The organism is Lentzea jiangxiensis (assembly GCF_900104175.1).
Classification (GTDB): Bacteria; Actinomycetota; Actinomycetes; order Mycobacteriales; family Pseudonocardiaceae; genus Lentzea; species Lentzea jiangxiensis.
Window position 1 is genome coordinate 166,803 of the sequence record NZ_FNIX01000012.1, and the last position, 56,183, is coordinate 222,985.

At 70.8% G+C, this 56,183-nt stretch carries 36 protein-coding genes (1 of these 36 only partly in view); 26 read left to right on the plus strand and 10 right to left on the minus strand.

Annotation, left to right across the window (positions count from 1 at the left end; all coding sequences use genetic code 11):
* On the plus strand, nucleotides 1-530 hold the 3' end of the coding sequence (locus BLQ91_RS27140; RefSeq protein ID WP_090101086.1) for a DNRLRE domain-containing protein. Its footprint begins 5,920 nt before the window's first position; 530 of the gene's 6,450 nt are visible here — the last part of the coding sequence; its start codon lies beyond the left edge, outside the window; its stop codon occupies nucleotides 528-530.
* Between the two features lie 44 nt (nucleotides 531-574).
* Here BLQ91_RS27140 and BLQ91_RS27145 read toward each other — a convergent pair whose 3' ends face one another.
* On the minus strand, nucleotides 575-2,788 hold the full coding sequence (locus BLQ91_RS27145) for an ATP-binding protein (RefSeq protein WP_090101088.1): 2,214 nt from the start codon (nucleotides 2,786-2,788) through the stop codon (nucleotides 575-577).
* A gap of 607 nt (nucleotides 2,789-3,395) precedes the next feature.
* Between BLQ91_RS27145 and BLQ91_RS27155 the strand changes: the two genes are divergently transcribed.
* From BLQ91_RS27155 to BLQ91_RS27175, 5 genes are all read left to right on the plus strand, one after another.
* Nucleotides 3,396-6,116, plus strand: coding sequence for a helix-turn-helix transcriptional regulator (locus tag BLQ91_RS27155; protein WP_090101092.1), 2,721 nt, complete (start codon nucleotides 3,396-3,398; stop codon nucleotides 6,114-6,116).
* On the plus strand, nucleotides 6,113-8,566 hold the full coding sequence (locus tag BLQ91_RS27160) for a helix-turn-helix transcriptional regulator (protein WP_090101095.1): 2,454 nt from the start codon (nucleotides 6,113-6,115) through the stop codon (nucleotides 8,564-8,566). The genes BLQ91_RS27155 and BLQ91_RS27160 overlap by 4 nt, the downstream gene beginning before the upstream one ends.
* Before the next feature lie 69 nt (nucleotides 8,567-8,635).
* Nucleotides 8,636-10,753 carry an ATP-binding protein gene (locus BLQ91_RS27165; protein WP_090101097.1) on the plus strand — a complete coding sequence of 706 codons (2,118 nt, stop codon included), beginning with the start codon at nucleotides 8,636-8,638 and terminating at the stop codon, nucleotides 10,751-10,753.
* A 2-nt stretch (nucleotides 10,754-10,755) separates the two neighbouring features.
* Nucleotides 10,756-13,143, plus strand: coding sequence for a LuxR family transcriptional regulator (locus BLQ91_RS27170; RefSeq protein ID WP_090101099.1), 2,388 nt, complete (start codon nucleotides 10,756-10,758; stop codon nucleotides 13,141-13,143).
* A gap of 444 nt (nucleotides 13,144-13,587) precedes the next feature.
* Nucleotides 13,588-14,796 carry an MFS transporter gene (locus BLQ91_RS27175; protein ID WP_090101101.1) on the plus strand — a complete coding sequence of 403 codons (1,209 nt, stop codon included), beginning with the start codon at nucleotides 13,588-13,590 and terminating at the stop codon, nucleotides 14,794-14,796.
* A gap of 5 nt (nucleotides 14,797-14,801) precedes the next feature.
* On the opposite strand, the gene BLQ91_RS27180 is transcribed toward BLQ91_RS27175, so the two are convergent.
* Nucleotides 14,802-15,089, minus strand: coding sequence for a hypothetical protein (locus tag BLQ91_RS27180; protein ID WP_143022831.1), 288 nt, complete (start codon nucleotides 15,087-15,089; stop codon nucleotides 14,802-14,804).
* Between the two features lie 108 nt (nucleotides 15,090-15,197).
* Between BLQ91_RS27180 and BLQ91_RS27185 the strand changes: the two genes are divergently transcribed.
* Entirely contained in the window at nucleotides 15,198-15,581 is a 384-nt protein-coding gene (locus tag BLQ91_RS27185; protein ID WP_218130423.1) for a LuxR C-terminal-related transcriptional regulator, read from the plus strand.
* Nucleotides 15,582-15,622: 41 nt separating this feature from the next.
* Here BLQ91_RS27185 and ispG read toward each other — a convergent pair whose 3' ends face one another.
* The 3 genes from ispG to ispH are packed head-to-tail and all read right to left on the minus strand — an operon-like array spanning nucleotide 15,623 to nucleotide 19,577.
* Entirely contained in the window at nucleotides 15,623-16,759 is a 1,137-nt protein-coding gene (ispG, locus tag BLQ91_RS27190) for a flavodoxin-dependent (E)-4-hydroxy-3-methylbut-2-enyl-diphosphate synthase (protein ID WP_090101108.1), read from the minus strand.
* Nucleotides 16,756-18,573 (minus strand): 1-deoxy-D-xylulose-5-phosphate synthase, encoded by a 1,818-nt coding sequence (locus BLQ91_RS27195; protein WP_090101111.1) that lies wholly within the window; start codon nucleotides 18,571-18,573, stop codon nucleotides 16,756-16,758. The genes ispG and BLQ91_RS27195 overlap by 4 nt, the downstream gene beginning before the upstream one ends.
* 44 nt (nucleotides 18,574-18,617) lie before the next feature.
* Nucleotides 18,618-19,577, minus strand: a complete 960-nt coding sequence (gene ispH, locus BLQ91_RS27200) for a 4-hydroxy-3-methylbut-2-enyl diphosphate reductase (RefSeq protein WP_090101113.1) — start codon at nucleotides 19,575-19,577, stop codon at nucleotides 18,618-18,620.
* A gap of 413 nt (nucleotides 19,578-19,990) precedes the next feature.
* On the opposite strand from ispH, the gene BLQ91_RS27205 reads away from it, so the two are divergent.
* Entirely contained in the window at nucleotides 19,991-20,899 is a 909-nt protein-coding gene (locus BLQ91_RS27205; protein ID WP_218130424.1) for an SAM-dependent methyltransferase, read from the plus strand.
* Between the two features lie 106 nt (nucleotides 20,900-21,005).
* Nucleotides 21,006-21,836: a methyltransferase domain-containing protein gene (locus BLQ91_RS27210; RefSeq protein ID WP_090101115.1), complete on the plus strand. Its 831-nt coding sequence runs from the start codon at nucleotides 21,006-21,008 to the stop codon at nucleotides 21,834-21,836.
* Between the two features lie 120 nt (nucleotides 21,837-21,956).
* Here BLQ91_RS27210 and BLQ91_RS27215 read toward each other — a convergent pair whose 3' ends face one another.
* Entirely contained in the window at nucleotides 21,957-23,204 is a 1,248-nt protein-coding gene (locus tag BLQ91_RS27215; protein ID WP_090101117.1) for a cytochrome P450, read from the minus strand.
* Between the two features lie 388 nt (nucleotides 23,205-23,592).
* On the opposite strand from BLQ91_RS27215, the gene BLQ91_RS27220 reads away from it, so the two are divergent.
* The 8 genes from BLQ91_RS27220 to BLQ91_RS27255 all read left to right on the plus strand — a co-directional run bounded on the left by BLQ91_RS27220 (nucleotide 23,593) and on the right by BLQ91_RS27255 (nucleotide 32,771).
* Nucleotides 23,593-24,630 carry a polyprenyl synthetase family protein gene (locus BLQ91_RS27220; protein WP_218130425.1) on the plus strand — a complete coding sequence of 346 codons (1,038 nt, stop codon included), beginning with the start codon at nucleotides 23,593-23,595 and terminating at the stop codon, nucleotides 24,628-24,630.
* Nucleotides 24,631-24,692: 62 nt separating this feature from the next.
* Complete coding sequence (locus BLQ91_RS27225; RefSeq protein ID WP_245733832.1) at nucleotides 24,693-25,823, plus strand: cytochrome P450; 1,131 nt, start codon at nucleotides 24,693-24,695, stop codon at nucleotides 25,821-25,823.
* Nucleotides 25,824-25,834: 11 nt separating this feature from the next.
* A complete protein-coding gene (locus tag BLQ91_RS27230; RefSeq protein WP_090101191.1) occupies nucleotides 25,835-26,743 on the plus strand; it encodes a UbiA family prenyltransferase in 909 nt (302 codons plus the stop codon).
* Nucleotides 26,740-27,579: an arylamine N-acetyltransferase family protein gene (locus BLQ91_RS27235; protein ID WP_245733833.1), complete on the plus strand. Its 840-nt coding sequence runs from the start codon at nucleotides 26,740-26,742 to the stop codon at nucleotides 27,577-27,579. The genes BLQ91_RS27230 and BLQ91_RS27235 overlap by 4 nt, the downstream gene beginning before the upstream one ends.
* On the plus strand, nucleotides 27,576-29,615 hold the full coding sequence (gene pabB / locus BLQ91_RS27240; RefSeq protein ID WP_090101121.1) for an aminodeoxychorismate synthase component I: 2,040 nt from the start codon (nucleotides 27,576-27,578) through the stop codon (nucleotides 29,613-29,615). Before BLQ91_RS27235 ends, pabB begins: the two co-directional genes overlap by 4 nt.
* The gene (locus tag BLQ91_RS27245; RefSeq protein ID WP_218130426.1) at nucleotides 29,612-30,379 is read left to right on the plus strand and encodes an aminotransferase class IV; all 768 of its coding nucleotides are present in this window, start codon (nucleotides 29,612-29,614) and stop codon (nucleotides 30,377-30,379) included. The genes pabB and BLQ91_RS27245 overlap by 4 nt, the downstream gene beginning before the upstream one ends.
* A gap of 13 nt (nucleotides 30,380-30,392) precedes the next feature.
* A complete protein-coding gene (locus BLQ91_RS27250) occupies nucleotides 30,393-31,298 on the plus strand; it encodes an AurF N-oxygenase family protein (RefSeq protein ID WP_090101125.1) in 906 nt (301 codons plus the stop codon).
* Nucleotides 31,299-31,562: 264 nt separating this feature from the next.
* The gene (locus BLQ91_RS27255; protein WP_090101127.1) at nucleotides 31,563-32,771 is read left to right on the plus strand and encodes a 3-deoxy-7-phosphoheptulonate synthase class II; all 1,209 of its coding nucleotides are present in this window, start codon (nucleotides 31,563-31,565) and stop codon (nucleotides 32,769-32,771) included.
* A 4-nt stretch (nucleotides 32,772-32,775) separates the two neighbouring features.
* Here BLQ91_RS27255 and BLQ91_RS27260 read toward each other — a convergent pair whose 3' ends face one another.
* Both BLQ91_RS27260 and BLQ91_RS27265 read right to left on the minus strand, forming a co-directional pair.
* Nucleotides 32,776-34,431: a carbamoyltransferase N-terminal domain-containing protein gene (locus BLQ91_RS27260; protein WP_090101129.1), complete on the minus strand. Its 1,656-nt coding sequence runs from the start codon at nucleotides 34,429-34,431 to the stop codon at nucleotides 32,776-32,778.
* Nucleotides 34,432-34,469: 38 nt separating this feature from the next.
* Nucleotides 34,470-35,714, minus strand: a complete 1,245-nt coding sequence (locus BLQ91_RS27265) for a cytochrome P450 family protein (RefSeq protein WP_090101131.1) — start codon at nucleotides 35,712-35,714, stop codon at nucleotides 34,470-34,472.
* Between the two features lie 163 nt (nucleotides 35,715-35,877).
* On the opposite strand from BLQ91_RS27265, the gene car reads away from it, so the two are divergent.
* Nucleotides 35,878-39,252, plus strand: a complete 3,375-nt coding sequence (gene car, locus BLQ91_RS27270; protein WP_281199652.1) for a carboxylic acid reductase — start codon at nucleotides 35,878-35,880, stop codon at nucleotides 39,250-39,252.
* Nucleotides 39,249-40,667 carry a GMC family oxidoreductase gene (locus BLQ91_RS27275; RefSeq protein ID WP_090101135.1) on the plus strand — a complete coding sequence of 473 codons (1,419 nt, stop codon included), beginning with the start codon at nucleotides 39,249-39,251 and terminating at the stop codon, nucleotides 40,665-40,667. Before car ends, BLQ91_RS27275 begins: the two co-directional genes overlap by 4 nt.
* On the opposite strand, the gene BLQ91_RS43845 is transcribed toward BLQ91_RS27275, so the two are convergent.
* Nucleotides 40,668-41,153, minus strand: coding sequence for a Dyp-type peroxidase domain-containing protein (locus BLQ91_RS43845; protein ID WP_143022832.1), 486 nt, complete (start codon nucleotides 41,151-41,153; stop codon nucleotides 40,668-40,670).
* Between the two features lie 11 nt (nucleotides 41,154-41,164).
* Nucleotides 41,165-41,599 carry a hypothetical protein gene (locus BLQ91_RS27280; RefSeq protein ID WP_218130427.1) on the minus strand — a complete coding sequence of 145 codons (435 nt, stop codon included), beginning with the start codon at nucleotides 41,597-41,599 and terminating at the stop codon, nucleotides 41,165-41,167.
* A gap of 450 nt (nucleotides 41,600-42,049) precedes the next feature.
* Between BLQ91_RS27280 and BLQ91_RS42890 the strand changes: the two genes are divergently transcribed.
* The 7 genes from BLQ91_RS42890 to BLQ91_RS27315 form a co-directional block, all read left to right on the plus strand.
* The gene (locus tag BLQ91_RS42890; protein WP_245733834.1) at nucleotides 42,050-42,157 is read left to right on the plus strand and encodes a winged helix-turn-helix transcriptional regulator; all 108 of its coding nucleotides are present in this window, start codon (nucleotides 42,050-42,052) and stop codon (nucleotides 42,155-42,157) included.
* A gap of 288 nt (nucleotides 42,158-42,445) precedes the next feature.
* On the plus strand, nucleotides 42,446-47,155 hold the full coding sequence (locus tag BLQ91_RS27290) for a WD40 repeat domain-containing protein (RefSeq protein WP_090101137.1): 4,710 nt from the start codon (nucleotides 42,446-42,448) through the stop codon (nucleotides 47,153-47,155).
* Nucleotides 47,152-50,568, plus strand: coding sequence for a hypothetical protein (locus BLQ91_RS27295; RefSeq protein ID WP_090101139.1), 3,417 nt, complete (start codon nucleotides 47,152-47,154; stop codon nucleotides 50,566-50,568). Before BLQ91_RS27290 ends, BLQ91_RS27295 begins: the two co-directional genes overlap by 4 nt.
* Nucleotides 50,565-52,604 (plus strand): WD40 repeat domain-containing protein, encoded by a 2,040-nt coding sequence (locus BLQ91_RS27300; protein WP_143022833.1) that lies wholly within the window; start codon nucleotides 50,565-50,567, stop codon nucleotides 52,602-52,604. The genes BLQ91_RS27295 and BLQ91_RS27300 overlap by 4 nt, the downstream gene beginning before the upstream one ends.
* Nucleotides 52,601-54,655 carry a WD40 repeat domain-containing protein gene (locus BLQ91_RS27305; RefSeq protein WP_090101143.1) on the plus strand — a complete coding sequence of 685 codons (2,055 nt, stop codon included), beginning with the start codon at nucleotides 52,601-52,603 and terminating at the stop codon, nucleotides 54,653-54,655. Before BLQ91_RS27300 ends, BLQ91_RS27305 begins: the two co-directional genes overlap by 4 nt.
* A gap of 11 nt (nucleotides 54,656-54,666) precedes the next feature.
* The gene (locus BLQ91_RS27310) at nucleotides 54,667-55,893 is read left to right on the plus strand and encodes a neprosin family prolyl endopeptidase (protein ID WP_090101145.1); all 1,227 of its coding nucleotides are present in this window, start codon (nucleotides 54,667-54,669) and stop codon (nucleotides 55,891-55,893) included.
* Between the two features lie 87 nt (nucleotides 55,894-55,980).
* Nucleotides 55,981-56,183 (plus strand): transposase (locus BLQ91_RS27315; RefSeq protein WP_176959975.1); only part of this gene is annotated, 203 nt, incomplete at its 3' end.

A 56,183-nucleotide genomic window follows, 5' to 3' on the forward strand; every position in this document is an offset into this window, starting at 1 on the left:
TCACGCTGATGGGCGCTCGCCTGTACAACCCGGCCAACGGCCTGTTCCTGTCGGTCGACCCGGTGCGCGGCGGCAACACCAACGCCTACAACTACCCGGCTGACCCCGTGAACAGGGTCGACACCGACGGCAGGATCAACAAGGCCGAAGGTGGTGGTGGCGGCTGCTGCAGCCGCAAGGGTCTCAGAAGTCTGTTGAAGAAGGCGAAGAGCGCGATCAAGAAGGCCACCAAGCGGGTCAAGAAGGTGTCGCGGAAGTACCAGAGCCGGTTGAAGAAGCTGCTCCGCAAGGCGAGCAGTTCGCTGCGGAGGATCAACGCCAACCGCGTGGACCCGGTGAAGATCCTGCTCTGCGCCATCGCGATCATGTTCCTGATCGGCTTCATCCTTTCCACCATCGCCGTTCTGACGTACACGCCGTGGTCGTTGCCGTTCATTTGGGGAGGTCTGCTCCAGGGATTCGCCTACTTTCTGGGGGCCATGACCGCCTGCCTCGTCTACCGCGGTCCAAGAGGGGGAGGCAAGGACTGACATGCGGCCAGTGCACGGCCCGCCCACCTGGGCGGGCCGTGCACTCAGCTCTCGCTGCGTCGCAACAGGTCCACGACCCTCTGCTCCCTGATCGGGTCGCCCAGCCGGCGCAGCAGCACCAGAGCCTCGGCCAACACCTCCCGTCCGGCGTCGAGCTGGCCCGCGACGAGGAGGGTCTCGCCCAGATCCGCCAGCGTGTTGGCCTCGCCGGGCGCGTCGGCGATCCGGCGCCACTGCTCGGCGCTGCGCTGCAGGGACTCGATCGCTTCGGGATACCGGTGGTCCGCGCGGAGTGCCAGGCCCTGCACGACGAGCGCGTACGCCATGCCGTGGGCGTCGTCCAGCGGCTCGAGGTGCGCTACGGCGTCCGCTAGATGTCGATGCTGTGTGGCGCGGTCACCAGTCAGCGCGTACAGCTCGGCGAGGTTGACCATCGTGATCCCGCACCGGCGCAACGCCAGGCCGCGTTCGCCATACGCGATCGCTTCCTCGATGGCTCCGCTGAGCCTGAACACGTAGCAGGCGTTGTTGAGCGCCCTCGCGGTAATGTCGTCGTCTCCGTGTTCCTCCAGCAGCGCGACGCTATCGCGAATGTGTTGTCGTGCGGCGCGGAAGTCGCCGTCGCCGCGGTGCGCCAGTTCCGCTTCCGCGAGGGCCAGGTCGCTGAGCAGCGACGCGCGCGCCAGCCGGTCACCCGGCTCCGCGAGGGCCGCCTGACACACCTGCCGCCAGTCCCGCCACAGCCCGCGGGAGCGGTAGAACTCGAACAGCCCCAGAGCGAGGCCGGCGATGAGCGCCCGGTCCACCTCAAGATCCGCCTCGGCCTGCTGCACCACCGCGAGCAGGTGGGCCCGTTCTCCGTCCAGCCAGCCGAACGCGTCGGCGACCTCCGGTAGGGCGGTCGTGCGCGGTGCTCTGGCGAGCCTCGGTGAGCCGGCGCTCGACCGGGCGAGTCCGAGCCACGTGACCGCGCAGTACAGGTCGAGCACGCGGCTCACCGCCGCGGTGCGCTCGGCAGGGCTCGCCAGTCCGGCTCCGTACACCCTCAGCAGGTCGTGCAGCCGGTAGCGGCCGGGCGCCGGTGTCTCCAGCAGGCAGGCAGCGACCAGTCGTTCGAGCAGCCGTTCGGCCTCCCGTTCGCCGAGACCGAGCACTGCGGCCGCCACCGGGACGGAGAGGTCCGGCACCGCGGGCCAGGCGAGCAACGGGTACGCGGCCGCGGCGGCGCGGTCCACCGGGTCCTCGCTGCTCGTCAGACCGTCGATCGACAACGCGAAGCAGGCCTGCACACCGGTCTCGTTCTGGTCCAGTTCCTCCAACCGGCGCTCCGCGTCCGCCAGCCGCTGCGCCAGGTAGGACACCGGCCAGGCAGGCCGCGACGCGAGCCGTGCACCTGCCAGCCGAACCGCGAGCGGCAACCGGCCGCAGCGGCGCACCACCTGCGATGCCGCGTCCGGTTCGGCGGCCACCCGTTTCAGGCTCCCCGACACGGCCAGCAGGTCGATGGCGTCCGGTTCGGCGAGGACGTCGAGGTGCACCTGTCGCGCCTCCCGCACGGCCAGCACCGCGCGGCGACTGGTGATGATCGCGGCAGAACCCGCTGTGCCCGGCAGCAGCGGGGCGACCTGTCCCGAGTCCACGGCGTTGTCGAGCACCAGCAGGACGCGCCGACCGGCGAGCTCGGTCCGCAGTCGTGCGGCGGCCTCGCCGATGGTTGCGGGAATGTTGCTGCCCGCCACACCGAGTGAGCGCAAGAGCAGCCCCAGGGCTTCGAGGGGCGGCACCGGCTCACGGGCGCCCTGCAGGTCGACGTACAGCTGGCCATCCGGGAAGTCGGCCGCGAGCAGGTGCGCGACGTGCACGGCCAAGGACGTCTTCCCGACCCCACCCATGCCGGTGACCGACAGGACCGCAACGGCCGCCGGGTCCCGCAAGACCTCCATCACCAGGTCGGCCTGTTCGGAGCGCCCGGTGAAGTGCGGGACGTCCGCGGGCAGCTGCCGCGGCGTGGAACGGGTCGGACGCCGCGGTGTGCCCTTGCGCGAGGCGGCCCGCTCGAACTGTTCCCGTTGCGGCCCCGTCAGACCCAGCACGCCGACCAACCGATCCACCGTGACGGCCTGCGGATACCGGCGGTCTCCGCGTTCCAGCGCGCCGACCGCCTGCTCACTGAGCCGAGCTTTCTCCGCGAGCGCCTGCTGGGTCATCCCCGCCTCTACACGGTAAGCACGCAACAGCTCGCCGAACGTCTCGATCACGTCCCCAGTCTGCCCGTCCAGCGCCCCTGCGCTGGGCTGTACGGCGGATTCCACTTCATTGCCGCATCGATCGGCCACCTCCTCGAACTGCCCGGTTCCTGACACCTGTTGGGCGCCAGAAGGTGGCTCAACGTGCCTGATCCGCAGATCACGCAGCTGCAGGGTTCGTACTCGTTGATCAAGTCGCCAAGCACTCGGCGATACCCGTAGAGCGGACGACCGCCTGGAAACCGGCCCTGCTGACTGGTCTGCGCCCGCATCGCCTCGAGCACGCGCTGCCGGGCGCGGGCCACCTCCCGCTGAGCCTGCGCACCGAGCAACACCATCAACGCCTGATGAACCGGGCCATCCAGTTCCGCCGTCGAGCGTGAGATCAACACAGCTCAGCGTCCAGGACCAATGCCCGGCGTGTCACTCCCCGGCGAACGTTCGTGATCACCGCACTAGGACGTTCATCAGGTTGACGGGCGGGAACGAACTGGGCCTGATCGCGCTGTTGAGATGACCAGGTTGCGTCACCCATCTCGGTTACGGGAGGGTGCCGATCGAACGCGAATCGTGACGAGTCCCCCTGCCTGGGCTCGGCTGTGGTTGTCGAGGAGCGACAGTGACGGACCTGGTCGGTCGAAGGGTGGAGTGCGAGGACCTCGTCCGTCTGGCGGAGACCAGCCGGGACGAGGGTGCACAAATGGCTCTTGTGCGTGGTCCGAGGGGAATCGGCAAGAGCAGCTTGCTGGCCGCGGCTCAGCGGGAGATCGGCTCGGGCGACGTGACAGTTCTGTGCGCGAGCGGCCGTGCCGTCGTCGCGGAGTACGGGTCGGTGCGCGAACTGTTCGCGCCGCTGGGGGTGGACCTGGAGAGCGTCGGGCAGGCGGACGACTACGCCGTGTTCCGCCGGTTGTACCGGATCGCGGTGGACGTGATGGCGGACCGGCCGCTGGTGATCGTGCTCGACGACGCGAACGCCTGTGACGAGCGGACGTTGCGGTGGATCGATTTCCTGTTGCGGAGGTCTGCCGAGTTGCCGCTGGTGGTCGTGCTGGCCTGGCAGCCCGGTGTCGTCGAGCGGGCCGATCTGCTGTTCGCGGACATGGCCGACATCGGTCCGGTGACGACGATCGACCTCGCGCCGCTGTCCGCGTCGGACGTGGTGGCGGTGGTCGAGCGGGCTTTCGGCCGCATGCCCGATCCGTTGTTCGCCGAGACGTGCGGCCTGCTCACGGGTGGGAACCCGTTGTGGTTGCACGACTTGCTGGCCTCGTTGCGCACGTGTGACGTGCGTCCGGACGAGAGTGGGGTGCAGCGTGCCCGGGAACTGGGGCGGCAGCTGGTCGCCGGGCGCTCGCCGGATCTGTTCGAGGAGCCGGGAGGACACGTTCGCCAGGTGGCTTGTGCGATCGCCGTGCTCGGTTCCGCCGACGTCCGGACGGTGGGCAGGGTTCTCGAGGTGCCGGAGCCGTTCGTGACGAGCGCGGTGGACGTGTTGCGCCACAAGGGAGTGCTCGCTTCCCGGGAGCTGGAGTTCCGGCACGAGGACATCGCCGACGTCGTGTTGTCCGCTGTGCCGGCCAGGGGGTTGGCGGAACTGCGTCACCGGACCGCGGCGGTGCTGAACGACGAGGGTCGCCCGGCCGAGGAGGTCGCCGAGCAGCTCGTACGGCTACCTGAACTACCTGAGCCGTGGATGTTCTGCACTCTGCGGGAAGCGGCGGCGGCCGCCGTCCGGCGAGGCGCTCCGGGGTCGGCCGAGCGGTATCTCACGCGGGTTCTCGAGCACGTGCCGGGCCATCCCGCCACCTTGCTGGAACTGGCGGACGTGCTGGTCATGATGGGGCCCGCAGTGGCGTTGCCCCGGCTGACCGAGGTCGTCGACCAGATGACGGACACCGGCGAGAAGGTGAGGATCCTGTGCCGGGCGGGGCTCATGGCGGTCGCGGCCACCTGGTCGGAGGCCGCGTTCGAGCGGCTCGCCGTGGTCCTGGACAAGGGTGAGAACTCTTCGATCGACAGCGAGTTGCTGCCTCAGTTGCATGCCGTGCTGCTGGCCGTGGGGCTGCGCAAGCAGGCCAGCACCGCGCGGCTGCTCACGCACTACCGGCTGCCATCCCGGCGGGTGTTCACCACCTCGTCCGGGCGGTTGATCTCCGGTGTCGCCGCCCAGGCCGAGATGCTGGCCGGTGAGTCCGTCCGGTCGGCGGTCGACCTGGCCAGGCTGAGCCTGGTTCCCGGGCCCGTGGTGCACGCCGGGCCCGCGCTCGCCGCCGCGGCGGTGCTGGGGCTGTCCGGTGAGCCTGCCGAGGCGTTGGCGGCCCTGGACAGGCTGATCACCACGACCGGCGCGGACGGCGCGCTCGACGTCCAGTCGCTGGCGCTGGCGACCAGGGCGGGTCTGCTCGACCACACCGGTGATCTCACGGAGGCCCATGCCGACGCACGGACCGCCTTGGAGGTCGCCGAGCGGGCGATGACGCCGGTGGAGGTCGAACTGCCCTGCACGGCCATGGCGTCGATCCTGCTCAAGCGCGGCGACGTCACCGAGGCCGAGGAACACCTGGACCGGGTGGGAGAGCCGCGGTTCGGCTCGACGTACGGACCCGTGATGGTCATGAAGGCGGCTGTTCGCCGGGCCCGTGGTGACCTCACCGGGGCGTTGGACCTCCTGCTCGAGTGCGGGCGTCAGCTGACGACCGCGGGCGTGCACAACCCCGTGTGGGCTCCGTGGTGGCTGGATGCCGTCTGTCTGCTGGTGCGACAGGACCGCCGCGGGGAGGCCGTCGAACTCGCCGAGTACGGCGCCGAACGCGCCCGGCGGTGGGACACCCCCGAAGCAAGGGGACTCAGCCTGATGGCCAGTGGAACGGCGGCCACCGGCGAGGTGGCGGCGGAGTTGCTGGGTGCCGCGGTGACGGTGCTGTCCGAGTCCCCTGCCCGGCCGCTGCACGTCCGCGCGGTGCGTCTGCTGGGCGAGTCCCGGTTGTCGGACGGTGACGCCAAGGGAGCCCGCGAGCACCTGCGGACCGCCGTCACCCTGGCGATCCGGCTGGGAGACCGTGCGGCGGCGGCCGAGGCGAGGGGCCTGCTCGTCCTCGCCGGTGGACGTATGCCGAGACTGGGCGCGCGGCCGGCGGACGCGCTCAGCGGCCGTGAGCGGCGGGTCGCGGAGCTCGCCGCGGCCGGCGCCACCAACCGCGAGATCGCCGAGGAGCTGTTCGTGACGGTCCGGACCGTCGAGAGCCATCTGTCCAATGTGTACCGGAAGCTCGGTGTCGAGCTGCGCACGGACCTGCCCGCCACGCTCGGACCCGGTCTGCGCACCGCCTCGGCATGACGGGACTCGACGTCATCGAGACGGCACTCTGTCTCACCCGGTCAGGCACGGGCTCACTCGTGGTGCTCCGGGGACCGTTGGGCTGCGGCCGCTCGGCGGCGTTGAAGGACGCGAAGCGGCTGGCGGAGAGGATGGACGTCCGGGTGCTGCGGGCGGCCGGGGCCAGGCAGGAACGGCACTTCCCGTTCGGCGTGGTGCACCAGCTGGCCGGGGAGGAGCTCTCGGGTCCGCCGCGACCAGGTGGTCTGCATGAGCTGCTGGTCGCGGCCGGCCCTGCTCTGGTCACTGTGGACGACCTGCAGTGGGCGGACGAGGAGTCGGTGCGCGCGCTCGCGCGCTCGGCCGGCCGGCTGGACCGGATCCCGGTGGTGATGCTGGTCTGCGTGCGCGACGGCGACGTGGGGTCCGGCTCGTCTCTCGTGGAGCAGGTCGTTCGCCAAGCGGCTCATGTCGTTGCGCTGGAACGCCCACTCCTCGCGGAGAGTTCGAAGCGGAAGGTCGTCGCCTGCCTGCGTGCGCAACCTCCGTGGGTTCGTTCCGTCCTGGACGCGATGGCGGTCCTGGGGGACGACTCGGACGTGGGGTTGATCGCGTCGCTCGCGGAGGTCGACGAGGTCGGGTGCACGACCGCGCTGCGGGCGATGGACAGGCTCGGCCTCGTCGACCGGCCGCCGCGGTTCGCCCACCGCGTCGTGCGGGAGGTGGTCGAGGAGACCATGGCTCCCGCGGACCGGGTCCGGCTGCAGGCCGTGGCCGTTCGCCTGCTGCATGACGCGGGCAGGCCCGCCGAGGTCGTGGCCGGGCGGCTGCCGGCCGTCACGGTCACCCAGGGGCCCTGGGCCGTCGAGGTCCTGCGGACCGCCGCCGCGGCCGCGATGGAGCGCGGCGCGCCTCTGACCGCTGTGGAGTACCTTCGCCGCGCGCTGCTCGAGCACCCCCGGGCCGGCGCGAGGCGGGCGACGTTGCTCCTCGAACTGGCCGCCGCGGAGCGTGGCGTCGATCGTGCCGCCGCCGCGTCGCACCTGTCGGTCGCGGCTCAGATGGTGACCACCACTCGGGAACGGGCCGCGATCGCGGCGAGGATCGTGCCGGGGGCCCTGGTCGAGGCGTCTTCCGCGGTGCGGGAGGTGGTCCGGGGTGTCGAGAACGAGCTGCGGGTGGCGCAACCGCACGACGAGGTCCTGGGTGACCTCGCACTACGCGTCGAGGCTCGGTCGCACCACGCCGAATGCATGGCGCGACACAGGTTCGTGAGGTGCGTCGACCGACTGGGCGAGCGTCCGGACGAGCCCTTTCCGACGACGAGCGCGGGGCGCGAACTGCTGTCGGTGCGGCTGCACTGCGCGACGATCGCTTCGGTGTGGCGTGCCGATGAGGTCGCGGCGGTCGCGGAGCGGGTGCTGGCTCACGCACCTCCCCTGCCCGGTCACGTCCACACGCCGATCGCGACCTTGGTGACCACGTTGTGCGCGGCCGGCTCCCTGGACGCCGTGTCCGTCTGGCTGGACAGCGCGATGGAGCGCTCGCTCACCGCCAACGCCGTCGCGGAACAGGTCTTCATCCAGGCTGAACAGGTGTCGGTGCTGCTGCACCGCGGCCGGATCACCGCGGCGCGGAGCAGGGCGGAGAACGTCCTCACCGCGGCGGGGACCCGCGGTCTCGCCTCCGAGGTGCTGGTGGCACTCGCCTCGGTCGCGTGGGAATCCCGGGACGACCACCTCGTCAACCGGCTGGTCCCGCTGGTCAGGCAGAGGACGCACATCCCGGCGCTGTCGGTCGCGCACCAGATGCTGTGCGGTGTGGCGGCCGCGGACCCCCAGGCCGGGCTGGCCCACCTGCGGGACGCGGGCAGTCAGGCGGAGGAGCTCGGCTGGCGCAATCCCGTGTTGTACCCGTGGCGGTCGGAGGTGGCCCGGATCCTGTGGCGCCGGGGTGACGTCGCGGCGGCGCGGGAGCTGGCCGTGGAACAACACGCGCTCGCGCTGCGGTGGGGTTCGGCGGCCGGCGTCGGAAAAGCGTTGTGCCACCTCGGATCGATGATCGAGGGGGACGCCGGTGTCGCGATGCTGCGCCGGGCCGTGAGCGTTCTCGAAGGTTCGGCCAACCGCTTCGAACTGGCCAGGGCGCTGTGGCAGCTGGGCAGGCGGACGGGAGACCGCCACTGCGTGGCGCGTTCCTCGCTGATGGCCGTCGAGTGCGGGGAGAGGCCACCGGTCGCCTGGGAGGAACCCGCTACGGGCCAGGGCGACGGCGGGCGCGACCTGACGGGGGCGCAGCAGCGCGTCGTGGAGCTCGCGCTGGCAGGCCGTTCCAACCAGGAGATCGCGGACTTCATGCAGGTGGGTGTGCGGGTCGTGGAGAAGCACCTGACCAACGCCTACCGCAGGCTCGGCGTGCAGGGCCGCAGCGGGCTGTCGGCGGCCCTGCACGGTGGCGATCCGGTTCGTTGACGTCTCATATGGGAGGAAATAACCTCCCGGTGTGACCGACGATCGACTTCACCGGACCCGCAGTTCCGCGTGACCACGAGGATCGGCGAACAGGAACTCGCCACCGAGCTCGCCGCAAGCCTGCGTCGCGGTGGCGGAGCCGTGTTCGAGGTGACCGGGCCGCCGGGTTCCGGTCGCACCGAGGTGGTGCGGCAGGTCGCCGATCACGTGGCCGAGCTGGGTACCCGCCTGATCTCCGTTCGCGCGTCGGCCGTCGAGTCCGATGAGGACGGTGCCGTGCTCACGCGGATCCTGGATGATCTGGGAGTCGGCCCGGACCGTTCGATGGCGGAATCGTGCCGTGTTCTTCTCGAAGCCGCACCCGTCGTGCTCGTGCTCGACGACGCCCAGTGGATGGACGAGGGCTCGGTCCGCTGGCTCCGCGCGTTGCTGCGCAGGATCCACCGGGCTCCGGTGGTCGTGGTCCTGGCCACCGCCGGACTCGGCACGGTGGCGGAGGACGCGCTCGCCGAGCTCGCCGAGGACGGCTCGGTCACCGCACCACCCTGGTACGTCGTTGTCCTGCTCCTGCCCGCTGTGGACGAGGACCGGATCGCGCGAACGCTGCACCTGTTGTCCGAGCAGGACATCAGGTTGCTGCGCGCCATGGCGGTCTGCGGCGGACGCTTCGAATGGTCCGTGGCGCGTGAGCTCGCGGACCTGAACCGCGTGCTCGCCGACCGGGCGATGACGAGGTTGCGCGGTCTCGGACTGGTCTCGCCCGACGAGCCGGCGCTCGCCGGCGGTGTGGCCGGAGCCGTGCTCGCCGCGATGACGGTCGACCAGCGGAACGACCTGCGGTCCACGGCGGTGGTGCTCGGTCACCGGGCCGCGCTCGGTTTCGAGCGGATGAGCGCGATGCTCGTCGACGCACCACCTGCCGGCACGGCGTGGGCTCGGCTGGTGCTCCAGCGGGAAGCCCGGGTGCTGGCCGCCGCGGGGAGGACGGCGGAAGCTGCCCGGCTGCTCGTCAGGGCGCTGAGCGAGCCCGCGGACGAGGCGACGCGCGCGGACGTCCTGATCCAGCTCGCGCAGTGCGAAGTGGACCACGCACCGGATGCCGCTGATCGGCGACTGGTCGAGGTCCTGCACATGACCGGCCCGGCGACGTCCGGCCCGCGTCTGCGCGCGGCGGACCTGGTGGCCTGCCGCGAACGTTTCGGGGTGTCCCGCCGTGCCGTCGAGACCGCGCTCGCGCATCCGGATCTGGTCGAAGGCGAACGCGAGGCGCTGAAAGGCCTCTACTGGTACGTCGTGGGCGTCGCGGGCGAGCCGGGCGAACTCGGTGTCCCCGCCGTGCCGCCGCTCCCGGACTCGCCCGCGGACCCGGTGTGCCAGGGGGTAGCCGCCTGGCGCCTGGCCCGTGGCGGACGCGGTGGCGCGGCTGCCGTGGCACTGGCGACCCGCGCTCTGGCCGTGCGCGGGTCGCTGACACCTCGCCTCGCGGCGGCGGACGCGCTGTCCTGGGCCGCCGAGTACGAGACCGCGCTGGCCGGCGTCGACGCCGTCCTCGTGGACGGCCGGCGGTACGGCGCTCGGGTGGCTGTCGCCGAGGCGATGCTGCTGCGCTGCTCGGTGCGGTTGCGGCAGAGGCGCGTCGTCGAGGCGGCGGAGGACCTGGCCGGCATGGAGGCGTGCCTGCCGCCCGGCGCCCGGCCTCCCCTGCTCAGCGCTCGGCACCTCGTGCTGGAGGTGGTGCTGCTGCTCGCGGCCGGGCTGGTGCACGAGGCCCGCCAGGCGCTGACCCGCGAGGCACCAGCCGAGGTGGTCCACGGCCTGGCGCATGCCTGGCGGCTGTTCGCCCACGGACTGGTCGCGCTGGTGGCGGAACCCGCGACCGCGACCGCGATCTTCCTCGAGTCCGGTCGCTGCCTGCGGGACATGGGTGTGGTCAATCCCGTTGTGCTGCCCTGGCGGTTGCTCGCGGCGATGGGCTGGCGGGCCGCGGGCGAGGTCGCGCACGCCGACGCCCTGATCGACGAGACCTGCGACCTGGTCGGGAGGTGGGGTGTCCCCGCCGCTCTGCGGCACACCCGGGATTTAGTGGACGTGGTGCACGGCATGCCGTCGGGGGATGCCGCCGGAGAGTTCGTGGCGCAGTTGTTCCCCGGCCTCCTCGCCGGGCATCCCGCAGCCGGCTGGAGCTGACCGTGGTCGACGCGCTGCCCGGCCGGGCGACCGGGATGGACCGCCTGACGAAGGCTCTGCGGACGGCGGCTTCCGGCAAGGGTGCGTTCGTGACCGTCCGGGGGCCGACGGGCGCGGGGAAGTCGGCGTTGCTGCGAGCGCTGGCCGTCCAGGCGGCCGGCGCCGGGGCGGAAGTGCTGCGCGCGAGCGGAGCACCCGGCGAACGGGACTGGAACTTCGGTGTGGCGGACCAGCTCCGGCCCGTCCCGGCCGGCTTCGTCGTCATCGTGGTGGACGACCTCCAGTGGGCGGACGAGTCGTCCGTGCGGTGGTTGGCCGACGTCGCCGCGCACGCCCTGGTGGTGGCCGCTGTCCGGGAGGGCGGGCCAGGCGCTGACATCGCGCTTCCCGGCCCCGTGGTGCGGCTGCGGCAGACGAAGCCGCCCGGGTGGTCCCAGCGTCGAGTGGCGGACTTCTTGCGCGGGCAGCCCGAACCGGTGCGGGATGTCGCCAAGGCGATGGCCGTGCTCGGTGACCGGGCCGAGATCGACCTGATCACCGAGCTGGCCGGGCTCGACGACGTCACCGTTGATGCGGTGGTGCGGAGTCTTCGTTCACTGGGACTCGTGACACCGCACCGAAATCCGTGTCTCGTCGATCCAGCGGTGCGGGACGCCGTGCTCGCCACGATGACGGCCTCCGAGCACGACACGTGCCACGCGGCGGCCGCCGTGCTGTTGTTCGGCCTGGGCGATCCGGCGGGGAACGTGGCGGAACACCTCGTCGCGACCGGGTCGGTCCTCCCCGAGTGGGCGGTCGAGGTCCTCCGGGACGCCGCGGACACCGCGCTGCGCCGGGGGGAACGGCCGGTCGCACTGCACTTCCTCCGCAGGGCGGTAGCGGCGGCGGGACCCGAACGTGCCGCGGTGCTGGTCGAACTCGCCGTCGCGGAGTGCGCGACGGACAGCCTGCTGGCGCTGCAACACCTGTCCTACGCGGTCCAGGTGCTCGGGTCGCGCCGGGATCGTGCCGCAGCAGTGCTGCGGATGCCCATCGCGGCTTTCGGTGCGGCCCTGCCGCTGGCTCGGGACGTCATCGGCGACGCCGAGCGGGACGTTCGTGACCTCGGCGACCACGACTTGGCGCTGCGGGTCGAGGCGCGGATGCGGTACGCCGGACACACGGACCTCACCGAACTCACCGAGTCCGCCGCGCGGCTGGAGGAACTCGGGCAGGAACCGAACACGGCTGGTGCGGCAAAACGAGAACTGCTCGCGGTGTTGTCGCACTCGGCGGCACTGGCGGCGCGCCTGCCCGCGAACGAGGTGGCGGTGCGGGCCGGTCATCTCCTCGAGCACGTATCGCCGAGCACCGGGCACGCGGACGAGATGGCACGACTGCTCGTGAAAACCCTGTGCGCGACCGATTCCCCACTTGAGGCAGCCACCTGGACGGATCGGGCGCTCGCCCAGGCGGACTCGCACGACCAGACGTTGCTCCGGGTGAGCAGGTCTCTTGTGGCCGTGCACCTGGGCGATGTCGCCGAGGCGGGGCTCATGGCGAAGACCGCGCTCGATGACGATGCGGGTGAAGGGGCACTCGACTCGGACGCGGTGCTCGCCCTGGCCGTGGTGGCGCTCAAGGTCCAGGACGAGCGGTTGTCCGAGCGTCTGCTCGCGAGCCGCCCGGTTGGAGAAAATCCCTGCAGCGCAGCCGTGTTCGACGTGGTGCGGGGCGTGGACGCGGTTGCCGGGGGCGATGCGTGGGGTGGTCTGCGCCGCCTGACGGACGCGGGCAGTCGGCTCGACCAGCTGGGGTGGCGCAACGTGGTGCTCTTCCCGTGGCGAACCACGGCGGTCGGGCTGTGGCGGCAGCTCGGTGACACCGGTGCGGCCAGGACCCTCGCCGAGGAGGACCACGAACGCGCTGTCGAATGGGGTGCCCCCGCTGGTGTCGGCCGGACCCTGCGCGTGCTCGGCGGCCTGACGGAGGGAGCCGGGGGCGTGGACCTGTTGCACGCGTCCGCGGATGCCCTCTCCACCTCGGCCGACCGGCTGGAGCTGGCGCGCACCCACCTGGCGTTGGGGCTGCGCCTGCGTGACCGGTACGAGCAGACCGCCGCCGAACACCTGCGACGGTGCCACGACATCGCCGTGGAATGCGGTGACCAGCGCCTCGTGAGACAGGCCGGTGCCCACCTGCGCGGCGAGGTCCGGCGCGCGGGACTCACCCGCACCGAACGGGAGGTGGTGACACTCGCGGTGACCGGGCGGTCGAACCAGGACATAGCGCACACGCTTTCGGTGAGCATCAGAGCCGTGGAGAAGCACCTGACGAACTCCTACCGGAAACTCGGTGTCCTGCGCCGTTCGGAGCTGGCCGGCGCGTGGAATCATCCGTTCTGGACTTGACGCTGCCCGGAACGTGCCCGAGTCGCTGTGAGTGTGTTTAAATTCCGGTCTGACGTCCGGGAAACGGCTGATCGACCCAAGATTCCCGGGCAACGCATCTCAATTGGGCCGCACCTTTCAGCGGCGATGTCTCAGTTCGACCGACCCGTCGCGTGGCCGAACCACAGTTTTAAGGGCGATCCGGGGTCGGCTGTTGACCGGGACCTGAAGTCTTTCGTAGCGTCGGGGCCCGTCAGGAATTATCAATCTTCCAGGCAGAACGGCGTTTTTTCGTCCTTTCTGGACGGTCGAGTCGCCGGGCGCGTACTTGAGCGGCGGCCGCGACGACTGCGAACCGGGCAGAAATCGGACCGGCATTTACTCGATTTCGCGCTTGTGCCGCCCGTCATCGTGCGTCGCCGCGCGGATCGTGAAGAACCCCGACGACTGAATGGACTGGTTCGCTTGAGTGGATCCAACCGGTGGGTTGTGCTCTTCGGCTCGTTCGTCGCCTACATGTTCGACGCGCTGGAGATCCTGCTCCTGTCCTTCGCGTTGCCCGTGATCCGTGCCGACCTCGGACTGACGACCACCCAGGGCGGTCTGCTCGCCACCGCGACCCTGCTCGGCATCGGGGTGAGCAGCGTGACCGTCGGCTGGCTCGCCGACAACTACGGCCGCAAGCGGGCGTTGATGCTCTCGCTCGCGGTGTTCGGCGTGTTCACCGCGGCGATCCTGGTGGTGCCGAGCTTCACGCTGTTCGTCGTGCTGCGCTTCCTGGCCGGCATGGGCCTGGGCGGGGTCTGGGGCGTGGCGTCGGCCTACGTGATCGAGACCTGGCCGGCCGCGCAACGAGGCCGGGCGGTCGCGTTCGTGCTCAGTTCGTTCCCGATCGGCGGGGTGGGCGCCGCGCTGCTGTCGGGCGCGTTGCTGCCGAACTGGCGCCTGTTGTTCTTCCTCGGCGGGGTGGGCGTGGTGATCCCGCTGGTCATCGTCGGGGTGTTCTTCCGCGAGTCGGCCGAATGGGCTCAGCAGAAGACCACGCCGGTGAAGGTGACGGAGATCTTCGCCCCGGAACTGCGCAAACGCACTGTGCTCGGAGCGGTCGTCGCCGGGTTCGCGATGTTCGGGGCCTGGGGCGCGTCCACGTGGCTGCCGACCTACCTGCAGGCCGACAAGGGCATCCCGGCAGCGACGGTCGCGCTGTTCCTGACGGTGCTCAACCTCGGGATGTTCTTCGGCTACAACGTCTTCGGCCTGATCGCCGACCGGATCGGCCACAAGAACGCGCTGATCCTGTCGCTGGCGGGGGTGGCGCTGACCCTGCCGCTGTACGTGATCGCCGCCGACCGCACGGCGTTGCTGTGGCTGGGCCCGCTGTTCGCCTTCTTCGCGGCCTACGCGGGCATCTTCGGCATGTACCTCGGCGAGCTGTTCCCGACCAGGGTGCGCACGACCGGTGCCGGGTTCTGCTACAACATCGCGCGCGGCGTCTCCGCGTTCGCACCGCTCACGCTGGGCGTGCTCGCGACCGGCGCGGGCTTCGGCGGCGGTCTGCTGGTGTGCGCGGGCTTCATGGCCTGCGCGGCGATCGCCATGACCTTCCTGCCGGACCTGCGCGGGGCGACCACGGCGCTAGTGCCGGCAGAAGGCGCGCGTACGGCGGCGTCTTGAGCACCTCACTCCGGTGCGACCGGATCGGTGTCACCGGTCCGCCACAGGTAGCTGCGCACCGAGAGCGACGCGGCGCGCATGGTCGCGCGGATGTCGTCGAGGTCGTCACCGGTCAGCTCACCCCGCGTCCGGCCGTGAGCGCGCAGCATCAACCGGGCCGCCTCCAGCAGGCACAGCACGGCGTCCAGCTGCGCGCTGGCCGGCAGCCCGCTCAGGTCCTCGTGCAGGGTCTTGATCAGCGCGTCCGCTGCCGCCGGCGGCGCAGACCGGGCATCGCGCGTCAACGTTGTCACCGTCGTCCCTCACAACTGTTCCGCTGTGGACACAAAACTGAGTCTCCTCCCCCGTTATCTCTGATTGCAGTCCTGACCTGGCTGGCTTCACAGGAATGGATGGGTGTCATGGACAACCGGCAGAACGACCTGCACAAGTGCGAGCACCACCCGGGCTGTGCCCGAAAGCACGGATTCGGCCAGGTGCTCTCCGGTCACGCACGTCCGAGATCGACGGACTCCGCCGAGTACGAAGTGCACCAGTCGACCGGCTGCTGGATGCTCAGCTCCATCCAGGCCAGAATCCTCGAAGGCGTTGCGGCCGGTTTCTCCAGCGGACGGCTGTCCAGGGAGTTGTACCTCAGCTCGAAGACCATCGATTACCATGTCCGAGTCATGTCCGACAAGCTGCAGGCTCCCAATCGCGTCGCATTGGTTTCCAGGGCATACGTCCTCGAGATCCTGCGAAAGGATTCGTGGCCCCCGCGTGTTGCGTGTGAAACCGTGGACTGACGTGCCGCATGCGGTTCGCGCACTCCTGCGCGAACCGCATGTCACGCCTCAACGTCCACACCCATCTCCTCGGCGATGCGGGCCGCCTCCGCCAGGACGGTCTCCACGATCTGCGACTCCGGCACCGTGCGGATCACCTCACCCTTGACGAAGATCTGGCCCTTGCCGTTGCCGGCGGCCACGCCGAGGTCGGCTTCGCGGGCCTCGCCCGGCCCGTTGACGACGCAGCCCATCACCGCCACCCGCAACGGCACCGGGAACCCCTCGAGTGCCGCGGTGACCCTCTCGGCGAGGGTGTGCACGTCGACCTGGGCCCGGCCGCAGGACGGGCACGACACGATGTCGAGCCCCCGCGGCCGCAACCCCAGCGACTCCAGGATCTGGTTGCCCACCTTGACTTCCTCGACCGGCGGTGCGGACAACGACACCCGGATGGTGTCGCCGATGCCCTCCGCCAGCAGTGCGCCGAACGCGACGGAGGACTTGATCGTGCCCTGGAAACGTGGCCCTGCCTCGGTCACGCCGAGGTGCAGCGGGTAGTCGCAGCGGGCGGCGAGCCGGCGGTACGCCTCGATCATCACCACCGGGTCGTGGTGCTTGACCGAGATCTTCAGATCGGTGTAGCCGTGCTCCTCGAACAACGAGCACTCCCACAACGCCGACTCCACCAGCGCCTCCGGGGTGACACCGCCGTGCTTGCGCAGCAACCGCTTGTCCAGCGACCCGGCGTTCACGCCGATCCGGATCGGCACGCCCGCATCTCCCGCGGCACGGGCGATCGCGCCGACCTGGTCGTCGAACTGGCGGATGTTGCCGGGGTTGACCCGCACCGCGGCGCAGCCGGCGTCGATCGCGGCGAACACGTACCTGGGCTGGAAGTGGATGTCGGCGATCACCGGGATCTGCGACTTGCGCGCGATCGTCGGCAGTGCGGCCGCGTCGTCCGCCGACGGCACGGCGACCCGCACGATCTCGCAGCCGGCCGCGGTGAGCTCGGCGATCTGCCGCAGGGTGGCGTCGACGTCGGCGGTGAGCGTGGTGGTCATCGACTGCACCGACACCGGCGCGTCGCCGCCGACCGGTACCGGACCGACCATGATCCTGCGAGAGGTCCGGCGGGTGGCCACCGCGAGTTCTTCCCTGCGCGGCAGGGGCATTCCCAAGGCAACGGTCGTCATCGTTCCTCCCCGGTGCGAACCGGCCAGGTGCCGAGGTCGTCGATGCCCGGCTCCGCGGTGTCGAGGCCGGTCAGCAGTTCCGCCACGGCTCTGGTGATGTCCTGCGCGGTCAGCCCGCAGGCGGCGAGCACCTCGGCCCTGGAACCGTGGCTGAGGAACCGCCTCGGGATGCCGAACTCGCGCAGCGGGGTGTGCACGTCGGCGTCCCGCAACGTCTGCGCGATCGCGGAACCGACACCTCCGGCGCGGCTGTTGTCCTCGACCGTGATCGCGAGCCTGTGGCGGCGGGCCATGTCCGCCAGCGCGGGGTTGACCGGTGTGACCCACCTGGGGTCCACCACCGTCACGCCGATGCCCTGGACCCGCACGCCCTCGGCGACCGTGAGCGCGAGTCCTGCCAGTGCACCGACCGCGACGATCAGGACGTCCATCGAGCCGGAGCGGCGCAGCACGTCGATGCCGTTGAACGTGGCGATCGCGGGCAGGTCATCACCGGCGGGCCCCTTGGGCCATCGCAGCAGTGTCGGACCCTCGTCCCACGCCACCGCTTCGGTCAGCAGTTCGGCCAGCCGGGCGCCGTCCCGCGGCGCCGCGATCCGCAGCCCCGGCACCACCTGCAGCACCGACAGGTCCCACATGCCGTTGTGGCTCGGCCCGTCGTCGCCGGTCACCCCGGACCGGTCGAGGACGAACGTCACCGGGCGGCGGTGCAGCGCGACGTCCATGAGCAGCTGGTCGAGCGCGCGGTTGACGAACGTGGAGTAGATGGCCACCACCGGGTGCACGCCGCCCATGGACAACCCGGCGGCCATCGTGACCGCGTGCTGCTCGGCGATGCCGACGTCGATCACCCGGTGTGGAAACCTGCGCTGCAACGGCAGGAGCCCGGTCGGCTCGGTCATCGCAGCCGTGATCGCCACCAGGTCGTCGCGCCGCTCGGCCAGTTCGACCAGCTTCTCGCCGAACACCGACGTGAACGACGGGGGCGACGCCTTCAGCGCCTGCCCGGTGTGCGGGTCCATCGGTTTGACCGCGTGCCCGAGGTCGAGGTCGTTGGTCTCGGTGTGCCGGTACCCCTTGCCCTTGGCCGTGATCACGTGCACCACCACCGGCCCGTCCAGTGCCACCGCTTCGCGCAGGGCGTCCTGGACGGCGGAGATGTCGTGACCGTCGACGGGGCCGAGGTAACCGAGCCCGAGTTGGCCGAAGACGCCCGGCCCGTGCCCGTCGCGCAGGCCGGTCAGGTGCTCGGCCAGCCCGCCGACGGTCGGCGCGTAGGAGCGCTGGTTGTCGTTGAGCACGATGACGAGCGGCCGGTCCGGCCCGCCCGCGATGTTGTTGAGCGCCTCCCAGGCCATGCCGCCGGTCATGGCTCCGTCGCCGATGATCGCGACGGTTGCCCGGTCGCGCCGGCCGAGATGCGCGTCCGCCCTGGCCAGTCCGTCCGCATAGGACAGTGCGGTGGACGCGTGCGAGTTCTCCACCAGGTCGTGCTCGGACTCCTCCCGGCTCGGGTAGCCGGAGACCCCGCCCGAGCGGCGCAGCCGGTCGAAACCGGCCTGGCGGCCTGTGAGGATCTTGTGCACGTAGGACTGGTGCCCGGTGTCCCACAGCAACCGGTCGCGTGGGGACTCGAACACGGTGTGCAGCGCGATGGTCAGCTCCACCACGCCGAGGTTGGGCCCGAGGTGTCCCCCGGCGGCGGAGACCCGCTCGATCAGGAACGCGCGGACCTCCCCCGCGAGGTCGCGGAGCTCTCCTGCGGTCAGCTCACGCAGCCGAGCCGGGTCGCGCACGGTTTGCAGCAGCGCCATGTCGGACAGTGCTCCTCACGGGGTTCGTCAGGTCGCCGGCCCGGTCAGCTCGGTGACGGCGCGTCCGGCACGCCGGTGAGTCGTGCCGGCGGGGAGAACACGACGTCCTCGGTCGCCACGCGGTGCACGGCCACGTCCGCGTACCCGAGCGAAGCAAGCCGTTCCACCAGCTCGTCGACGAGAACCTCCGGCGCGCTCGCCCCGGCACTCACGCCGACCGTGCTCACGCCGGTCAGCCACGCGGGGTCGAAGTGGGTCACGTCCGGCACCAGTTCTGCCCTGCCGCCGAGCCTGCGCGCCACCTCGACCATCCGGATCGAGTTGCTGGAGTTGGTCGAACCGACCACCAGCACCAGGTCGCACCGGTCGACGACGGCCCTGATGCCGTCCTGCCGGTTCTGGCTGGCGTAGCAGATGTCGTCGGTGGCGGGCCCGCGCAGTTCGGTGAACCTGCGCCGCAGCACGGCGATGATGTCCTTGGTCTCGTCCACCGAGAGCGTGGTCTGGGTGAGGTAGGCGACCGGTGCGTCGGGGGGTAGGTCCAGCGCCTCCGCGTCGGCCACCGTCTCGATGATGATCGTCCGGTCGGGAGCGTGCCCGAAAGTGCCCTCGACCTCCTCGTGGTCCGCGTGCCCGACCAGCAGCAACGTCCGGCCGTCCCGGGCGAACCGGCGGGCCTCCTGGTGCACCTTGGCCACCAGGGGGCAGGTCGCGTCGAGCACGTCCAGCCCGCGTGCGTCCGCGTTCTGCCGCACCTGCGGGGAGACGCCGTGCGCGGAGAAGACGCACACCGCGCCCTCGGGCACCTCCTGCTCGGAGTCGACGAACACGACACCCCGCTGCTGGAACCCGCGCACCACGTAGTGGTTGTGCACGATCTCCTTGCGGACGTAGATCGGCGCGCCGTGCTGTTCGAGCGCGAGGTCGATGATGGCCATCGCCCGGCGCACCCCGGCGCAAAGACTCCGCGGCTCGGCCAGCAGGACCTGCTTACCGCCACTCATTCCCACTCCGTTCCGCGCCACGACGCCCACCTCGGAACGCCTGGCTCCGCGTTGCCTGACAGGGCATCCGCCGGCAGGTGGAACCGAGTCCTTCTCAGGAGGTATTGCCCGCCCCGATGCCGCTTAATAGCCGGACTCCGACACGGCTTTGGTGTCGCACACAGCATCCACCTATCCGGAGAATAGTCCAATCCGGGCTTCACGTGGTCTTCTTTGGGGTTTTTCCCAAAGTCGAACCCGCTCACGCCGCGTCGTTGACACGACCAGGGCCGTCCCTCCAGGATGGAATCCGATAGCTGCCACTCGATTTCGGGGCGGCGCTGCGTTTCGAATCCCAGTCGAATTATGACGGGCACCATGCAACGACCACTGCAGGCCGTTCACCACACTCGTCGGCATCGAGCCCTGGAGAAGTGACCGTGTCGAACATTTCAAGTTCACCTCTGGCAGCGCTGGACCCTCAGGATGAGGTAAGGGTGGTCGGCCAGTACTACGACGACAAGACAGCGAAGCTGGTCCGCAAATACGGACCCGGCCCCAGGATTCACTACCACGTCGGGTACTACCCCTCCTGCGAAACGCCTCCGCACGCCGACGACGCGACGCCCGAGACCATTCGGGACAGCATTCGCCTTCACCAGGAGGGCCTGCTGCGGTACGCGGCGAAGATCTGGGGCGCCGAACACCGGCTGTCGGGCAAGGTCCTGGACGTCGGCTGCGGGCTCGGCGGAGGCTCGCTGTTCTGGGCGCAGGAATACGGCGCCGACGTCACGTCGGTCACCAACGCGCCGGAACACGCGCCGATCGTCAACGGGTTCGCGCGGGAATGCGGTCTGGACGGGAAGGTCCGGGCACTGGTCTGCGACGCGAACCGCCTCACCGTGGACGACGGCCCGTACGACGCGGCGGTCGCGATCGAGAGCAGCGGCTACTTCAACCGCCGTCAGTGGTTCGAGCGCCTGTCGCACGTGCTGCGTCCGCGCGCGAGCGTGTGCGTCGAGGAAGTGTTCATCACCCGCCCCCGCGGGGCCGATGTGTGGGCTGAGTACTTCTACACGAAGCCGGCCACGGTGCGTGATTACGCGGAGGCCGCGAAGGCCGCCGGTTTCGAACTGGTCGACGAAGTCGACGCCACCGCGGAGACCGCGCCGTTCTGGGAGGAGAGCGCCGCCTGGACGAAAGCGTCGCTGGACAGCGACAGCGGCCTTTCGGCAGTGGAGCGCAGGCAGATGAGGATCTCCTTGCTGGCGAACGAGGCGCAGGGCGCCGAATGGCGGGCGGGGGGCTTGCAGCTGGGTTTCCTGCGCTTCGAGAAGAAGTGAGCGACACACCATCGCGCGGGCGCTCGGCCGGGGTTCCCGGCCGGGCGCCCGCGCGATCAGCCGTAGGGCCGGATTCCCGCCACATCACAACGATCTGGAGTTCCTCATGACGCTCGAGCAGTCTCCCGCTCCCAGCGACGTCGCTGACGTGTACGACGGGATCGGTCAGATCTACGGTTCCGCGTGGGGCCCCAACTACCACTACGGATACTGGGAGAACGACGACGACCACAGCTCCATCGAGGTGGCCACCGACCGGCTCACCGACATGATGATCTCGGGTCTCTCCGCCGAGCCCGGCCAGCGGGTCCTGGACGTCGGCTGCGGCATCGGCCACCCCGCGCTGCGGCTCGTCCGCACCAGTGACGTGAACGTGGTGGGCATCTCGGTCAGCCACGTCCAGGTGGCGCGGGCCAACGAGCTCGCGGCCGAGGCCGGGCTCGCCGACAAGGCCACGTTCCAGTTCACGGACGCGATGGACATGTCCTTCCCGGACGGCTCGTTCGACGCGGCCTGGGCGTTCGAGTCGATGTGGCACATGCCCGACCGCGGCCAGGTGCTCTCCGAGATCGCCCGCGTCCTGCGCCCCGGCGGCCGCCTCGCCATCGCCGACGTCATCGAGCGCGGCCCGGTCAGCCCCGAGGGACGCGTGGTCCTGGACCACGTCTGCGAGAACTACGCGGTGAAGTCCCTGGCCACCATCGACGAGTACCGGACGGAGTTGGCCGCCAACGGTTTCGTCGACGTGGAGATCCGCGACATCAGCGCCAACTCCTGCCGCACCCTCGCGGTCATGGCCGACGCCGTGGAGACCGAACGCGACAAGCTGGTCGCCCTGGTCGGCGAGGAGCAGGCCACCTCGCTGCTCGACTTCATGCGCCTGTCCGCGGTCACCCCGGAGCAGGGCTACCTCTACCTGACCGCGACCCGCGCATGACCGGCCAGGACTGACGCACGCGAAACCCCTGCGGGCCTGGGATCTCACGAATCCCAGGCCCCGCAGAGGCGTTTCAGGCAGAGGCGTTCCAGGCGGGGACGTTCGAGCGCCGGCCCGGCCTCACTGCCGCACGCGCAACTCCGTCAACGCCCGGAGCGGGAAGACCGGCCGGTGGCTGGGCGACTGCCCCGGCGCCAGCGTCAAACCCGGCATCCTGACGGCGAGAGCCTGCACCGCGATCTCCAGTTCCGCGCGGGCGAACCCGGCTCCGAGGCAGAAGTGGATGCCGTGCCCGAACGCGAGGTGCGTGGCGGACCGGTTGCCCGGGCTGAACGCCGCGGGGCACGCGTGGGCACGACTGTCCCGGCCGGCCGCGCCGTACAGCAGGAGCAGCCGGCTGCCCTCGGGCAGGTGGACGTCGCCGACCACCACGTCCCGCGTCGCGGTCCGGTACATGCCCGCCAGCGGACTGTCGAACCGCAGCCCCTCCTCGACGAGGTCGCGCGCGGCGATCGTCCCGTCGACGACCTCGGCCCAGCCGCCGGAGGACCGCAACTGCTGGAACAGGATCGTGCCGAGCGCCTCGGCACAGGTCATGTGGCCCGCGAAGATCAGCGTGGGGATCTGGACGGCAACCTCGGCGGCGGTGAGCGTCCGGCCCGACCTGCCGTCGTGGAGCAGCTCGCTGATCAGGTCGTCCTGCGGTGAGGCCAGCCGATCCTGCGCGAGTGAACGGGCGAACGCCCCGAACTCCATCAGCCCGCGGGCGTGCTCGCGCAGCAGATCGGGATCCGTGTCCTGTTGCAGCATCATGAGTTCGATGCGCTGCTCGGACCACAGGCGGCAGCGTTCGAGGTACTCGTCCGGAACCCCGAGGCGTCGGCACATCACCTCGAGCGCGTACGGCACGGCGAACGCGGCGATGAAGTCGAACTCCTCCGCCACGGCGACGCGCTCGGCGAGGTCGGTGGCGATCGCGCGCATCGTGGGTTCGAACGCCCTGACCCTGGCCGGCGTGAACCCGGCGTTGAGCAGGTCCCTGATCCTGGAGTGCTCGGGAGGGTCGAGCGAGCCGACGGCCACCGCACCGGCGCCGCGCCAGGTGCGGAACATCCGGCTCACGTCCTCGGGCAGCGCGACCTTGGGGCGGGGGTTGTGGTCGCGCGCCGAGAAGCTCCGGTCGTCCTTCAGCACGGCGACCATGTCCTCGCGCCGGGTGACGCACCACGCGTCGAGCAGAGGGGCGTAGAACACCGGCTCCGCGTCGCCGATGTCGGCCAGAAATGAGTACGGGTCGTCGCGATGTGCGCCATACGGGTCGAACGGCCTGCCTTCACGCAATTGTCCGGAATCGGCAGTGACAGCCATTTCGCCTCTCCAGCATCAAGTGAACCATTCCCGGCGACGATCAGTGGTGTCGTGTTGTATCGCTCGGCCGCCAGGCCGAGGCAGGCCTGGCGCGCCCGGAGTCGCACGACTCGGTGCCGCTCAGCAGCCACCAATCCACAGAATAGTCCAACCCAGCCTTTCCGCCGTCTTCTTTGGGGTTTTTCCTAAAGTCGAGCCCGGTCACGCCGCGTCGTTGACACCAACAGGAGAAGTCGTTCAGGATACTGATCGGAGCTACCGCCCACATTTCCGAGCACCACCTGAGATCCAGATTGCCCGCAGAGTTTCGGCGTGCCATTCACAAACGCCACGCGTACGGGTCCGACCAGGAATCGGGAAGGCGTGCGACCACCGGAGGAAAATCCCGATGAGCACACTCGACACTTCGTCGACCGGGCTTCAGGCCCTCCTGTCGCCGGGGGCGGTGCGGGCGGCGGTGTTGCCCGTCGTGCGGCAGCAGATCTCCTCACTGGAGCCGACCCTGGCCCGCATCTGCTCCTACCACCTCGGCTTCACCGACGAACACGGTGACCCCAGCGGTGCGGCGAGCGGCAAGCTGACCCGCGCCAGCCTCATGACGGCGGCGGCGCAGGGAGTCGGCCTGCGGCCGGAGGACGTCCGGATTCCGGCGGCGGCACTGGAGTTGCTGCACAACTCGACGCTGGTCCACGACGACATCATCGACGCGGACGAGCTGCGTCGCGGCCGTCCTGCGGCGTGGAAGGTTTTCGGCGTCGGTCCGGCCATCCTGGCCGGGGACGCGCTGCAGGCTCTGGCCCTGCAGATGGTCGTCGACGACCCGGGACCCTGCCGCGCGGAGATCTCCAGCGCGTTCGCCGAAGCACTCCGCCTCGTTCTCTCCGGCCAGTCCCGCGAGCTCACCGTCCGGCTGGGTTCGGGCACCGGCATCGCGGAGTACGACCGGATCCTCGAGGAGAAGACGTCCGCGCTGCTGCAGTGCGCACTGGTGACGCCCGCACTGCGGGCGGGCAGCCCGGAGCACGTCCTGACCGCCCTGCGCGGCGCGGGCAGGCATCTGGGGCTCGCCTTCCAGATCTTCAACGACGTCGAGGACGTCTGGGGCGACCCCGCGGTGACCGGCAAGCCCGTCCGGGGCGACATCGGGCGACGCAACCCGTCCTTCCCGGTGCTGGCGGGGTTGTCCGCCGGTGGCCCGCCCAGCGAGCGGCTGCGGGAGCTGTGGCACTCCGACGGCACCTCGGCGGCGCACCTGCAGGAGATGGCCGACCTGATCGAGGAGTCCGGCGGCCGCCACCGGGCCGAGCAGCGGTCCCGCAACCACCTCGAGTCGGCCCTGGAGGACCTCGGGCGGGCCGGCCTGTCCCCCGCCGCGACCGCCGAGCTGACCGCCTTGTTCGACCGCATCGTCAACCGCACGGCATGACCCGTGACTCCCGGAGGTCGTCAGTGAGTACCCCGGTTCAACTGCCTCTCGAGCAGGCGAACGTGCTGCAACTCGCGCCAGGGCTGCGCGAGCTCCAGTCCCAGGGCACGGTCCACCGGGTGCGCACTCCCGACGGCGTCGAGGCCTGGCTCGTCACGGGCCACGCCGAGGTGCGGCAGCTGCTCGACGACGACCGGCTCAGCCGCTCGAACCCCGACCCGGCGGCGCCGAAGGACGGCGGGTCGGCGCTTCTCGCCAGCCTGCTGGGCGGCTTCGCCACCGACCACGTCCGGATGCGCGCCCTGCTGGAGCCGCACTTCGCGCCCGCGCGGATGGCGGAGCTGCGGCCTTACGTCGAGAAGCAGACCGGGCAGCTGCTGGACGCGATGGCCGCGCGGCGACCACCGGTGGACCTGCGCCAGGCAGTGGCGCTCTCGCTGCCGATCCAGGTGATGTGCGAGTGGCTGGGCGTGCCGCAGGAGGACAAGGACGAGTTCGGCGAGTGGACGCAGGACGCCGCCAATGTCGGCGACCCGGTCAGGTCGAAGCAGGGGCTGGGCGGGTTGTTCGGCTACTGCAAGCGACTCATCGCCGACAAGCGGCAGAACCCCGGCGACGACGCGATCTCCAGGATCTGCGCGACCGAGGGCATCACCGACGACGAGGTCCTCGGACTGACGGCTTTGTTGCTGTTCGGCGGTTATGAGACCACGGTGGCCCGGATCGGCACCTGCGTGTCGCTGTTGCTGGCGAACCCCGAGCAGTGGCAGGCGTTGCTCGACGACCCGGGCCTCGTTCCCGCCGCCGTCGAGGAGACCCTGCGCAGGTCGATGCCGAACCCGCACAACGGCGGCATGCCCCGGTACGCGGTGACGGATTTCGAGATCGGCGGGGTCACCATCCGGACCGGCGACTTCGTGCTGCTGAACGTCATCGCGGCCAACCACGACGAGACGGCCTTCACCGACCCCGACCGCGTCGATGTCACGCGCGACACCGCGGCCAGCCTCGCGTTCGGCCACGGCGCCTACGACTGCGTGGGCGCGGCGCTGGCGCGGATGCAGCTGCAGGTGGTGCTCGCCCAGCTCGTCGCGCGATTCCCGACCCTGCGCCCGGCCGTCGGCGTGGAGGAGTTGAGGCTGCGCCACGACACGCTGATCGGCGGTCTGGTCGAACTCCCGGTGACCTGGTGATTGGGAACCTGATGCTGCACAAGATATCCGCGGGCGTCGTCACGAAGAGCCCGGACTCGATCCGCTCGTACCTGCTGTTGATGCGACTGGACAGGCCGACGGGGTACCTCCTCTACCTGCTGCCGGCGCTGTGGGCCGTCGTCCTCGCCTCAGGGGAACGGTCACAGCTGTGGGCGGACCTGCCGGCTGTGGCGGCCGTCGCCGTCGCAGCCGTGCTGATCCGCGGCTTCGCCTGCGCGGTCAACGACGTGATCGACAAGGAGATCGACGCGCGCGTCGCCCGCACCGTGTCCCGTCCCGTCGCGGCGGGGACGGTCAGCGTCCGCAACGCGATCCTGTGGGCGGCCGCACAGGCCCTGGTCGGGTTGCTGGTCCTCGCGGTGGCGAACGTCGAGACGGCCCTGGTCGCTCTGGCCACCTACCCGTTGATCATCGCGTACCCCTTCATGAAGCGCTTCTTCGTCTGGCCCTCGGCGTTCCTCGGGCTGGTGATGAGCACGTACGTGTTCGTCGGCTGGACGGCGGCGACCGCGAACGCCGACTACCCGCCGGCGGTGTACGGCCTGTACGCCGCCGGGACCTTCTGGACCCTGATCCACGACGCGATCTACTCCCACCAGGACAAGGAGTACGACCGGAAGATCGGGGTCAGGTCGTCGGCTCTGCTGTTCGGCGACGCCACCAAGGCGTGGCTGGCGGTCTTCGCCGTGCTCAGCGTCGCCGGTGTGCTGTGGGCCGGTTCCCAGGCCTCGATCGGGTGGGCGTTCCACCTCGTCGTCGTGCTCGCGGGGATCTACCTGGCCTACCTGATCGCACGTGTGGACCTGGACGATCCGAAGGCGTGCTGGGACACCTTCGTCGCCAACACCTACTACGGCTGGATCGTTCTCGCGGCCGTGCTCGCCGGGCAGTTCACATGAACGACGTGACTGACTCGATGTGGCGGGGAAGCGCCGTCGACCTGGACGCCTACCTGACCCGCGTGGGCCACGGGGGCGGCGTGGCCGCGGACCTCTCCACGCTGCGGGCACTGCACACCGCCCATGTCGGCGCGATCCCCTTCGACAACCTCGACGCGCTGCTCGGGCGCACGGCGGTGCCGCTGGACGTGGACAGCGTCCAGGAGAAGATCGTGCGGCAGGGCCGCGGAGGCTGGTGCCTGGAACAGGTCGTGCTGATGGCGGCCGTGCTGGACCGCATCGGGTTCACGTTCACGGCGTTCGCCGGCAGGACGCGGATCCGCACCGGCAACAAGTTCGGGCCGGCCCTGCACGTGGCCCTGCTGGTGGAGCTGGACGGCGAACGCTGGCTCCACGACGTGAGTTTCGGTGCCCACGGGCTGCACGAGCCGATCCGGCTCGCGGAGAACGCGCGGCTGGACGGCGACTGGTCGTTCGACCTCGTGCGCGAACCGACCGGTGAACACGTGCTGCGGTTCCTGCGGCCGGAGGGACCGGCGGAGCTCTACGGCTTCACCACGGACGCGCGCTACCCGTCGGACTTCGAGCTCCTCAACCACTTCTGCCTCACGCACCCGCGCTCACCGTTCAACCACCGGATGATCCTCCAGCGCACGCGGCCCGGGGTGCGGCACCTCCTCGCCGGCACCGTGCTCGCCGAGATCCGGCCGGGCGAGCCGACCGCGTTCCGCGAGCTCGACGACACCGAGGCCCTGTCCGCTCCCGAGGAGATCTTCGGGATCACCTTGGAGCCGGACGACATCCAGACTCTTCGGAAGACCTTGGCCGGCCCATGACGCGCACACTTCTGGTGGACAACTACGACTCGTACACCTACAACCTGTTCCAGCTGATCGCCGGGATCAACGGCCGCGAGCCGACGGTCGTGGTCAACGACGACCCGGCACTGCTCGACCTGCGGCTGGAGGACTTCGACAACATCGTCGTCTCCCCCGGTCCCGGCCGGCCGCAGAACTCCCGCGACATCGGCCTCGTCGAAGACCTGCTGCGCCGCACCACGTTGCCGGTGCTGGGGGTCTGCCTCGGACACCAGATCATCGGGCACCTGGCGGGCGCGGCCGTGTCCGCCGCGCCCGAGCCGCGGCACGGGCACCTCGCCAAGGTCTCCCACGACGGCGACCCGTTGTTCGCCGGGGTGCCCGGTGAGTTCGTCGCGGTGCGCTACCACTCGCTCAGCGTGCAGGAGCCCCTGCCGGAGGAGCTCGTCCCGATCGCGTGGGCGGACGACGGCGTGCTGATGGCGTTGCGGCACAGGGACCTGCCGCAGTGGGGTGTGCAGTTCCACCCCGAGTCGGTCGCCTCCGGGTACGGCAGGGAGATCCTGCGGAACTTCGCCGAGCTGAGCCGCCAGGCCCGCAGCTCCCCGGCCGGGGAGCTGGGTCTCGTCAGCACCGTCGTCCCGACCGCCGTCGACGCCGAGTCCATCTTCCTGGAACTGTTCGACGGCAACCCCCACTGCTTCTGGCTCGACAGCAGCCGGGTCGAGCAGGGGCTGTCCCGGTTCTCGTTCCTGGGCGACACCTCCGGGCCGCTCAGCGAGGTCGTGACGTACCGCACCGGCAGCGGGACGGTGGAGGTGCGCGACGCCGGTGGGGTGCGCGACGTCCCCGGCACCGTGTTCGACTTCCTGGAACAGCGGCTGCGCGAGCGGCGCATTCCCGACACGACCCTGCCCTTCGACCTGACCGGTGGGTACGTCGGTTACTTCGGGTACGAGCTCAAGGCGGAATGCGGCGCCGCGGACCGCCACAGCGCCGAAACTCCGGACGCCGCCTGGATGTTCGCCGACCGGATCGTCGCGATCGACCACCAGGAGGGGCTGACCTACCTGGTCGCCGTGCACGACGGGGCGACCAGGCGCGACGCCCGGGAGTGGGTGGACCGGACGGCGACCGTCCTCACCGGACTCAGTCCGTCCGGTGACGAACCCCCGGGGGAACCGTGCGCGCCTCCTGATGCCGAGGAGCACCTCGTCCGCGACCGGGACCGGTATCTGGCGGACATCGAGGAGTGCCGGCGGCAGCTGCGCCTGGGCGAGAGCTACGAGATCTGCCTGACCAACAAGCTGCACCTGCCGTTCCACGACGACGACTCCTCGTTCTACCGGCGGCTGCGCCGGGCGAACCCGGCGCCGTACGCCGCGCTGGTGCGCCTCGGTGACGTCTCGGTCTTCTGCTCCTCACCCGAACGGTTCCTGCGCATCGAGCGGGATCGCACGGTCACCAGCAAACCGATCAAGGGCACCGCCCCCCGCGACGCCGATCCCGTGCGCGACGCCGAGATCGCCGCCACCCTCGCGTCGAGCGCCAAGACGCAGGCCGAGAACCTGATGATCGTCGACCTGCTGCGCAACGACCTGGGCCGGGTGTGCGAGGTGGGCAGCATCGACGTCGACCCGTACCTGGCCGTCGAGAGCTACCAGACCATGCACCAGCTGGTCTCCACCGTCCACGGCCGGCTCAAGGACGGGGTCAGCGCGATGGACGGCGTCCGGCAGTGCTTCCCCGGCGGCTCGATGACCGGGGCGCCGAAGCTGCGCACCATGGAGATCATCGACGGTCTGGAGACGGAGGCCAGGGGCGTGTACTCCGGCACCCTCGGCTACTTCGGCCTCTCCGGCGGCACCGACCTGAACATCGTGATCCGCACCGCTGTCCGCGTCGGTGACCGGTTGAGCATCGGTGCGGGCGGGGCGATCGTGCTCGACTCCGACGCGCAGGACGAGTACGAGGAGATGCTGCTCAAGGCGGCGGCATCACTTCGTGCGTGGCGTGCTCCCGCGGTGTCGGACGCGGGCGGCTCCCCGCCATGAGCGCCGACCGGCGGTGGTGGGACGACGACGGCGGGTGGTCGCCGTCCGACGCCACCGGGGCGGTGCGGGTCATCGACTCGTGGCTCGTGGACGAGGGCCGGGTCCGGGGACTCGGCCGGCACGCCCGGCGCTTCGGTGCGGCCTGCTCCCGGTTCGCCGGACCGGCAGCGGACGGGTTCCTGCGGGCGGTCGCCGAGTCGGTGCCGGCACGGGGCCGGTGGTTCCCGCGCGTCGAACTCGTGGAGACCTGCTCCCGGACCCGGCTGCGGCTGTGGCTGCGGCCCGCTCCCCCGCGCACCGAATCGGTCAGGGTGTGGAACTCGGGACCCGACCGCCGGCGCCTCCCCGCCGTCAAGGGCATCGACCTCGACCACCTGACCGCCCTGCGCGCTGCCGCGGCCGAGGCGGGAGCGGACGAGGCGGTGCTGCTCTCGCCGGAGGGGCACGTGCTCGAAGGCTCCACCACCAGCATCGTCTGGTGGCGCGGCGACACGCTCTGCGGGCCACCACCGGGCCTCGTGCTGCCCGGGGTCACCCGCGCTCTGCTGGAAGAGCTCGCCGTGGACTCCGGGCATCCGGTCGTCACCGAGCAGGCCACCGCGCGGGATCTCGCGGACGTTCCTGTGTGGGCGGTGAACGCCCTGCACGGCGTCCGGCCCGTCACCGCGGGGCTGGGCCGTTTCCACGAGGCGGACCTGGCGGTGGCCGGGCGCTGGCAGTCGCGCCTGGAGGCACTCTCCTCGATCCCCGTGCCGATCACGTGAAGGAGGTTCACCGATGTCCTCTGCCTACGAGCGCGACCTGCTGGTCCAGCTGACCCGTCGCTGGGGCAGGCGGGTGGCCGTCAAGAAGGACGAGCTCGACCTGGACGGGCACTTCGACGCAGGTCTGCCGGACTTCCCCGAGCACCTGGTTCCGGTGCTGGCGTTGCCGGGGGCCGAGAAGCTCGACAAGGACGCCCGCGCGCGCGTCCTGTCCGCGGCGTGGATCGCCTACAACGCGAAGACCGCGGCCATCGAGGACGAGATCATCCTGCCGGCCTGCCGGTTGATGCTCCGGGACCGGATCCCCGTCCGCCGTGACGACGTCGCCGTCGACGCGCTGCACCAGACGATCATCGACGAGCACTACCACATCCTCATGTGCCACAACGCTGTCGGCGTGACGCGGCGGCGCCGGGACATGGCGGACGTGCGGTTCGCGCCGGGCGTCTGGTCGGTGGTCCGGGGACGGGCCGCGGCCCGAGCCGGGCTGTCCGGCTTCGACCGCGACATCGTCGACATCGCGTTCTCCCTGGCCGCCGAGACGACGATCAGCGGGTTCCTCTCCGCGCTCTCGACCGCCCACGAGATCCAGCCGATGAACCGGATCACCACCGATCTGCACCGGCGGGACGAGAGCAGCCACGCGGTGGTGTTCCGCGAGTTGTGCGGCTCGCTGTACCGGAACCTCGACAGCGCGCAGCAGAAGATGTTCCGCGAAGCGCTGGTGACCGGCCTGACCGCGTTTCGCTCCGCCGACCTGGAGCCGTGGGTGGCCGTCGCGGCCCAAGGCGGCTTCGAGATCGGCGCCGACCAGCTGAGCGAGTGGGCGGCGGCGCGGCCGGTGCCCAAGCGGGACACCGGACCGTTGCAGCTGCTGCTCGACGACCTGGGCATCAGCCACGACCTCGTCGAGACGTGAGGGCAGTCGACCTCTCTCCCAGCTGAAGCACGGAGATTCTTCCCTCGCGGGTCGAGTCTTCTGCTTCGCAGCCCGGCGGCAGACCCAGCCGACTTGGTTGTCGCCGACCGGGCGCAACAACTCTTCAAGCCGCTCCGCCCACCACCCAGCCCGGGAGTCAGAGCACGGTCTTTCGCCTGGAGGCGAAACCCCGTCCTGTCCTGCTCCGCAGGGGTCCGTTTCCTCCCCTGCCTGAAGGCCGGGGGTGTCCACGAAGGGATCCCGATGAACAACGGCACGGTCGGCACAGTTCCGGACTGGCGGGCGCTCGTCGCCCGACAACGACCACCGTGGCCCGACGAGGCCGTGCTCGACGCGGTGGTCGGCGACCTGGTGGCCTCGCCCGCGCTCGTCATACCCCGGGAGTGCGACGCGCTCACCGCACGTCTGGCCGGGGTGGCGGAAGGCAGGGCGTTCCTGTTGCAGGGCGGCGACTGCGCCGAACGTCTCGACAGGCTCTCCGCGCGGGCGATCCGGCGCACACTGCGCCTGCTGCGGCAGATGTCCGTGGTCCTCACGTCCGCCTCGGCGCTTCCCATGGTCACCGTGGGCCGGATCGCGGGCCAGTACGCCAAGCCGCGGTCCCGGCCGACCGAGACCGTCGACGGGCGGACCTTGCCGGTGTACCGCGGCGACGCGGTGAACGGCAGCGGCTTCACCGAGGCCGAACGACGGCCGGATCCGGCCCGGCTGCGTCGCGTGTACGACGCCTCGCGGTACACGATCGACGTTCTGCGCGCGAGCGGCACGGAACACTTCGCCAGTCATGAAGGTCTGCTGCTCGACTACGAGGAAGCACTGACCCGCCGCGACCGGCGCTCGGGCCGGCGGTACGCGGGCAGTGGCCACCTGCTCTGGATCGGTGACCGCACCAGGCAGCTCGACGGCGCCCACGTCGCCTACTTCGCGTCCATCGACAACCCCATCGCGGTGAAGCTGGGCCCGAGCACCACACCCGAGCAGGCGCTCGCCCTGGTCGACCGCCTCGACCCCGGACGCCGGCCGGGCAGGCTGACGTTCGTCGTGCGCATGGGAGCCGGCCGCGTCCGGGACCTGCTGCCGGAGCTCGTGGAGAAGGTCACCGCCTCGGGCGCGCCCGTGGTGTGGGTGTGCGATCCCATGCACGGCAACACCTTCGAGGCGCCTGGCGGGTACAAGACCCGGCGGTTCGACGACGTCGTCGCCGAGGTCGCCGGCTTCTTCGAGGTGCACGAGGCTCTCGGCACCCACGCGGGCGGCCTGCACGTGGAGATGACCGGTGAGGACGTGACCGAGTGCGTCGGTCACGGGCTGGGTCTCGAGGACCTGCACCGCAACTACGAGTCGGCGTGCGACCCGCGCCTCAACGCCGATCAGGCACTGGAGCTGGCCTTCCTGGTCGCCGGGATGTTCCACCCCCCGCGTCCGACGCCGGAGCGCCGGACGCGTTGGTGAGCGGTCATCCCTGGTTCGTGTACAGCGTTCCCTCCGACCAGATGTACCGGGTGCCGCCCCAGCGGGCCGCCGACTCGACGTCCGGGAAGAAGCCCCGTCCCTCCAGGTTCGCGCTGGTGTTGCACAGCACCGGTACTCCGCTGATCTCCGCGTAGGCGGTGAGGATGCGCACCGTGGCGGTGTCCTGGGTGGACGCGATGGTCTGGAGCCGGGCGGTGCCGTCCAGGTGGACGATCGCCGGGACGCGGTCCGCCCAGCCGGGCCGCATGCGGTGCTCGAAGATCATGTACGGATCGGGCGTGCCGGGATCGAAGACCTCCGGCGCGCGGTCCTCCAGGCAGATGGGCGCGACCGGCCGGTACTGGGCCCGGTTCTTGATGTCGTTGAGCCGGTCCTTCATCCGGGTGCTGATCGCGGGCGCGATGATGCTGCGGTTGCCCAGGGCTCGCGGACCCAGCTCCGCCCGGCCGGACAGGACGACCACCGGTTCGTCCTCGGCGTGCAGCAGAGCGGCCAGCTGCCGCTCGTCGCAGGGCCGGGCGCTCCACCCGCCGGGGAGGGTGCCGGTGGTGATCCGCGGTCCGCTGTAGACGTCCCACTCCAGCGCCGTCCGGCCGTTGCGGAACATCTCGCAGGCCGCCGTGCCGATCGCCGCTCCCGCGTCGTTGGGGAAGGGCGGGACGAAGACCTCCTGGAAGACCCCGCTGGCACGGATCGCGGTGTTCCACTTGATGTTCAGCGCGCAGCCGCCGCCGAGCACCAGGTTGTGGCCGCCGTCCGGGAAGCGCCTCCGCACCGCCGTGGTGAGCCGCTCGAGCAGGTTGTGGCCGAGGTAGGCCTGGTAGGTGGCGATGAGGTCCGCGTTGGACAAGCCCGGCATCAGCTCGTCCCGGTTCGCGGCGACCTTGTCGCCCAGGATCCCCACCCTGTCGACGGGGATGTCGCGGAACTCGGCCATCAGGTCGTCGAAGACGCCGAAGGCACCGGTCTCGACCCGGCCCTGGGCCGCGTAGGCCATGGCCTTGCCTGCGACGGAGAGGTGGTGGCGGATGAACCGGTCCGACGCGATGTCGTCGGTGTCGGGCAGGTACGGCTCGAACCGCGCGCAGAAGGCCGCGAAGCTGCCTCCGAAGACGGGCATGAGGGCCTCGACGAAGGCCACCTCGCGGGTCGCGGCCCGCACCCGGTACAGGCGCGGCGTGATGATGCCGTCCCAGACCAGGACGAACGCGTCCTCACCCCTGGCGGCGAACGGGCTCGAGCAGTACGTGCCGATCAGGTGGTTGGCGACGTGGGTGTAGCTGGCGTAGTCGCCCAGACCGTGGCCGCTGAAGGTGTGGCGTTGCAACGGACCGTCGTCGCCGGGGGTCTCGAGGTACGGCGCGACTCGGAGCCGCACCGGCAGTCCGACGGCGTCCACGGTCACGGCGGTCTCCCCCGCGGCGTCCTTCGTGTACCAGCCGTCGACCACGAACTGGTCGATGTCGGCGGGTGACAGACCCTCCGCGGCGAGGATCTCCGTCACGCGTTCCAGGTTTCCGAGAGAGCTGTACCGTTCACCGTTCCGCAGCTTCTCGATCTCGTAGCTGAAGAGAAGACGACCGTCCTCGATGACGGCGACGCCGCCGTCGTGTGATGCCTTGATTCCGCATATGCGCATTGGTCAGCCGCACCTTTTCCGGAGATGTGAGAAATCGTCTAACGGTGGTTCAGCCGTACCGGCAGTGAATCGAGCCCGCGAATGATCGTGCTGTTGCGCCACCACAGGTCCTCCGGGTCGGCGGCGAGCCTCATGGCGGGGAACGCGTCGAGCAGGGCGCCGAACGCCATCTGCGCCTCCACCCTGGCCAGCGGTGCCCCGAGGCAGTGGTGGACGCCGTGCCCGAAGGCCAGGTGGCCGGTGGCGGACCGGCGGACGTCCAGCGCGTGCGGATCGGCGAAGCGCTCCGGGTCGCGGTTGGCGGAGGCGATCGCCAGCAGCACGAAGTCGCCTGCCGGGATCTCGACGTCACCGACGGTCAGGGACTCCCGCGCGCAGCGGAAGGTCGCGTGCTTCAGCGGGCTCTCCAGCCTCAGGAACTCCTCGACCGCGCCGGGGAGCAGCGAGCGGTCCTCGCGCAGTGCGTCCCATTGGGGAAGGTTCCGCATCAGGTGGAGCGTGCCGTTGCCGACGGCGTTGAGGGTGGTCTCGAAACCGGCGATGAAAAGCAGGTAGGCCGTCGAGATCAGTTCCGTCTCGGTCAGCCGGTCGTCGACGTCGCGCGCCGAGACCAGGGCGGTGAGCAGGTCGTCGGCGGTTCCGCGGCGTTTGCGCCCGATCAGTTCGCCGAGGTACTCGGCGACCGCGGTCGCCGCGGCGGTGGCCTCTTCCGGGGAGTTGCCCGAGACGAGGGCCTCGGACCAGGACTTGAAGTTCTCCTGCTCCTCGACCGGTACGCCGAGCAGCAGGCAGATCACCCGGATCGGCAGCGGGAACGCGAACGCGTCCAGCAGGTCCACCGCCTCGTCCGGGTCGCGGTCCGCGAGGGCGGCGACCAGTCCGTCGGTGACCTTCTGGATCTCCGGCCGGAGCGCTGCGATGGCGCGGCCGGTGAAGGCCTTGCTCACGAGCTTGCGCAGTCTGGTGTGGTCGGGCGGATCCTTGTGCATCATGTGGCTGGCGATGACCGAGGAGAAACCGCCGCGCTTGCCGCGGTCCGGCTCCTTCTGCGCGAACAGTCCGTCGATCCTGTTCAGGTCGGTGCTCAGCCGGGGGTCCGCCAGCGCGGAGCGCACGGCGTCGTAACCGGTGATGACCCAGACCGGCAGCCCGCCGATCAGCGGGACCCCGGGAGGCATCCGCACCCGGTGCGCCGAGCCTTCGGCGCTGAGCTTCGCGTACACCGCGTAGGGGTTCTGCACGAACGCGTCGTCGAGTTCCAGAAGGGCGGAATCGCGGTCCATGGGATACATCCTTGATTGCAGGCGTCCTCGTGGAATCCCTATCAAGTACCACCGGCCTCCGCAATGATGCTTATCAAAAAGCCCAACCGCAGGGCGAACCGCGTGACTGCCCGGCCGACTGCTGCTAGTGTCGCGATTCGGTGCTGTTCCCATTTTCGCGGAGATGACATTGCGACTTGCGCAAGTAATGGCAAACGTCTTCGAGCGCTACGGGGAACGGCCCGCTGTCGGTGAACGCGCACGGGAACTCGTGCGGGACGCCCGGACGGGGCGCGTGACCGCCCGTCTGCTGCCCCGCTACGAGATGACCACCTACCGGGAGCTGTGGAGCCGCATACGCGCGGTGGCGAGCGACTGGCATCACCACCCGCGGCTCCCTCTGGCCGCGGGCGACCGGGTGGCCCTGCTCGGCTTCGCGAGCCGGGACTACGCGACGCTGAGCCTGGCGTGCGGCTACCTGGGCGTCGTCAACGTCCCGTTGCAGACCGGCGCGTCGGCCGAGACGCTGGCGTCCATCGTGGCGGAGACCGAGCCTGTCCTCGTCGCCGCGAGCGTCGAGCGCCTGGACGTGGCGACCGGACTGGTCCTGCGCGCGCCTTCGGTCCGGCGGCTGGTGGTGTTCGACCACGACCCGCGCTCCGACGACCACGCGGAGCGCTTCGCCGCCGCCCGCGACAGCCTCGCCGAGGCCGGGCGGGACGTCGAAGTCGTTGCGCTGCACGAGGTCCTCGGCACCTCCCTGCCTGAGGCGCCGCCGCACCTCCCCGGCGACGACCAGGACCCCCTCGCGATGCTCGTGTACACCTCGGGGAGCACCGGGACGCCCAAGGGCGCGATCTACACCGAGCGGCTGGCCGGGGTGACGTGGGAGGACCGGGCGAACCGGACCCCCGACGCGGGCGTGATCACCGTGCACTACACGCCGCTGAGCCATTTCGCGGGCCACTTCACGCTGACGAACACACTGGCGCGCGGCGGCACCACCTGCTTCACCGCGAGCAGCGACCTGTCGACGTTCTTCGAGGACCTCGCTCTCGTGCGGCCGACGGAGCTGTCCCTGGTGCCGCGCGTCTGCGAGATGCTCCACCAGCGCTACCAGAGCGAACTGGACCGGCGGACCGGCGCCGACCCGGCCGAGGTGCTCACACACCTCCGCGAGGAAGTCCTCGGAGGGCGCGTCTCCTGGGCCACCTGTGGTTCCGCGCCGCTGTCGGCCACGCTGACCGAGTTCGTCGAGTCACTGCTGGGCGTTCCCCTGTACGACATGTACGGCTCCACCGAGGTCCCGGGCATCGCCGTCAACGGCACCTTGCTGAACCCGCCCGTGATCGACTACAAGCTGGCCGACGTGCCCGAGCTCGGCTACTTCCGCACCGACCACCCGTACCCGCGCGGCGAGTTGCGGGTGAAGGCGGGCGGCATCCCCGGCTACTACAAGCAGCCCGAGCTGACGGCGGACCTCTTCGACGAGGACGGTTACTACAGGACCGGCGACATCGTCGCCGAGCTCGGTCCGCGCCGCATCGCCGTCGTGGACCGCCTCAAGAGCGTCCTGAAGTTGTCCCAGGGCGAGTTCGTGGCCGTGGCCCGGCTGGAGTCCGTCTTCGCCGCCGGCCCGTCGGTGCGGCAGATCTTCGTCTACGGCAACAGCGAGCGCTCTTACCTGCTCGCTGTCGTCGTGCCCACCGAAGACGCCCTGGAGCGGCACGGGGAAGACCGTCTGGTAGATCTGCTGACCGAGTCGTTCCGGCAGATCGCGAAGGACATGGGCCTGAAGTCGTACGAGATCCCCCGTGGCCTGCTGCTCGAGACCGAGCCGTTCAGCCAGGCCAACGGTCTGTTGTCGGACCAGCGCAAGTTGTTGCGGCCCAAGCTCGTGCAGCGGTACGGCGAACGGCTGGAACAGCTGTACGCCGACATCTCGGCCCGTGAGACCCGAGAGTTGCTCGACCTGGTTCGCACCGGCGGCGACCAGCCGGTGCTGGAGACCGTCCAGCGGGCCGTGCGGGCGTTGCTGGCGGGCTCGACGGCCGAGGTGAGCCCTTCCGCGTACTTCCGCGACCTCGGCGGCGACTCGCTGTCGGCGGTGTCGCTGTCGAACCTGGTGCACGACACCTTCGGCGTCCGGGTACCCGTGGACGTCATCATCAGCCCCGCGCACGACCTGCGGCAGCTGGCCGCCCACGTCGAGGCCAAGCGCGTAGCCACCGCGACGCGGCCCACATTCGCGTCGGTGCACGGCGAGAACGCCACCGAGGTGCGCTCCGAGGACCTCACCCTGGACCGGTTCGTCGACGCCGCGACCCTGGACGGTGCTCGCCACCTCCCCCTCCCGGCCGGGGAGCCCCGCCTCGTCCTGCTGACCGGCGCCAGCGGATACCTCGGCCGCTTCCTCACCCTCGAGTGGCTGCAGCGGCTCGCCCCGGACGGCGGCAGGCTGATCGTCATCGTCCGCGGCAAGGATCCCGAGGCCGCCCGGCAACGCCTGACCGACGCGTTCGGCAGCGACGACCCCGAACTGACGCGCACCTTCGAAAAGGTGGCCGCGGAGCACCTGGAGGTGCTGGCGGGGGACATCGCCGAGCCGCGGCTGGGGCTGGACGGGGCGACGTGGGAACGGCTGACCGGTGAGGTGGACCTGATCGTCCATGCGGGAGCACTGGTGAACCACGTGCTGCCCTACCGCCATCTGTTCGACGCCAACGTCCTCGGCACCGCGGAGCTCATCCGCCTGGCCCTGACCACCCGGCTCAAGCCGATCAACTACATCTCGAGCGTGGCGGTGTCCCGGTCGCGGAAGGGACACCCCCTCGACGAGGACTCCGACGTGCGCACCGCGCTGCCGGTCCAGTCCGTCGACGACGGGTACGCCAGCGGGTACACGACGAGCAAGTGGGCGGGAGAAGTGCTGCTGCGGGAGGCGCACGACCTCTGCCGCCTGCCGGTGACGGTGTTCCGCTCCACCATGATCCTCGCTCACAGCAGGTACACCGGGCAGCTCAACGTGCACGACATGTTCAGCCGGCTGATGTTCAGCGTCCTCGCGACGGGGGTGGCCCCGCAGTCGTTCTACCGCGGCGAGGGGGCCCACTACGACGGCCTGCCCGTCGACTTCACCGCGGCGTCGGTCGTCACGCTGGGACCGAGCACCTCCGGGTATCAGACCTTCAGCCTGATGAACCCGCACGACGACGGGATCTCGCTCGACACGTTCGTCGAGTGGCTGGTCGAAGACGGCCACGGCATCGAGCGGATCGCGGACCACGGTGACTGGCTCGTCCGCGTCGAAGCCGCCCTGCGCACCCTGCCCGAGTCGCAGCGGCAGTACTCGATCCTCCCGCTGCTGCACGGCTTCCGGGAACAGGAACCGGCGGTGCCCGGTTCGGACGTCCCGTCGGCGCGCTTCCGCGAGGCCGTCCAGGAGGCTGGCATCGGACCGGCCGCCGACGTCCCGCACCTGTCCCGATCCCTCATCCGCAAGTACGCGACGGACCTGCGGCACCTGCTGATCCCGAATCCAGAGGTCTCTCGAACGTGAGTGGTTACGACTACATCGTGGTGGGCGGCGGCAGCGCGGGGTGCGTGGTCGCCGCTCGCCTGGCCGAGAACGCGAAAGTGCTGCTGCTGGAGGCGGGCAGCGCGTCTCCGGTGACCGCCGCGCCGCACAGGTGGCTGTCGCTGCTGGGCACCGGATCGGACTGGCGGGACACGACTCTGCCGGAGCCCGAGCTCGGCAGAACTCTCGCCTGGCCGCGCGGAAAAGCTCTGGGCGGCTCCTCCAGCATCAACGGGATGATCTTCGCTCGCGGACATCGGAGCAGCTACGACTGGGGCAAGGGCTGGGAGTTCGACGACCTGCTGCCGTTCTTCCGGCGCAGCGAACACGCTCCCACTCGCGATCCGGCCCTGCGTGGCGTCGGCGGCCCTCTGCGGGTCGCCCCGGCCGAGCACCGCCATCCGACAGCGGCGGCGTTCGTGGACGCGGCCGCCGAGATGGGACACCGGCTTGCGACGGACATCAGCGGAGGCGCGGAGGAGGGTGTCGGCTGGGTCGACCTGAACATCGTCGCAGGGGCCAGGCAGAGCGCTGCCGACGCCTACCTGGGCTCCCGCGCCAACCTCGACGTGGTCACGGACGCGTTGGTCCAGCGCGTCGTGTTCGACGGGGTCAAGGCCACTGGCGTCGACTACACCGTCGGCGGACGACAGATCCGCCTCGAAGCCACCGAAGTGGTGCTGTGCGCGGGCACCGTCGGAACCGCTCAACTGATGATGCTCAGCGGGATCGGCCCCGCAGACCACCTGCGTGACAGGAACATCGACGTCGTCGCCGACCTGCCCGGCGTGGGCGAGAACCTGCACGACCATCCGCTTTCCTTCGTGATGTACAGCAGCGCGCGACCGGTGCCGGCGAGCTCGTACAACAACGTCGAGGTCCTCGGACTGGTGCGCAGCGATCCCGGACTGGACGCTCCGGATCTGCAGACCACCCTGTCACCGACAGGAGAAGACTCCTACCTGATCGTGCTCTCCCTGATGACCCCGTACAGCCGTGGGCGACTCCGCTTGGCTGACGAGGGAATCGCGCTGGCTCCGCGTTATCTGACCGATGCACGGGACATGACCGCGATGGTGAACGGACTGCGGGTGGTGCGCGAGATAGGCGCGGCACACGCCCTCACACCGTGGCGCGGGCAGGAAGCCGAGTCGGGCGGCGAGGCGTACATCCGGGCGACGACGGCGCCGTACTACCACTACGTCGGCACGTGCAAGCTGGGCGTGGACGAGATGTCGGTGGTGGACCAGGATCTCCGCGTGCACGGTGTCGAGGGCCTGCGGATCGCGGACGCCTCGGTCATCCCGCAGATCCCTTCGGCCAACACCTACGCGACCGTGATCGCGATCGCGGAACGAGCCGCGAGCCTCATCACCGAAGCCGCGACCACGCGGTGATCAGCGAGCGCTCGCCGTTGTCTTTGCCGAACCCAGCGAGGCGCCAGCGCGGTCTGAGGCCGGATGTCGCGGCGAGCTCGTCCGCGAGTTCCCCAGCCGCTCCGGCGTGGCCGCACAGATCTGCACGAAGAGGTCGCCGTGACAGCACGCCTCATCCAGCACGTCGCTGGGAAGGGCGGACATCTGTGTGAGACCGGCGGGGAGCCGCTGGCCGTGCAGCGACGCTGTGCGTACCGAAAACTGCATCCGCGCAGGTCGAGCGCATGGCGGTACTCGTGGACGACAACGCCCTACCCACAGGCCGCAGTCGTGGGGCGCCCACCCGCCGGCTCCAGCCCGGACGCGCCCGGCGACCACTTCAGCTACCGGATCGACATCTGGCGAGTCACCGAACGCAGCGCTCTCACCGTAATCAGACAGGGGCCGTTTCCCTGGGGAGGCTGATCCCGCCTCACGGAGACACGTACCGGAACGTGCCACGTACATGGACGAGCCCGTCAACGCTGCCAGAGAAACGCGGCATGTCCGCAGGGCTGGCAGTGAAAGACGTAACCCCGGCCACCGCCGCCGAAGTTCGCCGCAGTCGAGTGGTCGTACCCCTCTTCGAGCTGGACCGTGAACGTCATGCGAGTGGCGCACGACGGGCAAGTGGGCGTCTCATCGTCTTGAAGCCAGTCCGGTTCGCCACCCAGCCGCCCAAGGACCAACTCCTCCTCCAGCTCTTCGGCGGAGTGAGGACGCAAGGCGGTCACCGCGCCAAGCAGCGTCACGCCCCTGGCAGGGACGACGGCTACCGAGAGCGGACCGGTGAACAGCAGAGCACGGTTGGCACCGGAGGCAGCGTCCCAGCCATCGCACATACCAGGGTCGTTATCGCACATGAACACCGCCACCGTCCCGATGTCGAGTGGCAGATGAGCGAGGAACTGCATGGCCCCACCGCACTCACGACACGAAGGCCAAGCGAAACCGTCCGGGACCAAGGGGACTCCACCGGTACGCAGAACGGGCGCATCAGCGGCGGCTTCCCCGCCGTAGACCAAGAGCATGATCACAACCTAGGTGAGATGTCACCCAACGGCGCAGCAGACCCGACAGACGAGTCCACCGCCTCCAGTCGCGTCCCGCGAACCTGCTCGGTGAGCCGTCGCAGCGGCTTCAGACGAAATCCATACCCACCTCATGGCTTCACGGTCACGGTGTATGCCTTGGGGCTGCCTCGTCTCGTCAGGCTCGACCCCTGGTGCCCTCACCGGTAAACCAGCCGCACCGTCATACTGCCGGAGCCCGCTTGACGTGGACCACCACGACGCTGACCGGCTCACCCACGATGAGTCCCACTTCGCCGGCCTGCCCGCCGCGGTACGCCGATCACGCCCAAGGTGCTGGCCGAGCAGCTGCGCGAGCTCGAGGCCGACGGACTCGTCGAACGCGTGAAGACCGGATCGGTGCCAGCGCCCGTCGTCTACCAGCCCACGCCTTACGGGTAGACGGTTCTGCCGGTCGTCGGAGGCGTCCGGGTACGGGGCGAGGCCCACCTCCGGAGCACCCACGGCGAGGCCGCGTCGACGGCCTCGATGAGCTGCGCCGCCACGATCGCCTGAGCAGCGAAGCGGCGGTCATCAGGACACATCCCGGTGAACGCCGTCAGGTCGAGCGACAATTAGGCCAAACGGGTGTTGTTCCGCCGATGAATGGCCGATGCGTAACAACCCTTGGTCGCCAAGTGACTCCCTGGCACGGGACCCGCGCCGTTCCCCGAACGGAGGTGTCGGCCGATGGCGTCTCATCTTCTCGTGCGCGCTGATGACCACCTCGTGATCGGGGTGCGGTGGTCGGGCTTCACCAGCTCGACGGAGTCCGGCGTGGCGGTGCTGACCGCGTCCACCGCGGCCCGGCTGGAGGTGCTGTTCCCGCCACAGCATGTGGGCGAGGAGGCATCACCGACCGGTTCCCCCGCGCCCGTGCAGTTGCCCAGCGGCGGGGGCAGCACGGTGCCCGGATGGCGTGGCGTGCTGTCCGGCGGCAGCCGGGTGGTCGTCGAGGTCGCTGCCGGTGCCCGCGTCGTGTTGACCACGCAGGGCGTGCTCGCCGCGCTCGCGGCCAGCCCCGTGGTCACCGCGGCCATCGAGCTCCCGTGGCGGCTGCTGATCAGCCCGGTCGGTCCCGTAGCGTGCAAGCATCCGGTCAGCCCCGTGGTGTCCGGTCAGGTCCGCGGCATGTGGCGCACACGGCTGGTCGGCGCCGAGCTGGCCGTGCGCGCCGTCGACCGGCAGGTGGCGGACACACCGGACCCGGCGTTCGCGCCGACCAATTCACTGCCCCTGGCGCGTGGCAGCAGACTGCGCTTGGTCGACGAGACCGGGCAGAACCGGCCCGCCGCGGTCCAACGGCTGGAGCTGAGCGCGTTGGGCGGAACGCTCGACGCGTCGGGGAAGTGGCCGAACTTCGAGTGGGAGCACCACGCCGTGCTCGGCAGGGACATGCGGGTGCGCACCGTCGCGCGGGGCGTCCTCTACCCGCTGGGACACCGCGCCGAGCTCGTGCAGGTGTTCGTCAGGACCTTCGACCCGGTGGCGGGTGGCGCCGCCGTCGTGCGCGCCACTCGGGTGCTGACCGTCGTCGAACCGGTCAGGCGCGCGCCGTCCGACGGAGTGCTGCGGCGCGGCTTCCCGTTGGGGGACATCGAGATCACGACGACATCGGTGGCCGATCTCGCGCCGCCGAACCACTTCACCACCGCGCTGCCCGGCGCGGGGAACGTGCTGAGCCACTTCTGGCCCACCACGCTCACCGGACAAGTGGTGCAGTTCGGGGTGCGCTCGGGTGGCGTGAGCTTCCGGTTGCCGTTGCTGTTCGTCGAGGACCGGCGGCCCGTGGTCGACACGCTGGCCAGTCCAGAGCTCGCCCGGCGCCTGGCGGCGGACTACGGCACGAGCAGGGCGGCGTTGCCGGGCGCGGCGCTGGACCTGGTGGCGTCACCGCAGCGTGCTGCCGGGGACGTGCACGAGGTGCACTCGATCACGGTGGGCGGGCTCGGCGACGTGCGCGATGGCTACCGCCCGGTGCTGACCGAGCTGGAACTGGCACTACCCGCGCTGCGCGTGCTGCGCGGTGACACCGCGGCGTCGAAGGTGCGGTTCACGCAGAGGTACCTGCAGAACGCCGCCGAGGACGTCGTGCTGGAGATGCTGCCCGCGCAGGCGCGTGACATCGACTTCTCCCGCACCGCGGACAGGTCAGGTGGGCTGGTCGCACCGAAGTACGTCGCCAACGCCATCTCCCGCACGCTGGGGCCGGTCAGCCTGCAGGCCCTGCCGAACCCGGCGACCGGTGTGATCGACCCCGCGAGCCTGTTCCCGTCCGACGCCGCCACGCTGCTCGGCATGCCGCTGAAGTCGTTGCTGCACCAGCTGAAGCTGCCGCCGCAGATCACGTCCGTCCCGGTTCCGGGAGCACCGCCGCAGATCCGCCTGCGGTGGTCGGACGTAGCACTGAAGTCGGCCGGTCCGTTCGTCGCGCGCCCGTCCACGCGCCTGGACCTCGACGTCGGCACGGACGAGAAGGTGTGCACGGTCAAGGACTTCGCGTTCGAACTGCCGCCCGGTCCGAAGGCCGTCCTCCGGCTGAGGTTCGCCGAGGTGAGGTTCAGCCAGCGCGGTGGAAACCCGCCGTCGGTGGACGTGCGCGGGGTGAAGGCCGAGTTCCTCGGCGAGCTGAAGCTGTTGGAGAAACTGCAGGACGCGGTCGACTTCGGTGCCGCGGGCAAGCTGCTCGACGTCTCTCCTACCGGGATCAGGGTGCGCTACGCACTGCCGCTGGCACCGATCGCCGCCGGCGTGTTCGTGATGCGCAACATCAGCTTCTCCGCGAGCATCGACATCCCGTTCACCGGCGGCCCGGTCGTCGTCGCGCTGGGCTTCGCGAGCCGCGCCAACCCGTTCCAGCTCGGCGTCATGATGTTCGGCGGCGGCGGGTACGTCGAGATCCAGCTCGACCGCGACGGGCTCCGGCTGTTCGAGGTCGCGCTGGAGTTCGGCGCGTTCGTCGCGGTCGACTTCGTCATCGCCTCCGGCGAGGTCCACGCGTTGGGCGGGGTCAGGTTCGCGCTCGACCGCGGCGGATCCGTGACGCTGACCGGATATCTGCGCATCGGCGGTTGCGTCGAGGTGCTCGGCCTGGTCTCGGTGTCGATCGAGCTGTGCTTGTCGATGACCTACCGCTCGGAGCGCAATGCCCTGGTCGGCAGGGCCACGCTGGTGATCGAGATCGATCTCACGCTGTGGTCGGACAGCGTCGAGCTGGACAGCGGAGAATGGGAGCTCGCGGGCGGGAGCGACACCCGCAACCACCCGCTGGACGACATCAGGTCCGCCGACGCGCTGCAGCAGTGGCGGCAGTACCGGGCCGCCTTCGCCGACGAGTCCGGCACCGACAACCGGGTGAGCACGGCCGCGCGAGCGGGCACCGCGCCGCACGAGTTCCGCGTCGTGTTCCACACGACCGTCGCGCACCGGGCGGGCCGCGTCGTGTGGAGTCCGGACGACCGGTGGGTTGTGGTCGGCGCCGGCCGGATGGACACCGCCCCGCTCGGACTCACCGTGCTGGACGCCGCAACCGGTCGGCAGCGGTGGCGGATCGACGACCTCTGGTGCGTGGACATCGCCGTGTCGGCCGACGCGACACGGATCGCGGTGAGCACCACCGAGGGTGATGAGCGGCGCATCCGGATGCTCGACGCCGGGACGGGACAACGGTTGTGGAGCGTGCCCGGCCAGGGCCGGCTGCGGTTCAGCCCGGACTCGGCGCTGCTCGGCGTCCTCGGCCGGGCCGTGTCCGTGCTCGACGCCGCCACCGGAACCCTGCTGCACCACCAGGGACGTTCGCTGGCGTCACCCGTCTTCAGCGCCGACTCGGGCCTGCTCTGCACGGGCAGCCCCGCGCTGGTGCACAGCCGGACCGGCGCGCCGGTGTGGCAGCTGAACGAGCACGACGGCTTCGCGTCGGCCTGCGCGTTCACCGACGACGGCGGCGTGCTGGTGGCGAGCGGGCGGTTCGGCACTGTCATCGAGTACGAGCCGCGGCTCGTCGGCGGGATGATCACCGAACGGTCCCGTGTGAGCGTTCCCGATCTGGGGACGGCGAGCACGCAGACCGCCGACACCATCCGCTTCGGGCGGGACCGGCGGGTCGTCGCGTTCCTCGCGGGTGGACCGCCCGGTCCGGGGACCTTGCGGCTCAGCACCGTCGCGGGTGGACACGCCGTGCTGGGACTGCGGCTTCCGGTGGCCCCGGCGGCGGTCGCGATGTCGTTCCGCCCCGATGGCGGCGAGCTCGCGGTCAACGTGGCCGTCGGGCAGGAGCCTGGGGAGGGACCGGCACCGGGCGTGACCGTGTTCGACACCACCACAGGCGCGGTGTCGTGGCGCGACCGGCAGCACATCACCGACCTGGCGTTCAGCGGTGACGGTTCACGGGTCGTCTCGTGCGGCGAGAACTTCGTGCGCGTCTACGAAGCGGGCAACGCGGTGCAGGCACGACACGACTGCGGTGCTCCGGTCAGCCTCGTGGCGGCGGGCGGAGACATCGCGGCCGCGGTGGCCGTGCGGGAGGAGCCCGTCCTCACCGTCTTCCGCGCCGGCACCGGGGAACTGCTGTTCGAACGCGTCCACTCCGGAGCGGTCACCTCGCTCGCGGTCAGCCCGGACGGCCACAGCGTGGTCACCGGCAACACCGACGGCCGGTGCCGCCATTTCGACACCCGCGACGACACCCGCTGGGTGGCGAAGCACCGCGGACCGGTCAACGCCGTGGCGTTCAGCGCGGACAGCCGTTTCCTCGCCACCGCGAGCAACGACCGGCTCGTACGGCTGTTCGACCGACGGGCAGGTGGCGATCCGGAGGACCAGCAGCCGCGCTGGACACGTCAGCTCCCGCAGGCGGTGACCCACGTCGTGATCGGGCCCGCGTTCGTCGTGAGCGCGGCGCAGGACCGCAGGATCCGGGTGCTCGCGCTGGACACGGGTGACGTGCTGCACGAGTTCGACCACGACGCGAAGATCCGCGCGGTGAGCGTGAGCATGAACGGGATCATCGCGAGCGCCAGCGACGACGGCAGTGCGAGCGTGATCTCGGGCGCGAGCAGGATCCGGGTCGAGCACAGCGGGCCGATCAGCCAGGTGGCGCTGAGCAGCGACGGGTCGGTGCTCGCCACGGCGGGAGCCGACGTCCGGCTGTGGCGCGCGGACGGCACCTCGCTGCACGGCTTCACCCCGCTCGCGCCCGTGGTGGCGCTCGGCTTCGACTCGGGCGGCGCCCTCGTGGTCGCGACCGAGCACCCGGTGGCGCGGGTGCTGGATCCGGTCAGCGGCGAGGAGACCGGCCGGCTGATCCACCCCGAACCGGTGCGGTGCCTCGCGTTCGCGCCCGGCGGTGTGGTGACGGGCTGCGATGACAACGTCGTGCGCGTGTTCGAGGTGGAGCCATGAGTGAGCTGTTGTGGGTGGCGGTGCCGGACGGGTTGCGGCCGAGCGGAAAGGCGTCGATCCGGGTGCTGGTCGTGCCACGGCTGGCCGCGGGCAGCATCAGCGACTTCGGGCTGGACGACTGGCCCTCGACGCTCACCGGTGACGCCGGCTTCCAGCTGCGCACCCGGACCTCAGCCGGGGAGGCCATCGCCACGCACCGGATCGAGCACGTCGCACGGGCGCGGTCGGACGTGTGGACCGCGTTCTTCGGCGGTGACGCCGGGCTGCTGAACGAGTGGGAACACAAGACCGTGACGCCGCCCATGGTCTCGCAAACCTGCCACGACGCCCGCAAGGCCGCCACGACCTACCGCGCCGTCACGCGCAAGGGCGCGCAGAACGACCCGGCCGCCACCGACGCGGTGATCCGCACCGAGATCGCCGGGTGGGCCGCACCGCTGCCGGCCGCGCCGCCGCCCGTTGGCGAGCCGCCTGCCCACGTGCCGCCGGACTTCCACCGCACCGTGTCCACCCTGCGCGAGCACCCGGCGGTGCTGCTGGAGCTGGGACTGGTGTTCGAGCTGCTCGTCGACGTGGCGGACCTCGGGCTGGGGACGTCGACCGGCGGCAGGGCGTTGTCCGTGCGCTGCGTCGACCCGCCGTTCCTGCGTGCGCTGGTGACCTCGCCGTGGACGCGCTACGAGCTGACCGGCGCGATCTTCCGGCCCGCTCCGGCGCAGGGCACGACGTCAGGTATCCGCGCCGGCGTGCTGGACCTGTCGGACTCGCGTTCGCTCACCGATCCCACCGCGCCGCCGGAGCCGGGCCGCTGGGCGATCTCGACGTTCGACGTCGACGGGGTGGTCGGCGGGCTGCGCCAGGCCGCGCACGACAACGCGAAGAACCCGCCCGTGCACGCGACAATGCCCTCGATCCGCTCGGCCGGGTTCGCGCTGCTGCGACCGGGACGGCATGCGGACTTCGCCCACCGGATGCGCCTCGGAGACCTGCACAGGGCTGCCGACTCGATGGCCGACGCCGAGCTGACGGCCGACGATCTCGTGCTCGGCTACCGCGTGGACGTGCGTCGCGAGGGCTCGGCGTGGCGATCGGTGTGCGAACGCGACGTGACCTACCGCGTCAACGGCCTCGCCATCGGTGTGGGGCGGGAGGAAGGGCATGTGAAGCCGTTCGCTGCCGTGCGGGGCGCGGACGGCGTGCTGCGGGCCGACGAGGTCGTGCTGCGCTGGGACGGGTGGAACCTCGCGCTGCCCCGGCCGAACCTGCGCGGTGACACGCCGGGGCCCGCGCGCAACCCGGAGCACCCGCTGCCGTTCGACTTCGATTGGGACTCCGAGATCCCGCGCGGGCGGCTGCCCGCGCTGCGGTTCGCCGACCGCTACCAGTTGCGCGTGCGCGTCGCCGACCTCGCGGGCGGCGGGCTCGGGCTCACCGACCTGCAGGGCAACGCCGCGGCCAGCGCGAGCGTGACCTATCGCAGGCACGACCCCGTGCAGCCGCCGGTGTTGCGCGGTCCCGCCACGTTCGCCGCGGGAGCGGCACTCGACCGGCTGGTGGTCCGCAGCGACCGCGACCGCACCCCGGACCAGCTCCACGCCGACGACCCCGACTACCCGCTCACCGAGTCACGGGAACTGCACCCGCCCACCGTGCCGTTCGGCCTCGTCGAACAACACCGCGTGCTGGACGCGCTGACCGACGAGCAGTCGTTCGCGCTCGCGCACCAGGCGATGCACGCCGACGCGGCCGGATCCGGCCTGCCGGACCCTGTGGCGAACGGCGTCATGGCTCACGTTCCCAAGGCACCCGGCGGTCCGCCCGCGCCGCTGGGCGACGACAGGGACTGGGTGCCGCGCTGGCCGGAGCGCAGACCGAAGAAGGTGACGCTCGCCGCGCACACCGACCCGTCGGTCCCGGTGACGCTGCGGTGGAGGGACGCCGGCACGCTCGAGCTGACGCTCGCGAAGGCCGAGCAGGCGGTCGTCGAGCTCTCGTCCACAATAGACGGTGAGCTGGAGAACCACCTGGCGATCCAGGACTTCCTGGCCAACCCGCCGATCTCACCCGACGACACGAAGCGCGGCCGCAACCCGGTGGTCACCCCGCCGCGCCGGATCCTCGTCGTGCACGCGGTGAAACGCCCACTGGTGGATCCCCGGTGGGACACGCCGCTGGCCGTCACCCGCGCCCACCACGACACCACGGCGGTGCTCAACCCCGTGTTCCCCAGGTCAGGGCTGGACACCGACAGCACCGGCCGGCTCGACGTCGCCGCCGTGTGGACCGAGTTCGAGGACGTCGGGGCACAGGCGGGTCCGGGGCAGCGGCGGGTGGTCGTGGAGCACCTGCACAGCGAGACCATCGCCCGCAGCGACGACCAGGTCACCCGCCTCGCCGTCCGGCACGAGTTCGGTGACACGAAACACCGCAGGGTCACCTACACGCTCAACGCGATCAGCCGGTTCCGGGAGTACTTCAAGGAGAGCGAGCTCGACAGCGCGTTCGAGGCGCGGCTGCCGCAGGGACCGGTGAACGTCCTTTCGTCCGCGCGGCCCAGCGCACCCGCCGTGCTCGCCGTGACGCCCGCGTTCCGCCTGCACCGAACCCGGCCGAACGCCGACCGCGTCGAGCACCTGCGGCTCGGGCAGGTGCTGCGAGTCGAGCTGGCGCGCCCGTGGTACGAGACCGGCGAGGGTGAGCAGCTCGCGGTGGTCGCCGGGCCGGGTGCGGGCACCCGGATGGGCCGCGATCCGTTGTTCGGCACGCCTTCCGTCGTGACGGTCACGCCGGCGGACTGGTTCCGCACACCCGGCGCGGTCACGCGGCTGACGTTGCCGGAGACCGGCCAGCAGGTGACCGTCGTGCCGTATCCCGTTTCCCCGGGCGGCGACCGCTGGCACGCGGACGTGGAGCTGTCCCCGCCGGCCGCCGGCCAGTCCTACCACCCGTTCGTCAGCCTCGTGGTGGCCCGCTACCAGCCGGACAGCCTCCAGGGGCTGCAACTGTCCACTGTGGTCACGGCGGACACCGTGCCGCTGTTGCCCGACCGGCGCGTGGTGGTCGACCGCAACGGCAACCAGGTGCGCGTGATCGTCAGCGGTGTCTCGCCGGCGCCGCTCAACCGCCTCGAGGTGGTGCTGGAGAGCTGTCCCGCGGGGGCCGACGCCGAAGCGCTGGACCTCGTCTCCGACGACCCCGCCGTGTCCGCGTGGCGAAAGGTGACCGCGGTGACTCGTGCGGCCGACGGCGCCATCCCGCCGATCACGCTGCCGTCGGCGACCGGTCGGCTGCGGCTGCGGCTGTGCGAGTCCGAGAACCTCGCCGGTGTCGCGAGCGCGGACACGCCGAGGGAACTGGGGCAGCGCAACGTCTTCGTGGACACGGTCCTGCTGCCCGCGGAGTGGCGGCCATGAGCGCAGGACAGCAGATCACCGCCACGACCCCGCCCCAGCCGGGGAGCAGGGTGTCGTGGGCCCCGGACGGCACGTGGGTGGCGATCGCCGCGGCACAGCCGGGCGCGTGGATCGGCGACTACAACACCGTGGGCGTGCTGACCACCCTGTCCGCGGAACCGGGCTCACCCGGCTGGTCGGTCACGAACTTCGGCCCGGTGCACGACGTCGCGGTCAGCCCGGACGGCCGGCTGCTCGCTGTCGCGGGCGCGCTGACCGGCGTCGTGAGTGCGCAGGACGGCGCGTTGCGCTTCGGGTTCCAGGGGATCTGGGCGGAAAGCACCGCCTTCAGCCCCGACGGCCGGCGCGCGGCGTGGTGGGGCACCGACGTGTTCAACGGCATGCGGCAGATCCTCTGGGCCGCTGACGTGGCGACCGGGCACAAGCGCGGGCCGTGGGACTGGCAGGGCAGCAACGCCTCGGTGGTGTTCAGCCCCGACTCGCGCTGGATCGCGGCACCGGGGGTCGCCGGCATCGCGCTGGTCGACCTGGACGCGCAGAGCGCGAGCCTCGTGCCGATCGCCCGCGGCACGACGAACGTCGCCTTCAGCCCGGACGGGAAGTGGCTCGCGGCGGGGTGCTGGGACGGGACGATCCGCGTCTACGCGTTCCCCGGCCTGCTGCCGGGCCCCGTGCTGCGGCCCGACGCCGACCTGCACGTCGGCGGGGTGGTGTTCAGCCAGGACTCGCGGTGGGTGGCGGGCGTGGTCGAGCCCGGCGTCGGCGTGTACCGGGTGAGCGACGGCACGCCACGACTGTCCGCGCTGGCCGACGTGCCGGAGGCGAGCAAGGTCGTCTTCAGCCCGGACCTGCGGCGGATGGCGGTGAACCAGACAGTCGGCAACCCGTCCGTCTCCGGCTTCGTCGTGCTGGACGCGGCGACCGGTGCGCCGCTGTGGCAGGCGACCACGCCGGACCGGGTGCGGGACGTCGAGTTCAGCCCGGACGGCACGAGGGTCGCCGCGTGCGGCGCCAACGCCGACTCGACCGGGTTCGCGCGCGTGTACGACACCGGCCTGGAAAAGTCTCGCCGCCGAGTCGGCACGATCACGGCCATCAGGACGTCACCGGCCGGAACACCACTCGTCGCGGCCGCCGACGACAACTCCTCGGTGACCGTGCTGGCCGCGGAGAGCGGCGCTCCCGTAGCGCGCAAACCGGTACCGGGTGGTGTGTCGGCGCTCGGGTTCGCCGACCACAGCCAGTCCGTCGTGGCCGGCGGGGCGAGCGGGGTGCGGCTGTTCTCGGTCGTCGGCGACCGGTCGTGGAAGGTCGAGCAGATCGGCATCGTCAACGGACTCGCGGTGGGCGGTCCGGCGGGCGAGTGGATCGCCATCGCGAGTGGACGGACAGCGCGGCTGGTGCGCAGCCTCGACGGCGACAACCGGTGGGGTGCTCCGGTGACCCACCCGCAGACCGTCACCCGCGTCGCGATCAGTCCCGACGGCCGGTGGGTCGCCACCGGCTGCGTCGACCGCAGAACCCGGTTGCTCGACGCCATCACCGGAGCCGAGGTGATGGCGGTCGAGGGCGACGGCAAGGTGCTCGCCCTCGCCTTCGGCTCCGTGCTGGTCAGCGCGAACGAGGACGGCGTCGTCACGATCGCCGACCCGGCCGGCCCCGCCGTGCGGGCGCGCGTCACCCGCGGCTTCGGGTGCTCCCTGGTCGCGCTCAGCCACGACGGGACGCTGCTCGCGACCGCGTGGGACGACGGCCTCGTGCTGGTCCACGACATCACCGCGCAACCGGCGGAGGTGCGCAGGCTGACCACGGCGGGCCCGGCCACCTGCCTGTCGTTCGCGCCGGGCGGCGCCGTGCTGTGCCTGGCGACCGGCGGCCCGCTGGTGCTGCTGACCGACGTGCGGACCGGTCACGACGTGGCGTTGCTGCGGCACCCGAAACCGGTGCGGCACCTCGCCTTCAGCGCGGACGGCGGACTGGTGGCCACCGCGTGCGACGACGAGGTCGTCCGGGTCTTCGCGGTGGGCACGCCATGACCGCCGTCGCGGTGGTGCGCAGCGAGACGACGCTGCCGTTCCAGGTGGGCGTGATCGCCTGGCACCCGTCGAACCAGTGGCTCGCCGCGGGCGCCTCCCGGTTGCCCGGTGCGCACAGTCCGGTCGGCGGGCTCGCGCGGGTCGACGCCGCCACCGGACTCGTCCGCTGGCACCTTCCCGGCGAGCACCTCGTGACCAGCATGGCGGTGCGTGCGGACGGACGCCTCGCCGCGGCGCTGCAGAGGTCGTCCGAGTCGGCGGGCCGGGTCAAGGTGCTGGCCGGCGCGACCGGCGGCACGCTTTTCGACGCGGCCGGCCTCGGCGAGGTGCGGTACAGCCCGGACGGTCGCTTCCTGGTGCACGAGAACAGCTCCGCCCGCACGGTGCTGGTCGACGCGGCGACCGGGCAGCTCGTGCGCGATGTCGGTGACGGGGTCGCCATGGCCGCGTTCAGCTCGGACTCGGCGACGCTCGCGGTCGCCGAGGGCTCCCGCCTGCTGCTGTGGGACCTCACGACCGGCACCCTGCTCTCGACCACGCCGCTGACCGCCATGCCGATGGACATGTCCTTCCGCGACGCCGGCAACCGGCTGGTGCTGTGCCGCGGCGCCAAGACGACGGTGGTCGACGGGCGCACCGGAACGGTCGTGGCGACCACGACCCTCGACCTGCCCCTCCAGGTGCTCGACAGCATTCGGCCGCGGCGGATCAGCCCGGACGGCCACGTGATCGCCGCGCTCGTCGCGCGCGGCGTCGTCGGCTGCCGGGTCGACGACGGGCAGCGGCTGTTCTTCAGCGAGTTCGGCACAGGGGACTTCCGCTTCACCGGCCCGCTCGAGTTCAGCCCGACCGGCGACCACGTCGCCATCGACCGCGGGTTCGGTGTCGCACCCGATCAGCCGCGCCACGGTGTCGCCGTGCTCGACACCCGCAACGGCGCCGTGCTGTGGCAGGACGTCCGCGACGACGTGAGCGCTGTCGCCCACAGCCCGGACGGCACCCAGCTCGCCGCCGCCGGGCGTGGTGCGAGCGGGAACGGGTTCGTCCGGATCTACCACGCCCGGCAGCTGGAGCTGTCCCGGCGCCGGGTGCGCGGCAGGGTGTTCCACGTCGCGGCCGGTGCCGGGCGGATCGCGGCAGCGGACGACGCGTCCACCGCGACCACCGTCGACTGCGTCACCGGCGCGGTGCTGGCGCAGCGGTCGCACACGGGGAAGCTGACCGCGATCGCCATGAGCGACGACGGCCGGCACGTGGTCACCGGCAGCACCGCGCGGCTGGTGCACCTGTTCACCGCTGACAAGGGCGTGCCGGTGTGGGCGGCGAGGCTCGGCGGCGCGGTGAACGGTGTGGCGATCGGCGGCGAGCGGATCGCCGTGGCGGGTGCCGACCGCACCACGCGTCTCTACCCGCGGGACGCCGGTGCTGATCCGGAGCAGCAAAGTCCACTCTGGACCGCGACGCACCCGCAGCCGGTGACCGCCGTGGCACTGGGCGCGCATCGCGTTGCCACGGCGTGCAACGACCGCGTCACGAGAATCCTCGACATCCGCGACGGCGCCGAGCTGCACCGGATCTCACACCCGAACGGCAAGGCGACCGGCATCGCGTTCAGCGGCGATCTGCTGGCCGTGGGCGTCACGGACGGCACGGCGCGGGTCGTCGACGCCACGACCGGCGCCACCCGCCTCCACGTCACACATCCCAGCGACATCGTCGCCGTGGCGATCAGCGCGGATGGCGCGTTGCTCGCGACCGCGGGCGCCGAGCCGGCCGTCCGGCTGTGGCACGTCGGCGGCACCGGCCAGCCACTGCGGACGCTCCCGCAGGCCGGTCCGGTCACGGCCCTGAGCTTCCACCCGGCAGACCGGTCACTGGCGATCGCGACCGAGGCCGGCGTGGTCTCGATCGTCGACGCGAACGGTGTGCCGCTCGGCCACAGCGCCCACCCCGCCGCCGTGCGTCACCTGGTCCACAGTGCCGACGGCAGGGTGCTCGCCACCGCGTGCGACGACGAGCACGTCCGCGCGTTCACCACGATCCCGCTCTGAGAGGAATTCCGATGATCCAGCCGTTCGAGGACTTCCGCAGGTCGCTGTCGTCCGTCAGGTACGCCTCGCTGCGCGAGAACACCGAGGTGAAGCCGGACAACGACGCGTTCGACGAGATGCGCGAGTTCCTGCTCAGACGCTACGACGGCGTCGACGTCCAGCACAGCTTCGTCGATCCCGGCGGCGAGGTCGTCGACTGCGTACCGGTCGAGCAGCAGCTGGCGTTGCGCGACAGCAGCGACATCCCGGAACCACCCGATCCGCCGTCCGAACCGGCAGGTGGCGACCTGGAGAGCCCCGCCATCGGTGAGAGCAAGCCGATCCCGCCGCCACTGCACCCCGACCACCACGATGAGTACGGCAACCAGATGTGGTGCCCGCCGGGCACGGTCCCGGTGCTGCGCCACACCCTCGAGCGGCTGGCGAGCGACCACTCCACCCTGGACGACTTCCTGGTCGGCCCCAAGGCGGCGGACAACGTGCGCCGCCACGCCGTGGCCAAGCAGGAGACCGACAACCTCGGCGGGGCCAGCGACATCAACACCTGGTCGCCGACGTTGATCCCACCCCAGCTGCTGTCGTCGGCGTCGCAGCAGTGGTACTCGACCGGGATGCAGCCGTTCGTCACGCTGCAAAGCGTCGAGTGCGGCTGGCGTGCGGGCGTCATCGCGGGTCCGGTGGCCGCGGATTCTCTGCCCCGCCTCTTCGTGTTCTACACCCGTCAGGACTACCAGCCGAGCCAGAGCTGTTACAACGACTACTGCGCCGGCGGATTCGCCTACACCCCCGGCGCCAGCCACGTGCTGCACGGCGCGCTGACACCCGTGTCGCAGCCGGGCGGCACCCAGTGGCACGTCCGGATGGGCTTCACGCTGACGCAGGACCGGTGGTGGTTCCACGCCAGCGGCGTGTGGGTCGGCTCCTATCCGGCGAGCCTCTTCTCGAACGGAACACTCGGCTCCGGCGCGCGGCTGGCGTCCTTCGGCGGCGAGACCACCACGGGCTTCGGTTCGTTCCCCGCGATGGGATCGGGCCGGTTCCCTTCCGAGGGCTTTGGCAGGGCCGCGTACCAGCGGCTGATCGGCGTCAACAACCCGGCGGGCATTCCGGTGTCGCCCCAGCTCGTGCCGGGACAGGTGTCGCCCGCCTGCTACAACGTCGCGATCGCGGCTAGCGGGGACAGCGCGTGGGGCACCCACATCTTCTTCGGTGGGCCCGGCGGACTCAACTGCCCGTAGACCGGTGCCGACCACCACTGACCTGCCCTACTGGATGGGTTCCAGAGTTGGTGGCTAACTGGCGGCTTCTTCGAGAGGCTGTGCACTGTGCCCCGTGCGTACCCCGCCGAGTTCCGAGCGCGTGCCGTCGCGCTTGTTCGGGCCGGTAGAGAGCAGAAGCAGACCGCTGCCGACCTGGGTGTCCATCCGGTGACGTTGTCGAAGTGGGTCAAGCAGGACCGGATCGATCGGGGTGAGATTCCCGGCACCCCGAGCAGCGAGTCCGTCGAACTGCGTGCCGCTCGGCAACG

Coding starts and splice junctions, on each gene's coding strand:
- BLQ91_RS27160 (WP_090101095.1), top strand. CDS start 6,113: ATGACGGGACTCGACGTCATCGAGACGGCACTCTGTCTCACCCGGTCA.
- BLQ91_RS27185 (WP_218130423.1), top strand. CDS start 15,198: ATGGACAACCGGCAGAACGACCTGCACAAGTGCGAGCACCACCCGGGC.
- ispG (WP_090101108.1), bottom strand. CDS start 16,759: ATGACGACCGTTGCCTTGGGAATGCCCCTGCCGCGCAGGGAAGAACTC.
- BLQ91_RS27195 (WP_090101111.1), bottom strand. CDS start 18,573: ATGGCGCTGCTGCAAACCGTGCGCGACCCGGCTCGGCTGCGTGAGCTG.
- ispH (WP_090101113.1), bottom strand. CDS start 19,577: ATGAGTGGCGGTAAGCAGGTCCTGCTGGCCGAGCCGCGGAGTCTTTGC.
- BLQ91_RS27210 (WP_090101115.1), top strand. CDS start 21,006: ATGACGCTCGAGCAGTCTCCCGCTCCCAGCGACGTCGCTGACGTGTAC.
- BLQ91_RS27215 (WP_090101117.1), bottom strand. CDS start 23,204: ATGGCTGTCACTGCCGATTCCGGACAATTGCGTGAAGGCAGGCCGTTC.
- BLQ91_RS27220 (WP_218130425.1), top strand. CDS start 23,593: ATGAGCACACTCGACACTTCGTCGACCGGGCTTCAGGCCCTCCTGTCG.
- BLQ91_RS27230 (WP_090101191.1), top strand. CDS start 25,835: ATGCTGCACAAGATATCCGCGGGCGTCGTCACGAAGAGCCCGGACTCG.
- BLQ91_RS27235 (WP_245733833.1), top strand. CDS start 26,740: ATGAACGACGTGACTGACTCGATGTGGCGGGGAAGCGCCGTCGACCTG.
- pabB (WP_090101121.1), top strand. CDS start 27,576: ATGACGCGCACACTTCTGGTGGACAACTACGACTCGTACACCTACAAC.
- BLQ91_RS27245 (WP_218130426.1), top strand. CDS start 29,612: ATGAGCGCCGACCGGCGGTGGTGGGACGACGACGGCGGGTGGTCGCCG.
- BLQ91_RS27250 (WP_090101125.1), top strand. CDS start 30,393: ATGTCCTCTGCCTACGAGCGCGACCTGCTGGTCCAGCTGACCCGTCGC.
- BLQ91_RS27255 (WP_090101127.1), top strand. CDS start 31,563: ATGAACAACGGCACGGTCGGCACAGTTCCGGACTGGCGGGCGCTCGTC.
- BLQ91_RS27260 (WP_090101129.1), bottom strand. CDS start 34,431: ATGCGCATATGCGGAATCAAGGCATCACACGACGGCGGCGTCGCCGTC.
- BLQ91_RS27265 (WP_090101131.1), bottom strand. CDS start 35,714: ATGGACCGCGATTCCGCCCTTCTGGAACTCGACGACGCGTTCGTGCAG.
- car (WP_281199652.1), top strand. CDS start 35,878: ATGACATTGCGACTTGCGCAAGTAATGGCAAACGTCTTCGAGCGCTAC.
- BLQ91_RS43845 (WP_143022832.1), bottom strand. CDS start 41,153: ATGTACGTGGCACGTTCCGGTACGTGTCTCCGTGAGGCGGGATCAGCC.
- BLQ91_RS27280 (WP_218130427.1), bottom strand. CDS start 41,599: ATGCAGTTCCTCGCTCATCTGCCACTCGACATCGGGACGGTGGCGGTG.
- BLQ91_RS27290 (WP_090101137.1), top strand. CDS start 42,446: ATGGCGTCTCATCTTCTCGTGCGCGCTGATGACCACCTCGTGATCGGG.
- BLQ91_RS27295 (WP_090101139.1), top strand. CDS start 47,152: ATGAGTGAGCTGTTGTGGGTGGCGGTGCCGGACGGGTTGCGGCCGAGC.
- BLQ91_RS27300 (WP_143022833.1), top strand. CDS start 50,565: ATGAGCGCAGGACAGCAGATCACCGCCACGACCCCGCCCCAGCCGGGG.
- BLQ91_RS27305 (WP_090101143.1), top strand. CDS start 52,601: ATGACCGCCGTCGCGGTGGTGCGCAGCGAGACGACGCTGCCGTTCCAG.
- BLQ91_RS27310 (WP_090101145.1), top strand. CDS start 54,667: ATGATCCAGCCGTTCGAGGACTTCCGCAGGTCGCTGTCGTCCGTCAGG.